Raw genomic sequence first — 56520 nt, 5'->3', positions numbered from 1 at the left:
CACTATGTTGTGGTGTCGATCTGGCTCGTGAACCTGACGTTCAGCGGGTTGTGGATGCGGCACTTCCGCTTCGGCCCGCTCGAATGGATCTGGCGCTCGCTGACGTACTGGAAGCGCCACGCCATTCGATCGCGCTACGCTGCGGCCTGAGGGCGAAATCTGGCGGACGCCTCTGAGGCCCTGTCAAAGACTTCCGGCGGTTGACGCCTTGGGGGCGTGCGGGGGATGGCATCCCCCATGAGGGTCGGGGCTTGATTCGCCTCCTCGTCGCCAGCTTCGCGTGCGCACGATCGTGCGCTCCGAAAGGCCAACACCATCGGGCGAAATGGTTTTCCCCGAGGCCTTTCAATGAAGATTCAAGGTGACGCGCCGACGACGAACCCTCCGATCGGCGGGGCTCAGCCATCGAATTCGCTCCCTCGCACGTCACCGGGAGAAAGTGGCGCCGCACGGCCACCCGGCGGCTATGAACTGTCGGGCCTGACCGCAGCCACCAGTCGCAGGCCATCCCTGCCCCTGTCCGCCGGCTCGACCGCGACAAAGCGGCCCGGTGATGATGCCGACATCGCGACCGATCAGCCGGCGAGGCAAATGAGACGGATCGCCGTCCTGCCAACCCGCACCGGGCAACTGGGATCAGACATGCCGGCACAGGCATCGCAGATCGGCGCCATCTCAGCGCCTACCGCCGGAGCCAGCCCACTCGGCGGCAGGGTGATCGACATTCCGGGTCTTACGATGCACTCGCAGGTTCCAACCAAGGCGCAGAGCAGCGAGATCGAAGCGAAAATCAAGGATGCGTTGCAGGGCCAGCACGGGCCTGTCCAAGTGTTCGGCTATCACGTCACCACTCAGGAGAACGCCACCGCGATCCGGAATCAAGGCTTTTCTGCCGATGCGAATCGCGGCCTGGGTGGCGGCGTTGCCGGAATGAACATTCACGGACCCGGGCTCTACATGTCCAACCGTCCCGTCGACGACTACGTCAAGCCCGACAAGACCAATGTCATGTACGCCGTGGTGGCACCGCAAGGCGCCGGGTTCAAGGAAGGAAAGATCGAAACAGGAAAGTCGTGGGACGCCGTGAGCAACGCTGCCAGTGCCCACGATGGGGATTTTGTGAACAGCTTGACTGGCGACCGAAAGGTCAATCCAGGCTCCATTTCCAAGGTGGCACTGGTCCCGATCGCGACGATTCGCCCCTCGATGTCGCAGTCACTTCTCGACATGCAGCCTGGCAATTCGAGCAAGCCAGCTCCAGCGAAGACGGTGTCTCCCGAACTCCATGACTTCCTCTCCGGTGCTGTCGAGAAGCATCAGGCTGAAGTGCAGGCCATCCACCAAGCGCCGAATCGGGAAGAAAAGCTCGACCAAATAGCCGTCCTCAAGGACAGAATCATGGAGAGCGGTGGCATGCCTGAAGGCGCTACCTCCAGGCTCCTGATGATGGATCTCAAGGCACGCTATAACCTGGGCAGTTGATCTCTGGTCCGGTGATTCCGGCAGAGACTTGAGCGTCAGGGCTTGCCGGGCGTCGGTCTACCGACCTCTTCAGCCCGAATCCTCAGCTGCGCAACACTCGCCACCGCTGCCCGCCCCGCGGTCACACCGCCCAGCGCCAGGGCGAGGTTCGGCCCTGCACGAAGGCCGGCCAGATGGTCTGTCAAAGTGAACCTGGCAACTGCGGGCTGAGCGACGCCACACCGCCGACCCCCAGATGACCCATGGTCTGCGAGCAGGCGTCCTCCACCAGCCGCCTCAGCCACACTTGCGCGGGACGACGGGGCGCTGCAGCGTGGGCTGAAGTACTTGCACGACGGACTGTCCGAGGGCAGTCTGCTCGTGCACATCGATCGCCTCTTCGCGCTGCGAGAGGTGGTGGACGCGCATCGCTACCTGGCCCGTGGGCAACACATCGGCAAGGTCGTGATGAAGGTCTAGATGTGACGCTTCACAGCTCGTCGGCGATTAGCACTCGAAGGCATGTCGTGCCGGAGCTTCTGGAAGCAAAGCAATTCGTGAGCAGACGTGCCTATGCGCCGGGTCTCCCCGGCACGGCTGAGCAGATTCGGCATTCTTGTTGGTGACGACGCAAGCGCCATCCCTCCACGCCTGCCAGGCGCGAGCCGCGCGCACGGCTCTTCCAGGCGAACGAGCTTGTGTTCTCGTATCGCCTGGAATGCTCTCGGGGTCCGCAGTTACTTGGGCATCAACACCGTATCGATCACATGGATCGCGCCGTTGTCGGCAACGATGTCCGCCTTGATCACCTTCGCGCCATTGACGGTCACGCCGCCGGTCGTCGACAGCGTGACTTCGCCGCCTTGCACGGTCTTGACCTTGCCGGGCTTGATGTCCTTGGCCAGAACCTGGCCTGCGACGACGTGGTAGGTCAGAACGGCGGTCAGCTTCGCCTTGTCCTTCAGCAATGCGTCGAGGTCGGCCTTCGGCAACTTCGCGAATGCTTCGTCGGTCGGCGCAAAGACGGTGAACGGGCCCTTGCCCTTCAACGTATCGACGAGACCGGCCGCCTGCACCGCGGCGACGAGCGTCTTGAAATTGCCGGCAGCGACGGCAGTGTCGACGACGTCCTTGGCTTGGGCGGCGACGCTGGCCAGCGCGATGGCGCCAGCGATGAGGAGCTTCTTCATGGGATGTACTTTCGAAGTGTCAGACGGCTGGGCCGCCGGGTTTGGAACACCTGCAGATGCGGTTCGGTGCGTGCTGACTCAGGCGGGCAGCAACACCGAATCGATCACATGGATGACGCCGTTGGTACAGGAGATGTCGGTCTTGACAACCGACGTGGTGCCGTTGAGCTTGACGCCTCCCGTGGTGCTGATCTTCAGGGAGGCGCCATTGACGGTCTGGGCCGATTGGCCGTCCATCTTGACCACGTCGGCGGCCATCACCGCGCCGGCGACGACGTGGTAGGTCAGGATCGCGGTGAGCTTGGGAATGTCCGCCAGCAGGGCCTCCACAGTGCCGGCGGGAAGCTTGGCGAACGCCTCGTCGGTCGGCGCGAAGACCGTGAACGGACCGGCGCCGCGGAGAGTGCCGACCAGATTGGCTGCGGTCAGTGCCGCGGCGAGAGTTTTGAAGCTTCCAGCTTCAACGGCGGTGTCGACGATGTCGTGCATGTTTGACTCGCTGATGGCAAGTGGATGAATTCAGCGGTTGCTGAACGAAGGTCGCGAAGGGGTTCCTTCGACGTTTGCGCACTTCGCGCGCCGAGGCGTACCAACTGCCGTTGCAGCACGAAGGGCAGCGCTTTCGAAGTGGCGAGATGGCTCGGAGGGCATGGCCGGACTGTATGGCGCCGAAATCGAAATGCAACGTTATTGAGTCGCCAATTGTGGTCTTTGACTCAATATTCTCGATTCAACAGCGTTTCAATCCGTCAAGCTCAGGTCACAATCAAGGTATTCGTCCCGCCCAAGAAAGCGCCGGATGTCTCTTCACACCTCGCCCGACGAACCTGCGGCAAGACCCTTGATGCGCAGTGGTATCGCGGCCCGCCTGGCAGGCCTGTCGCCATCAACCCTGCGCATTTGGGAGAACCGCTACGGCGTCGTGGCGCCCCCCAAGGCGGCCTCGGGACAACGCACGTATTCCATGAAGGACATCGAGCGGCTGCGGCTGATCAAGCAGCTCACGGTGGACGGGCATGCGATCGGCAGCGTTGCCCGGCTCGACACTGACGCGCTGCTCGCGCTTTCCTCCGGTAACCCGATCGCGACGGCGAGAGTGCCGCGGGTTCTTGTCATCGGCCAGTCCGCCGCGCACAAGCTGGAGGGGCGGCTCAAACCCGCGCCAGCGTCTGTATTCAGCGACCTGGCGCATGCCGAGCGCGAGATCGTCCATGCCGGCTCCGCGGATGTGCTGGTCATCCACGTCGCTTCGTTGCACGCGTCGATGACCGATCGAATCACGAGCCTGCGCGGCAACCTGCCGGTTGCTCGTGTCATCCTCGTTTATTCATTCGGTGCTCAGGGCGTCGCCGAAACGCTTGCTGCCGCGGGCGTGACAGTGCGCCGCGAGCCCGTCTCCGGCCGGGAACTGGCCGGCATGGTCATGGCGTCGCGGCCGCCCGACGGGAAGGCCGCGATTGCCGCGCCCTCCAATCCCCGACGGTACAGCGATGCTGACCTGGTGACCCTGAGGGAGATGCCCTCGATGGTGGCTTGTGAATGTCCGCGCCATCTGGCCGAGATCGTCACTCTGTTGGTGGGCTTCGAGGAGTACAGCACCGAATGCGCGACCCGAAATGCGGCGGATGTCGCGTTGCATCGCCACCTGCACGAGGTCACCAGCGCGGCGAGGAGCATGCTGGAACAGGCGCTCGCGCGCTTGGTGGCCGAAGAGGGGCTCGTGCTCTAGATGCCGCGATACCGGAGGGTCCCTGGACGGGAGAAGGCCCATGCCAAACTGGCCGTCGGCCTCGTGCCGATCCCGTGGGCTGCAGAGTTTTCAGATCGGTCGGCGCGATGACTTCCATGGAAGAAACCGTGCTGGTCGCCGGTGGCGGTATCGGCGGGCTGGCATGCGCCCTTTCCATCGGTGTTTCGGGTGTGCCCGTCACCGTGCTGGAGCAGGCTGGCGACTTCGCTGAAATCGGCGCGGGCATCCAGCTGGGGCCCAACGCCATGCGGGTGCTCTCCGACTGGGGCCTCGATGTCCCGCTTCGTTCGATCGCTTCCTACCCGGACGATCTTCGCGTGCGGGATTCACGCGATGGGCGCGAGCTCGGCCATTTGAGACTGGGCGCAACGGCACTGTCGCGCTTCGGGCAACCCTATGCCTGCGTCCACCGCGCCGACTTTCATCAGTTGCTGCGGGAAGCGGTGCGCAGTCGCACGCCCGCCAAGCTGCGCCTGCAGACGACGGTGAAGGATTTCCACGTTCAATCGCATGGCGTGCACGTGACGCTGGACGACGGGCAGACGCTGTCCGGCGCAGCATTGATCGGGTGCGACGGACTCTGGAGTCGCGTGCGCGACGGCTTGCTCGGTGCAGCGCGCCCTCAGTTCACCGGTCACCTGGCCTACCGCGGACTGGTCCAGGCCGACAGCGTTGGACTCGAGTCCCGCCGCAATTCGGTGCAGCTCTGGCTCGGGGCACGGATGCATGTCGTCGCCTACCCAGTACGCGATGGCCGATGGATCAACCTCGTGGCTGTCGTGCATGATGGCCTGGGCGAGGATCCGGACAGCGACAGGCCCAGACGCTGGGCACGGGAGGCTCGCGTCGAGGACCTCCTCGTCAAGACGGGGCCGCTGGCGGGACATCTTCGCGACCTGATCGACGCCGTCCCTGTCTGGACACGCTGGCCCCTATACGATCGCCGGCCGTTGCGCGGCCCATCCGAGCATGCCATCGGCCCGGTCGCCCTGCTGGGCGATGCGGCGCATCCGCTTCGCCCGCACCTCGCTCAGGGCGCAGCCATGGCGATCGAAGACGCGTGGGCGATCGGCCAACTGATCGACCGCCTTGCGGCCCCGCTGGATTGGGCGGCCCTGTTCGCCAGGTACGCCGCTCAGCGGTGGGAGCGCAACGCACGCGTTCAACGCATGTCGCAGCGCAACGGCCGGCTCTACCACGCGAGCGGGCTCTGTCGGCTCGGTCGCAATGTTGGGTTGAGATTGCTGGGCGAGCAGGTGCTGGTCAACCGCTGGCTCTATGGAGGTCCTCCTGAAATGCATGGGCGGGCCTGAGCGGGCCGTCGCTGTCAGCGCCCGAACAATGGGAGGTGGATGGTCGGAATCAACTGCATTCCTCCAGGCAATTGCAGCGCGACTGCCCAGGCCACCGTGAGCGGAACGACAAACATGCCGGCCACAAATACCAGCCCGACAGTCGCCCACGCCATCAGTTGCGACAGCCTGAAGCTGAGGGTCTCGCGCGGCTTGACGAGGGTGACGTATCCCTTCGCCATCATGACCAGGAGCCAGACGACGACCGCCGCGATGTAGACGGCGGATTGGGCCGATGAGGTCGACTGGGTGATGACGCCCACCAACTTCTCCACCGCCTGCATGGACACGTCGGGGGCAGACGCGAGCGGTGCGCTCGGCGCTTGCCTGCTGACTCCGCCGACTTCTGCTGCCGGATGCGACCCGCTGCCCTGCAAGACGGGCTGCGGGACGCCCCTACCGACGGACGTGGACGGCGGGTCCGGATGCAAGGCAATGGCGGTCGACAGGATGATTCCGGCCAGCGGATAGACGGCCCAGACGACGCCAATCTTGGGGAAAAGCCAATGCATGGCGTAGGACTTGAACCAGTCCCACAGGGCGTGCTTCTTCATTTCTCTCCTTGGAGGCAATTGATGGAGGAGCAGCGATGTGCCGTTCCACCTTCGTATAGCGCCGGCCTTCATGCGCCGTCGCCTTGCCACCTGCAAACAGAGAGAAAAGCGTGTCTGTCCGCGAAGTTTTTCACGCCGCCGGCTTAGGGGCCGTCATCACGCGCCAACCATCTAGATAGCCAGAACCCGCGCCTCACGGCCTGCAGCTCGTCGAGGCGAGCGCTGACCAGTCGCTGGCCCACACGGCGCTCAACCTCCATGAAAGCCAGCGCTCTGGCCAGCGCCGGACCGAAGCCCGAAGCCAGCACCATGGTCACCGTGGCGGCCAGGGCCGGCATGGCCAGCCAAACCACGTCGTTGGCTTCCCAACCGCCGATCTGCAGCAACAGCGGAACGTTGAGCACCACTGCGGTCAACGCCGCCACAGTCCCAGCGCGCGGCGGCGGCGGTGACGGGAGAGGCAGGATTCGGTGCCGCTTCAGGTCGAGCAATGGCACCAATGGGGCGGGTAGTCCGGTGGAGGCATCGATGATGCGCAGACGGCGACGTTCGGCAATGAAGCCTGTGGCCATGGCGCCGACCCACATGAGTGCGGCCAGCCCGAGCGCCAGCGGTTGCAGATCCGGACGATGGGCGCGCCAGGCCAGGGCCGTCGCGGAAACGACCAGCAGGCTGCCGAAGAACAGAAACGCCAGCACCGCACCCCAGAGCGCTCCCCGCGGGGAGTAGCGGGCGCGGTACTTGAGGTGAAGCCCGGAGGCCAAGAACACCAGGCCCATCACTGCAGACATGACCACGAGGGCGGGCTTGGCAAGCGCGAAGGCCCACATCGCCGGGACGACAAAGGCGCCCGTCGCGCCCAGGACCAGGGGCAGGTGCTTGAGGCTGGAGAGGTCGTCAGGCGGTCTCAACGCCCGGCTCCCAGCGCATGGCGAGCTTGCTGTTCTGCGAAGTCAGCGCCGCCGTAGTTGTTCCAGACCACCTGAATTTCCACACTCGCGAGCAAACTGACCAAGACCGATGGTGCGTCATCGGTCACGAGATTTCACCGTGTCCCTCACTGACACGACCCGGTATACCAATCCGGCGAACTCTCCGAAATCAGCTTGATCCGGCGCTCCGTCCCGCGGCCCAGGATGCAGAACTTCGCGTAGTAGCCACGTGTGGGATCTGAGCGGTCGGAAGGCCTGACGTTCAGGCTGACGTAATACGCCCGACCCTCTGCCAACGCGATGGCAGGACTTGCACTGACACCCTCCAGCGCCTGCCCATAGGCCACGCATGAGATGGACGAGACGGGAATGCCGCCACCTTCCATCTCCCATAACCGCGCCGCCCACATCTTGCGTCCCGATTGGTCGGCATCGTCCACAACGGACAGCGCCTGAATGCGGGAAGCGGGATCACGTTTTGCGTTCCTGGCAGGCACAGCAAAACAGGCCCTGTCATCCTCCAGCAACGTCACCTCCGCAGTCCCCATGGCGGACATGGACCAGCATGGCGCCATCGCAAGGAATGCCACAGAAATGGCAAACGGTGTCTTACGGAAGGTTTGCACGATCGGAGGGGTTCTTGAAGAATTCGCTGAGCAGATTCGCCGGGCTCGTTGAGATGCTTGAGTACAAAGTAGTCGGCCATAACCACGGCTCAGCGATTAGACGGGGCCGCAGTACCTGAAGGACGGAAACCGGGGGCGCGTTCAAATTTTCGTCCCAACAGACGCGGAGCCCAACTTCGGCTTCGGTCCGGCCAACCTGCCTTGGCCCGCTGAAGGTCACCGAAGTTTGCGTATTGCCATATTTGCGGCGTTGATGCTGAAGGCTGTGGCTACGAAGGGGCCGCCCCACCAGCGCCAGTAGTCGGCATGCTGCCCATGGGCTGGGTTGTGCATGGCCTCCAAAAAGTCCATGTAGCCCGATGGGCCACCCACGTCTTCTGGCGGACACGCGTTCTCGCCGGCCGTGCACATCGGCCAATCGTTTCTCCCTTCCTGCACAGGCAGTCGCTCCTCGACCGTGATGTGATGCTCCCAGCCGTCCCCGAAGTCGTAGCTGTAGCTGAAGGTCTTCACCTGTTCGCCCAGCACGGCGCCTACGGTGAATTTGCGGTCGTCCAGAATGTCTACGCTCCCGATCCATTGCTCATCGGGAATTCCGTAACGTCGTTGCTCGATGTGCCAGTCATGCAGATGGCTGTTGGTCCAGCCCATCGCCGCTTGGACGATGCGGTCCAGCTTTGCGAGCTTGATGGTGTCGGGCACGAGGATGCGGCGCCAGATGAGGGGCCGGATGTGCTGCAACTCGATTCGGAGTTGGTAGACCTGCCGGGGCTGAGTGCGTTGGAACTTGGTGCTCATGCCGCCAGTGTCGCCGCACCAAGGGCTCGGCGATGCAGTAACAGCGCTGCGATCCGACCAGATCATCGAACGCCCGTTCGGCTAGGTCTGCGTCTACACATCGCGCGTGTACCAAGCTCAATGGCCACGACCCATACGCATGCCTTCAGGAAGTGCTGAGACGTAAGCGTCCTGGCAAGTCATGTTGATCCGCTGAGCCGTGCCTAGGATGCTCGTATCCATCAACGACTTGATGGGTACGTACGCACTATGGATCAAACAGCGCTAGGCCGCCGGCGACGAGTTCACAGCGCCGAGTTCAAGGCGCAGGCAGTGCAGGTCTCGCAGCAGCCGGGCGTCTCGATGGCCGCTGTCGCAATGGCTCACGGCATCAACGCCAACCTGCTGCGGCGCTGGGTCCATGAGATGGCTCAGCCGCCTCTCGATGCAGTGCCTGTCAGCGACAAGCCCGTTGGCTTCATCGCGCTGCCGATATCGGCGCCACCTGCGCCGCCCGCACCGAGCGCTGAGCCCATCCGCATTGAGGTCCGCCGCGGCGCGACGACGATCGCGGTGAGGTGGCCGCCAAGCGCTGCCGACGCGTGTGCGGCCTGGATGCGCGAGCTGCTGCGTTGATCCGCGTCGACGCAGTGTGGCTTGCAATGACGCCGCTGGACATGCGCGCCGGCACCGAGACCGCGCTGGCCCGCGTCGTTCAGGTCTTCGGCAGCGCCAAGCCGCACCATGCCTACCTCTTCGCCAACCGGCGCGCCACGCGCGGCCTTGCCCATCGACAACAATTTCGACGAGCAGCAGATCAGGCCCTGGGCCACAGGACGCAAGAACTGGCTGTTCGCCGGGACGCTGCTCGCCGGGCAGCGCGCTGCGGCCATCATGAGCCTCATCCAGACGGCGAAGCTCAACGGGCATGACCCGTATGTCTACCTGTGTGACGTGCTGACACGGTTACCTCACCAACGAGCCCGCGACATTGACGCGCTACTACCTCACCAGTGGACATCGCCAGCTGCGCCGTGACGGTATATTGCAGAAGCTGTGTGCCTTGCGCGCTTATCGCCGAGCCTCTGTTCCCCAACCTGCCTCCAAAGATGCCGACGGACCTTGATTCCCTACTTCTGACTGTTCGCGACGAAGAGTCCTTCCGGAGTTTCGTGGCGGCGCTTGCAGGGGACTACTCCGAAGAGCGTGAGATCGAAGAGACCACTCCGAGCAGCCCATACTCGGCAGGAGCTCTTGGCTGGGAACATGGAACCATTGATGGCTACCTAGGCGCCGCTGCAGCTTGTGGATCGAATCGCTCTTCGCCGCATGCCACCGAAGTTGAGAACACCTGGTTCAGGGCCGCTGCAATTATGTATGCAGGCAAATACTACGAGTGAATGAGTTGGCCTTCGGGCCCCTCAGGTCGTAGCTGGCAACAGCGCACTCTTGCCGGCATAGGCCCGGCGTCCGATGTCAACATGACTTGGCTGCCCGCTTACTAGGCATCCGCACAGTTGCCGGCGCCAGGTGCAGCTTGCGTTTTTGCTTCCCGGGTTTTTGACGCCAAAACCGTCGCCGAGTGCGCTGAGTGCGGAGCTTCCAGTCGGGATCCGCGATGCTCACAGTCGTCCGCCGCGCCACTACTCCCACGGGATGCTTAGCGACTTCCCTGGGGCGCCGGAAGCAAGGGTGACCACTTCGGATCCATAGTCCAGCACGAGCAACCCATGCGGCACAGAGTAGCTCGGCAGGACGCGGCAGCTGACGCGCGCCGCCAGCGTTACGTCGCCATGAAGCGTGTCGGCTGAAGCATCCAACACGAATTCGCCAATACGACTGCAGGTGTTCGGATTCCGCGGATCGAACAGCTCCAGATCATGCAGTTCCACCAACCAAACCAGTCGTGGCATCTCAATGGTGCGGTACCAGTCCTTGAGGGCTGGATCGAGCTCGTCATCCGCCAGCGCCCATCGACGGAATGCATGCCTCTTCACCAGGCGCGTCCGCAGCACCACTTTGCCCTCCGGCATGAGGCGCATCTGTTTGGTGGTGTCGTACTGAGAGAGCAGAACGCAGGTGAAGGCCAGCGCTTTCAGTGCCGCTTGCTCCGCCTCCTTCGCTGTCATATGGACAGCCTCCGGAAGCGGAACGATCAGATTCTTCGTCTGCTCAAGGCAGTAAGCCGTGGCCTTCGGATCGCCCGACGAGAGCCGCATGTAGGGGCCGGTGTTGTCGTTGTGGATGATGAGTGCCTCGACCCAGTCTGACGCGACGCGGTAGGCGATCCCTAAGGGTGTGACGATACGCACCGTGCTGCTGACCGGCTGCGCCGCGAGCTGGCGGCCGATACACACAACGGCATGTCCACCGCCAGGCGGGACCAGCGTCGCAATCACCGGCAAGCCGGATTCCAGGTAAGGCATAGCTTGCTCAATGACCCCCGCAGCGGAGGGAATCATGGTCGGAAGCGCAGGCTCACAAGTCAGAGTCAGCGGATCGTGTCCGGACGATCGGATGGCCTCCAGCATCTGCTCGATGACGAGACCCTGCCTACCTGGGAAGACACGGTCGATCGCCATATACCGAGTCGCCGCCCGCGTCAGGTCCGCGGGGTTGTAGGCGGTATTCCCGACCCGTTTCATCTGGGTCCGAAGCGCGATCCAGATGCTCGCTTGCGCGCACGCTCCTACAGCATTGTCTTGCTGCAGATAGGGGGTACCGCAGACCTGGAAGTCCCGTCCAGCGATGTGCACGGGGAAGTGCTCGTAGCAGGTGACATCCGCCTCGAGAGAGGGCAGCAGAATCGAAGCACCGATCGGGGCGTGCCTCAGCGGACGGATGGTCACGAACCCCAGGTACTGGCGATCCGGCTCTGGCAACGTATCCAGGAAGTCCAGTACGCTGCGAGCGGCCTGGGCCTCGTCCGTGACGGGCGCAGGTGCAGGCGCAGCGAACGCGTGAAGCCGCACGCAGAGTCTTGAGATGACTCGATGCTGCTTGCTGTAGAACGCCTCGTGCTCCGCCAAGAAATCAGGATCGCGGACTGACTCTTGCACTAGCAGGGCCTGTGCACCAATCTTGCGCAGGTGTTGCGCGACATGCTTGAAGGGCTGCAGTGGCAAGCCGATCAGCGCGAATGCCTGCATCTCCGAGGCGGGAGGAGCGATGGCGCGAAGGAGCTCAGAATCGTCAGTGATCGACGCGAAGTCGATGAAACGGTAGCGAAGGCTCATGCATGCATTCTTGCACGCGACGCCAGCTCGTTACATTAGCGAACGGTGAGACGCAGATCTTCAACCGGCACCGTGCGCTCCCGCTCCCGCAGGGCTAGCACGTCGTCGAACATCGCATTGGACAGAACGGCGTTGAGTTGAGAGCTTAGCTCCTTCGGAATAGGAACGGCTCGGCCCGGCACGGCGCGAGACTCCTCAACCATCTGCTTCGCAAGATCCACAGCAAACTCTAGAGCGCCAGCGTCGATCATCGGCATGGGCAGGCTCCTTTAAGTTTGATGGGTGAAAACCCGAGATTATTGACAGAGACCAAGCGATTTGTCTATAGGCTTAGTCGCGAACATCTTCTGTATGTACGCTAGCACATCGGCAAGCATCGCAACAGCAGAGTTGCACGGCAAACAGGGCTCCTAAATGAAAGGAGGGGCGCGCGAGCCCCCCTCAAGATCAGTCTGTCTAGGTCTTACGTCACCAAGCTTCTCAACCAGGTCAGCAACCTTTCCCAGATGGACAGGCGGTGCACTGAATCGCTGGAAGATTGGTCAGGTTGCGAGCTCCGGCGTGGCACGTCGATGCTCTTCCTTTGTTCGTAGTACTTTTGCTTCCTCGCCCGATCACGGCTTCGTCCTGCGGCGATCGCCTTCTCGGACATGCCACGCGCCCACACCACGGCGCCGCCCCAGATGAAGTAGTGAGAGCGACATGGAAACGCCCAGTTCCCGATCGACGGATCCAAGGTCGCGCCACCTCGCTTCTCGAAGGACAGAGTCCAGTCGGTCGGTGCAAGCGGGGTGATGACCTCCTTCCCACAACCGCATGCACACAGGTGCGCCGCCACATCGCCATCCCGTGTCACGTAGAGCACGTGCGCTTCAAGCGACTCTGGGATCACGTCGACCGGCTGGTGCCTGAACCGGATCTGCTTCACCGCTGCTCGCGCCGGTTGAGTTGGTTCAGGTTGACGCTGAACGTGGTCTCGTACTCCTCCTGGTCGTCCAAGTAGAAGCCGCTCATACGTTTCCACTTCGCGACGGCGAGCGCGGCGTTCAGGCAGTTGAAGTCCGCCACCTGAATGTTTGACGCATACAACTCCTCGTCACGATCCACGCGAGGCACACCTGCCAGTGCGATCTCTCGCGTGGTGGGAGTGCTGGCGGTGACCCGGCAGGTACCCCAGATCGCCTCCTGATCTGCGGACAGATTGAGGCCGAGGCCAACGTCAATGACCACGACCTTAGTCGCTGCAAGCGCGCCAAGGACGAGTTGGCGAACTTCGCTGCGATCCACGCTCAAGAACACGTAGTCGAACTCCGCGAGCTCCATCACGTTGCTCTCATCGATCATCACCTCGCGAGCCACGACCCCACGACGCATCGTCGAGTAGTACTCGCTGAGGTACTTCACTTTCGTGATGCCACGGTCGAGGATGTCCCGCGATATCGCTCCGGGGAAGCGAAAGGCGTTGTGAGGTCGCAGTAGGTCCGCATCGTACAGATGAATCTCCGAGACGTGCGTCTTCGCCACAAGATCCAGCCCGTAGCTACCCGAGCCGCCGAGACCAACGAACGCGATGCGCTGCGGCTTGAAGCGCGCCGACAGCCGCTGAATGCCAGCTCGGCTCGACGCGGTGTCCTGGTAGAGGAACACCGAGTCCTCCTCGATCGGCTCATGCGTCCGGAAGGTCCGAGCGTCGACCGTGGGGTCCAGCGCCTTGGCTTGGCTGGAGATCACGCGCACGTAGCTGGTGACCTTCTCGTAGTAGCTCTCGTAGTAGCCGCATCGCGGCTTGTTGGAGAACCAGTGTTGAGCAGTCACGCCTTCGGCCAGCTTGAACTCTCCGCTTTGGCACCGGATCTGCACGAGATCCAAGCCATCGGCCTTGCACGGATGCTCACCGATGAAGTGCACCTGGTGCGTGCTCGGGCGACCGAGCACGTCTGGCGTAGTAGTGCTCAGCTCCGAAACAATCACGCCCCTTGCGATCTGCTTGTTGGAGTTGACGTAGGGCACCGAATGCACCAGGAGATGACCCGATCGAAGCTCGACCTCGAACCCCTCGTTGATCAGGCGCTGCAGATCCGGATTAAGACTTATCAGTCGGCGTGACATAGAACTTCATCCCTTCTTTGACGACAACGGACTGGCCTTCGACCAGGGTACCTTCGGCGTTCTGGCGGGGGCCAGCTGCATAGTTGATCGAGTAGATAATCTGGTCGCTGGGAACCGCGTTGGGTTCGGCCAGCTTGACGATCTCCCAGTACGTGAGCACGCGGCGATCGACTTCCCGCGGCCGCGAGTTGACCTTGATGGTGATCTTGATCTGGCGGGTGATGAACCGCTCCGTGCCCGGCATGGCCAGGTCAACCAATTCCTTGTCTTCGATGACGCGGTCCTCACCACCGGCCGCATCAAGCCAGACATCGGTCGTCTCGCTCAGGACGCCCGCCAGACGCTTGATCGTTCCACCCGAGATGTGCGCGGCCCCCCAGTCGAACGCGCGTTCGTCCAGGAGGAAGCGGAAGGAGCGGTCGCTGCGGAACACCAGGAACTTCTCCGCGCCGGCACTGCGCAGGTCCACGGTCTCCTCCGGCCGCACGACCTCCAAAGCACCGTCACGAAGAACTTGGAACACCAGGAAATCGCTCGCCGGTCGCGCGCCGGCGACCGCAAGGATCTGACTTCCAGTCACGACCGGGTCATGGACCACCTTGCCCACGAACTGCATGGACTGGTCGCCAATCTGGATACCAAACGGCCCGTGCTCACGCACGGCACGCCCTGCCGACACCGCGGCGTAGACGTCTTCAACACCCTCTTCAAACTGGTTCATAAATGCCTCTAAAAGTTGTCGCACGGCATGCCGCGCATGTGTTCGTTGATCTGGCGCTTGCTCAACGCGTCCGCTGCTGAACGCTTGATGCAACTATGCGCAAGCATGCTAAGTTTGTCAAGCATTATGAGCATGCGTTGAAAACTTAGCAGAAGCGGCTAGACTGGAGGCAGGCGGGTGCTCGTGTCGGTCACGGGGCTGTCGCCGCACGATGAGTCCCTGTGAAAGTCACACTAGGTCAATACCTCGCCTCGATCCGGAACGATCGCAAGATGTCGCTGAGGCAGGTCGAAGAAGCCAGTGGGAAGGAGGTTTCGAACGCTTACCTGAGCCAACTGGAGAACGGAAAGATCCAGCAACCTAGCCCGACGATCCTCAACAAGCTCGCCGAGATCTATGGCATCGAATACACGACGTTGATGGAGCTTGCTGGCTATCTGCCTCCGGCATCAAGCCGAGAGGCCGGCGATCGCCATGGACGCGTCGCCACGTTCGCGGATCACAACTTGAGCGTCGATGAAGAGGCCCAACTGCTCGAGTACCTGCAATTCATCCGATCGAGAAAGCGCACCTGATGAAACCCGACGACAGCAGTCTTCAATCCGTTGAATTGGCAGCTGTCGAGAGACAGGCGCGCACCTTGCTTGATCGGGCGTCGGCCTGGGGACGATATCCGACTCCAATCGATGACATCCTTGAGGCGGCGAAGCTACGCGTCGCGCCCCGGAGCATGTTCGATCCAGCAGCTTTCCTCGCGTTCGTGAAGAGGAAGACAGCGGAGGCTGCCCATACCCTCAAGACAGCGCTATCAAAGGTCCTGGGGCTCTATGACGCCAACGAGCAGATCATCCACATCGACGAGACCGTTGGGCGGTCCAAGCAGACGTTCCTAAAGCTGCACGAGACAGGACATCACGAGCTTCCGACCCATCGAAAGATCTTTCGGCTGTTCCAGGACTGCGAACAGACCTTGGCACCCGCGATTGCGGATCAGTTTGAGCGGGAAGCAAACAACTTTGCCCGCTTCGCCTTGTTCCAAGGTGGAGCATTCAGGGATATGGCGGCGGACATGGCAATCGGCGTGAGAACTCCGATCACCCTGTCGAAGAAGTTCGGCGCCTCGATTTACGCGTCTGCGAGAGAGTTCGCTAGGTCTCACCACCGAGCTTGCTTGGTGATTGTGTTGGAGCCACTTCGCGTTGTTCCTGGACAGGCCGCCGTAGCCGAAGTACGTCGCGTCGAAGCGTCGCCCTCCTTCACGCAGCGGTTCGGAAATCCAACTCTAGTCCGCATCGCCTCGGATGAAGCGCTCGGCCAGCTACTGCCGATTGGTCGGAAGATGACCAAGCCGACACCTTTGGCATATCGCGACCGCAACGGGGATGTGCATGAATGTCTTGGTGAAGCCTTCGACACCAAGCACAACATCCTGATCTTGATCTATCCGACGAAGGAGCTCGCTGGATCGATGCTTGTGCTCCCCTCGCATCTGCAGCCGCTGCAATGACACCGGCGAGGTTGATGCTCGCTGACAGAGCGCGTACCCCTTGCGCGGGGAGATGGAGTGGAGGATGGGAGGATCAAGACGGACCTTTGCGTGCCGCCGCCGCCGTGTCTCGCCGTCCCTTACTGCAGCGAAACCAGCTCACCGAGGTCTGATGACATGAAGCTCCCTGCCGCGCGGAGGATTGGTGGGCCATTGAAGGTGCGGCCGATAACTCGGAGGCGCGGTGTTCGGAGCAACGCCGCTGGCTAAGATTGCAGGTGCGCGGGTGCGGCGCCTCGCGCACATCAATTCCAGGAAACAGGAGAGCGGGGCGAATGAACTTGACTGAACTGACCGTCAACTGGTCTCGCTGCATCTACATCGATCGTGCGATCGACGCCGAATTTCTGAATGAGCTGATTCCGCGGATCGTCGCGCTTCGACAGGTGAGTTCAGATCCAATCACCGTCGCGATCAACAGCCCCGGCGGCAAGGTCTACTTGATCGACAAACTGCGGTCGCTCATCAAGTCCCCAGATCAAGACGGAAACACCTGTCGGATGATCACCGTTGCCACCAATGTAGCGGCAAGCGCCGCAGCGATGTTGCTTGCTCTGGGCGACTACGCGGTGGCCCTTCCGCACAGCAATGTGCTTTTCCACGACGTGCGGTTCGGCTCGGTCACAAACGTGACTCCTTCACGAGCTCTGGAGACCGCTCGCTCCTTGGAGAGTTCGAATGATCGTGCGTCGCTGAAGATCGCAGAGGTAATGATTCAGCGTTGGCTGTGGATGTACCTCGACGTGCATCACAGACTCACGGAGGTGAAGGAGCTAGACCCCCAGGCCGTAGCCCATTTTGAAGACGGGGTGCGGCTGTTGAAACTCCCCGATTGCGAGCACGTGCAGTTGGATCTTCCTGGCCTGCTTACGTTCGTTCACGGCCGTCTGAATTCAGACAACAAGCCGCTCGTCGACAACGCGCTTGAGAAGCTCAGCCGCTGGGGACTCGTGACCAGTATGTCCCAAAAGGAGCTGAGTCGAAAGGACGAAACCGGCAAGGAAGGCAAGTTGCTCAGCGGTCTAGCAGAGCTCTACAGCGTCATGCACCGCGACGGGCCGCCCTTCGACAGTGAAGACAATCGCAAGCACCTGACGGCGTTCATGCATGTGCTCTCGGCATCGCTTGGAACGAAGCCGCCGCTTGAGGCGCTTCAGAGGGCGCTCCAGGAGGTTCAGCTGTTCGATGCCATCGATAGTCCCAAGCACCGATTCACAGCGATTCGGCTCATGGTTGAGCATCGTGTGGAGTTCTTCGGAGTGGACGTGGCAATGCGATGGCCCGACATGGCCTCCGAGGAGAAGGGCAAGATCATTGACGAGTCGATGCCGGCCGTACGTACCCTGTGGCTCATCTGCGTGATGATCGCGAGAGAACTGTTCACAGGAGAACATCCGCTTGAGCCAGAAGAAGCGATGGCCTTGGGACTTGTGGACGAGGTGCCTGGCGCATCGGTGTACGAAAGCCGCCGAGCTTTTCGCGCCAAGGCGCTGCGCGCCAAGAGCGATCAGCGAGAACCGTCCGATGAAGCCGCCGACGAGGTGAAGTGAACTCGCAGGCCAACGACGAGAGCTTCCGAGGCTTGCGGTACAGACATCGCTTCGGCTCCCTTGATCCCTGGTCCGGCGAGGATCGCGCCCGAAACGAGCATTCGCGTAAGGGTTGCATTCATCGACTTTGATGGTGTCCTTCATCCGGCCAAGGGGCGGTCGGCTGAGACCGGCATACCCAACGGCCCGCAGTTCCCGACGAACCTCGATCCATAAGGTTCATCGCGGAACTCAGATCGAGATCTACGGCCAGCCCGGGCCGATTCGATTTGAAAATCGGGCCAGAGTTGACGGCCGATCTCACTCGGGACTTCATGGGAGGGAGTGTCAGAAATTCTGTGTTTGAGGCGTTTCTACGAGGCTACGAGCCGGCCCTTGTGAACCGGTCTGCGTAGAGGATGGCGAACTGGTTCATTGCCTCTCGCCAGTTCTTGGCCGCGCGCCCCCAGTCGGCCGTGATGTTGCGCAAGGCCAGCCGGAGTAGCTTGCTCGCCGCATCGTCACTGGGGAAATGGCCACGAGACTTGATGATCTTGCGCAGCTGCGCGTTGAGGCTCTCGATGGCATTGGTCGTGTAAATCACCCGCCGCATCTCCGGCGGGAAGGCGAAGAACGGGATCACGCGGTCCCAGGCCCTGCGCCAGGCAGCGACCACGGTGGGAAATTTCTGGCCCCAGGCGCTTGCCTCGAAGGCGTCCAACTCTGCCGCAGCGGCCTCGGCGCTTGGCGCCGTGTAGACCAGCTTGATGGCCGCCGCCAGCGGCTTGCGGTCCTTCCAGTTGGCGTAGTCCAGGCTGCGGCGAGTCAGGTGCACGATGCAGGTCTGTAGCGTCGTGGCCGGATACACCGCGCTGAGCGCCTCCGGCATGCCCTTGAGTCCGTCCGTGACCGCGATGAGGATGTCGTTGACACCGCGCGTCTTCAGGTCGTTGAAGACCTTCATCCAGAACTTGGCGCCTTCGGTGCCTTCGATCCACAGCCCCAGGATGTCGCGCGTGCCGTCCGGCAGCACGCCCAGCGCCAAGTAGACGGCCTTGTTGCGCACCACCGCGTCCTCGCGGATCTTCACGCGCAGCGCGTCGAAGAACACCACCGGGTACATCGGCTCCAGCGGCCGCGCCTGCCAGGCGCCCACCTCCGCCATCACGGCGTCAGTCACGCTGCTGATCAACTCAGGGCTGACGTCCACGCCGTACTGCTCGGCCAAGAAGGCCTGCATCTCCCGTACAGTCATCCCGCGCGCGTAAATGGCGATGATCTTGTCGTCGAAGCCGGTGAAGCGGCGCTCGTGCTTGGGAATCAGCAGCGGCTCGAAGCTCGAATCCCGGTCGCGAGGAACGTCGATGCGAAGCGGCCCATCCTCGGTCAACACCGTCTTGCCGGTCTTGCCGTTGCGCAGATTCTTCGTCGTCTCGGGCTTGTCGGCTCCGCTTGGATAGCCCAGGTGGAATCCCAGCTCCGCGCCCAACGCTCTCTCGATCAAGGCTTTCTTGAACGCCATCGAGGCGGCATTCACTTCCTCGCCGGTCATCGGCTGGCCCTTCACGATCTGGTCGATCAACTCATCGGGGATCTTGGGCAACGCGGCAGACTTGGCCGCAATCGCGGCGTTCCTCAGCTTGGTCTTGCTCAGAGGTTTGTCGATTGGCATAAATGCTCCGGGTTCGGGTCATGTGATGCCTCGCACACAAAATTCAGGACAGGCCACCTGAACGTTCGATGAACGTCCCATCAGCACTCTCGACTCCCCAGGAGCTTGGCGAGTCTGCACTTCGTCAACGCGCGATCAGCGACGATCTGCCGCGTCGTTGCCTGCATAGGTGCTTGCCGCGCGCATGGGCAGACGGATGCCTTCGGTGTGTCGAGCACCCCGACTTCGAGCTTATCGATCTAAGCACCAACTCCGATGCGGCAGGCATCGCGTCACACACAAAAGTCAGGTCAGGCCCAATGCCGCTGACAGCTCACATCTCAGCGTCATGGACCTCCCGGTCCAAAACGAGAGACAGCCGAGCGCAGAGCATCGTCAGCCATCCGGCCCAGAGCCTCTCATCCACATTTCCCTCGAATAGAACACCGGAGGGTTCGACCGAAGCAATGATGTATTGCTCGCCGCCGCAAACGCCGAACCACGAAGCAGTCGGTTGATCGCCTTGCCACCCGGGCAGCGACTCATAGACGGCTGCAATCTTCTGCCAATCGGATTCCGGCCAGTCGTACCGTATGTTGAGCGTGATGGTGTGGCGCATGGGTGCCATTATCGGCACTGGGGCGGCGCGAGACGCCTTGCCAACGAGCGCCCTCCCCCCTCACTCCACCGTCACACTCTTCGCCAAATTCCGCGGCTTATCCACATCCGTCCCCCGCGCACACGCGGTGTGATACGCCAGCAACTGCAGCGGCACCGTATGCAGAATCGGGCTCAGCGCGCCATAGTGCTCCGGCATCCGAATCACATGCAGCCCGGCCTCGCTCTCGATCTTCGTATCCCCGTCCGCGAAGACAAACAGCTCACCGCCACGCGCCCGCACTTCCTGCATGTTGCTCTTGAGCTTTTCCAGCAGCGTGTCATTGGGCGCCACCGTGACCACCGGCATTTGCGCCGTGACCAGCGCCAGCGGGCCGTGCTTCAATTCACCCGCCGGATACGCCTCCGCATGGATGTAGCTGATCTCCTTGAGCTTCAGCGCACCTTCCAGCGCAATCGGATAGTGCAATCCGCGCCCCAGGAACAGCGCATTCTCCTTGCGCGCGAATTCCTCACTCCATGCAATGACCTGCGGCTCCAGCGCCAGCACCGCTTGCACCGCCACGGGCAAGTGGCGCAGTGCCTTCAGGTGCTCGGCCTCTTGCTCGTCCGTCAGATGGCCGCGCGTCTGCGCCAGGGCCAGCGTCAGCAGGAACAGTCCCACCAATTGCGTGGTGAACGCTTTGGTCGACGCCACACCAATTTCCGCACCGGCGCGCGTAATGAATGACAGCGCGCATTCACGCACCATGGCACTCGTGGCCACATTGCAGACAGTCAAGGTGTGCAGCATGCCCAATGAACGCGCATGCTTGAGTGCGGCCAGCGTGTCGGCCGTCTCGCCGCTTTGGCTGATGGTGACGACCAGGGTGCGCGGATTCGGCACGCTGTCGCGATAACGGTATTCGCTGGCAATCTCGACACTGGTCGGGATCTTCGCAATGCTCTCCAGCCAGTACTTGGCCGTGGACCCCGCATAGAAGCTGGTGCCGCAGGCCAGGATCAGGACCGAATCAATGTCCTTGAACACGCGGTATGCCCCATCGCCAAACAGCTCCGGCGTGACGCTGGTGACCGCGTCCAGCGTGTTCGCAATCGCCACCGGCTGCTCGAAGATTTCCTTCTGCATGTAGTGGCGATACGGGCCCAGCTCCGCGGCGCCGCTGTGCGCATGCACCGTCCGCACCTCACGCTCCACCGTCTGGAAGCGGCCGGTGGCCGCATCGCGGCTGCTGATCCAGAAGCGGCCCAGTTGCAGGTCGACCACATCGCCCTCTTCCAGGTAGACGATCTGATCGGTGACGCCGGCCAGCGCCATCGCGTCGGAGGCCAGGAAGTGCGCGCCGACGTATTCGTCACGCCCCACGCCCAGCACCAGCGGCGATCCCTCGCGGGCGCCGACCACGCGGTGCGGTTCGTCGCGATGGAACACGGCAATCGCGTAGGCCCCCTTCAGGCGACCGATGGCTTGTTGCACCGCCTCCAGCAGATCGCCTTGATAGAACAGATCGACCAGGTGCGCGATGACTTCGGTGTCGGTCTGGCTCAGGAACACATAGCCGCGGCCCTTGAGCTCGGCACGCAGTTCGTCGTGGTTCTCGATGATGCCGTTGTGCACCAGCGCAACGCGGCCGGGACCTTGCGGTGCGTCCACGCCAGGACCGTGCGAGAAATGCGGGTGGGCGTTGTGGACCGCCGGCACGCCGTGGGTGGCCCAACGGGTGTGCGCGATGCCGGTGCCCGCCGCTACGCCGTCCTGCGCGGCCAGCGCTTGCAGTTCAGCCACCCGGGAGGTGCTGCGCGCCCGCCGCAGTTGACCGTCTTGGTGGACCGCCACACCGCAGGAGTCATAGCCGCGGTATTCCAGGCGCTTCAGACCCTCGATGAGGATGGGAACGATGTCCTTCTGGCTGACGGCGCCGACGATGCCACACATGAGAGTCTCCTGAAACCGATTGCGAATGGCGGAATGCTAGGCAGGTCGGTGCCGAAGAGGCTTTCAAGATCGGCCGTCTGGTGAAAGAATCAATCATCCAATCTCACGATTGAACGAATTCTTCATTTTCAAGCCGTTTATGGAATTTTTCATCACCCTGGATGCGCTGGATCTGCGGCTGCTCGATCTTCTGCAGGAAGACGCCTCCCTGTCCAATCAAGCGCTGGCCGACCTGGCCCATGTCTCCCCAGCCACCTGTCTGCGTCGCGTCCGGCGGCTGGTGGAAACCGGCGTGATCGAGAAACAGATGGCCATCGTCTCGCCAGAAAAGGTCGGCGTCGGACTCTCCGCCCTGGTGGAAATCACCCTCGACCGACAAGGCGCCGAACACCTGGATGCGTTCGAAACCCTCGTCGTCGCCGCGCCGGAAATCCAGCAATGCTGGCGCGTGGCACCCGGCCCCGATTTCATCCTCGTGCTGCAAGTGTCCGATATGCCGGCGTATCACGCGCTCGTCCAACGCCTGTTCACCCAACACGCCAACGTGCGGAATGTGAAAACTTTCTTCAGCGTGAAACGCGCAAAGTTTGATCCGCGGGTGGCGGTCGGGGTGGCAGGGGGGCGGGTCTTGCGCTAACTTGTTGGAAACGGCGCGTGGACCGAAGAAGCCGGCGGCCCGCTCCGCTCAGGCGCTCCGCATTCGCTCCGCAGGCCGCCGGCTCCTTCGGTCCCGAATCACCGAGGTCATCGGGCTATCGTCCTCACACGAGCCGCGCGTGCTCGGGGTACCGACGACGTAGGGACTCGCGTTATGCGGCGACCCATGCGATAGGGACTAGCTGCGCCGTCGAGTTATGAGCCATCGAGTCATCGAGCGGCCCAGCGATGGCGCAGTCACGCGGTCGCTCGATGGCGTCGTCCGATCAACGCGTCAGGATCAGCAAGCCCTTGAGGTATTCACCCTCGGGGAAGTAGATGGTCTGCGGATGGTCCGGCGCGGCGCCCACACGGTCCATGATGAAGCCATCCACCGCCGCGTCCATGCCGGCGCCCGCCACGATCTTGTGGAACAGCTCCGGGCCAATGCCGCCCGAGCAGGAGAAGGTGAACAGCAGGCCGCCCGGATTGAGCAGCTTCAGGCCCAGGCGATTGATGTCCTTGTACGCACGGGCCGCGCGCTCCGCATGCGAGGCGGTGGGCGCGAACTTGGGCGGGTCCAGCACGATGGCGTCAAAGCGCCGGCCTTGCTTGATCATCTCCCGCAGGGTGTGGTTGACGTCAGCGTCCAGCGCGGTGTGGCGGCTCGGCTCGAAGCCGTTGAGCTCGACGTGCGCCGTGGCCCGTGCCAGCGCAGGGGCGGACGAGTCCACGCTGATGACCTCGGTGGCACCGCCCGCCAGTGCCGCGACCGAGAAGCCGCCGGTGTAGCTGTAGCAGTTCAGGACCGATTGGCAGCCGTAGTGGCGGACCAGGTCAGCGAACTTCTTGCGGTTGTCGCGTTGGTCCAGGTAGTAGCCGGTCTTGTGGCCCTCAGCCACATCCAGGCTGAGCTTCCATTCGTGTTCGCTGATGACGATGGCGGTGTCGCCCTCGCCGCGCAGCCAGCCGGTGGCGGGCTCCATGCCTTCGAGCGTGCGCACGCTGGCATCGGAGCGCTCATACAGCCGGCTCAGGCCGGTGGTGGCGAGCAGCAGGTCAGCAATCTCCTGCTTCCAGCGCTCGACGCCGGAAGCCAGGAACTGGGCGCACAGGGTGTCGCCGTAGCGGTCGACGATCAGGCCGGGCAGGCCGTCGGCTTCGCCGTGGATCAGCCGCATCGCGTCGGAGGCGATGGGCATGCGGGCGCGCAGCGCCACCGCGGCTTCGATCTTGCGTTGGAAGAAGGCGGCGTCGATGCGCTCATGCTCATCGAAGCTCCAGGCACGCACCCGGATCAGCGAGCTGGGGCTGAACGAGGCCCAGCAGAGGAACTGGCCCTCGGCGGACTCGACCCGCACGGTCTCGCCCGGGTCGGCCTTGCCCTTCTCGATCGAGCCTTGGAACACCCAGGGGTGGCGGCGCAGCAGCGAGCGGTCCTTGCCCGCGCGGATTCGAATCACTTTCATGGGGGCGATTCTCCCCGATGCCGCCGCACTCAGGCGGTCTGCATCGCCAGCACCTCTTGCGGCACCGGCGGCCAAGTGCCCGCTGCGCGTCGGGCCTGGAACCAGCGGTGCATCGACGCATCCTCCACCGCATACTCGCCGCGGGCCGATTTCCACACCAACGCCGGCATGCGCTGCCGCAGGGATTCGAGCGCGCGCTGCACCGTGGGCACCGTCATCGGCTGCGCCAGCAGGTCGCCGTAGAAGCGCAGCGCCTCCGCGTCGTAGGGACGGAAGCGCGGGCCCTGGTCCAGCATGCGCCACAGCACGACCTGCTCCACCGGCTTGAGGCCGAGGAAGTCGGCCTCCATCTGGGCCTCGTCATCACGCTGCCGATCGGATGCGGCCTGCAGCAGGGCCGGCTCGAAACGACCGGAGAGATTCGCCAGCGGGCTCAAGACCTGCCCCAACGCGGCCATGAAGAACTGCGGCCGGTGCCCGAAGGCCTCAAACGCCTGATGCAGCGCGGCCTGGTCCACCGGAATGAGCGACGGCCGCTGCGATTCGATCAGCGACGCCACATGCGCAATGAAATCCGGCCCCAGCGGCGGCATGCGCTGCACCTGGGAGCCGAAGAACGGCGCGGCATTGGAGTTGACCAGCCGGATCAGCTTGTCCCGGTCCGACCCGGACATCACCAGCATCAGCCGCACCTCGCCCGGGCGGTTCAGTTGGTCGCGGGCCGACTTCAGCGAGGTCATGGCGGCCTCGCCGTCTTCGCTGGTCAAGGCATGCTGGGCTTCGTCGATGATGAGCGCGATCGGCTTGCCGGAGGTCTCATGCAGGGCGCGCAGGGCGTCCACCAGCGTGAGCCCGTCCAGTTTGCCGATGCGGGTGGTGTCCACCTGCAGCCAGCCGGCCAGGCTGACCTTGTCCACACCCGCTTTCTTCGCCGCGCGCGCCACCAGGCCCAGTTGAGGCTCCAGTGCGCGGCCGATGGCGTCGGCGATCAGGGCGCCGGGGTCGCGGTGCGGGTCCGCCCACAGGTCCACATAGACCACGGCCACGCCGCAGACTTCCAGCAGCGGCTTCAGGTCGCTTTGCAGGAAGGTGGATTTGCCGGTGCGACGCGGTGCGGCCAGGAACAGGCCGTTGTGGGCATCACCGAGCAGCGCCTGGCCTTGCAGCGCTGCCGCCACCTGTTGCGCCAGTTCGGTTCTCGGGAAGGCAATCATCTTTTATCGGTCAATTATCGGCTTTCCGATAATTTATCGGTCCGACCGATAAAAGGCAATCCGCTCGCGGAAACTCAGCGCTTGGCAGCCGGTCCCAAGGTGCCGAACGCCCAACCGATGTTGAGGCTGACCATCGGCGTGCTGTGCTTGTCCCCGCCCAGCGCCTTCCACTGGCCGATGCCGACCTTCACCCGCAGCCGATCACGCGCCGAGCGGCCTTCCCACTGGCCCCAGACCTCGCCTTGGGTGACCGCGCCGCCGCCCACCGACACGCCGCCGCCGCCCGCCGCACCGACCATGCCCTCGGCACCGAAGCGGAAGCCGCCGGCCAGGCGCGGCGTCTGCGCGCCAAGACCGAACATGCCGTAGGAGAACGCGCCCGCCTTGCCGAAGGCCGCGCTGCCGGCCTGCGCCGCGCCGTACCAGGGACCGCCGAAGTCACGCGTCATGCCGATGCCCAGGCCGGTGACCGCGTCGCGGCTGCCGTCCTTGAACTTGAATTCCTTGAAGCGCGGCATGCTGAGATACCAGGACTGATTGCGCACCGTGCCGGATTCCAGCGGCGGGCTGTTGAGCACCCGGGAGGTCTTCTCCAGCGGCAGCGCCAGCGAGGCGCGGACCTGCAGCGCGTCGTAATGCCCCCAGGGCGCGCGCATGTAGCCGGCATCCAGACGCAGCGTCGGGCCCCAGGGCGTGATCCAGCGCAGCGTCGGACCGGCGCGCACCAACCAGCCGCCGCCGGTGTCCAGGTTTCCGCCGCCGCCCAGGCCGACGGACAACTGCCCGCCCACGCGCAAGCGCTCGCTGAAGACACCCCAGTCCTGACCGGCATTGGCCAGGATCTCCATGTAGCCGTCGGCGCCGCCCGAGGCCGCCCCCGAGGCTTCCAGCCCCCACCAGGAGGCACCGTTGCCGAAGTACTGGCGCAGATCGGCGCCCGCCTTGCCCTTGCGGCCGGTGAGCTCACGCCCATCCCGGGTGCGGCTGCCGCTACGCGGTTTCTCGACGCCCGCGCTCAGCGCGATCTCATCAAAACCCATGCCGGTGCGGTCGCCCGCGCGTCCGTCCAGGCCCGCATCGGCGGGGGAGAAACTCAGGAAACGGTCCATGCGGCCCACCATCACCGTCCAGCCGGTGTCCTTGATGTTGCCGCTGGGGAAGCGCACCTGGGCCACCCCCACGCCCGCATACCAGTTGCCGAACTCGCCGCGCAGCGACACCTCGGGGCGCAGCATCAGGCCCCCACCCGCACGCACCCTGTCCGAGCTCACGCCGCCGCCCGCACCGGCATACAGGCCGGCTGCGGCGTGCCAGTCGCCGCCCAGGCGCCAGCGGCGCTGGGCGGTGAAGCCCGCCGTGAACAGACCGCCGTAATTGCCCTTCGCGGCGCCATAGAAGGCGGGGCCCAGGCCCCAGTCTTCATTGACCGCCACCATGTAGTTCAGGCCCAGGAGGGCGGTGGTTTCGCCGGTGGGCATCTTCAGCGGCGTCCAGTTCATCTCGAACGCAGCGGGGCGGCTGTCGGTGGCGGTGACCAGCCGAGGCTTGTCGTCGCCGGACAGACCGGTGCGCGGCAGTGAGGCGGACATCGACGTGGCTGATGTCGATGTCGATGTCGATGTCGATGTCGATGTCGACGATGACGTTGATGCCGGCGCACTGGCGGCGGCCGGTGCGGCCGAAGCCGGCGACGGTGCCTGCACCTGCGCCTGGGCGCCGGCGGCCATCAGGGCGGAGCACAGCAACAGCGGCCGGGAGGGAAATCGTTGGGGCGCGAGCGGGCGTGACATCGGACGAAGCATCGGTGGGATTCGCGGGTGAACGTTATTTCTTTTTCGCGCGGGGATGCGCGGCGTCGTAGACCTTGGCCAGATGCTGGAAGTCCAGCCGGGTGTAGATCTGCGTCGTGGTGATGTTGGCGTGGCCCAGCAGTTCCTGGACGCCGCGCAGGTCGCCGCTGCTTTGCAGCAGATGCGATGCGAATGAGTGGCGCAGCATGTGCGGATGCACATGGGTGGGCATGCCCGCCGTCAGCGCCCGCTGCTTCAGGCGCTTGCGGATCATGTCGGGACTCAGCCGGGCGCCGCGCGGACCGACCAGCAGCGCCGGCTCATCCGCCGCCGCCCATTGCGGGCGCAGCACCAGCCACTGCTGGAGCGCCGCCAGCGCATGGCTGCCCAGAGGCACGGCGCGGCGCTTGGCGCCTTTGCCCAGCACCTGGGTTTCCGCCGCATCCAGCTCCACCCAGCCCGCCGATTGCGGGTGATGGCGCACATCCAGGCCGGTCAGTTCGGACACCCGCAGGCCGCCCCCGTAGAGCAGCTCGACCAGGCAGCGATCCAGGGCCTCGGCCACCGGATCGGCATTGTCCTGCTGATGGTCGGCCAGCCGCACCGCGTCGTCGACGCCCAGCGCCTTGGGCAGCGGCTTGCCCTGCTTGGGCGCCCGCACGTCCACGATCGGATTGGAGGCCACCAGCCCCTGCTGCCCCAGCCAGCGGTACCAGCCGCGCCAGGCGGAGAGGATCAACGACAGCGTTCGCGGCGCCAGCTTCTGTTCATTCAGCCGGGCCAGGAAGCGACGGGCCTGCAGGCTGGAGAGGGTGAGCAGCGCCAACCCGTCGGCCTCGGCCATGTGGACCAGACGCAGCAGCGCATCCTGATAGAGGGTCAGCGTGCGCTCCGCCAGGCGGCGCTGCACACGCAGGTAATCCAGATAGCGCCGCTGCTCGTCAGTCAGGCTGGGCGACAGCATGCGGATCCGCGTTCAGCAGGCGCGACAGCGCGGCGCTGGCGATCTCACCGACGCGCGAGAGGAACTCGGTGCCCATCTCGGCGGTGTAGCGGGTCGGGTCCGGCGAGCCCAGCACCAGCAGGCCGAAGGCTTGCGAGGGCGAACCCGCCGTCAGCGGCACCAGCGCCAGCGACGCCACATCCTCTTCCAGCCAGCGGGCGGCCTCGAATCCGGAATTGATGCCGCAATAGGGCTGATGCAAGCTGCCGACAAAGGTCTTCACATCGGTGCTGACCTCGGCCGAGAACTGGGCCAGCGTCTGGCCGGCGTTCACATTCCACAGCCGCAGGTTGGCCTGCGGGATCAGGAACTGATGGCGCAGCTCGCGCAGCAGCACCTCGGGCAACTGCCGGTCGTCGCGGGTGAGCATCAGCGCGAGCGTCCAGCGGTGCAGGCGGTCGGCGATGGCGACGTTCTCCTGGCCGTTGCGGATCATCTCGACGATTTTCTGCTCCAGGCCCTTGATCTTGTCGCGCAGCAGTTCCGCCTGACGCTCCTGCAGCGACACCGCGCGCTGGCCATGCGGATGGGAGATGCGCACATTCGCAAGCAATTCGGCGTGACGCTCGAAAAAGCCGGAATCCTTCGCCAGATAGTCGGCGATGTCCTGTTCGGTGATGCCTTCGATGCCGCTCACAGTTCGATTTCTCCTTCAAAGACGGTCTGCGCCGGACCGGTCATGTAGACCGACGCGTTGAGGCCCTGAGACAGGCCCGCCCATTCGATGCGCAGGTCGCCGCCGTGGGTGTGCACTTCCACGGCCTCGTCCAGCCAGCCCAGCCGGATGCCGGCCACCACGGCCGCGCACGCACCGGTGCCGCAGGCCAGGGTTTCGCCGCTGCCGCGTTCATAGACCCGCAGGCGGACCTCCGAACGGCTGACGATCTGCAGGAAGCCGGCATTGACCCGCCGCGCAAAGCGCTCATGGCCTTCCACCAGCGGTCCGACCAGGGCCACAGGCGCATGGTCGACGTCGTCCACCCGCTGCACCGCATGCGGGTTGCCCATCGACAGCACCGCGACCTCGGCGGTCAGCCCGTCGCCCAGCGCGAGCGACCAGCGCTCGAAGCCGTGGTCCAGGCGCGGCGCCAAACCGGTCGGATCGAAGGGGACCTGCGTCAGGTCGAAGACGGGGGCGCCCATGTCGACGGTCACCCGACCGTCCTCACGCAGGCGCAGCTCCAGCAATTTATTGACGGTCTGCACCCGCACCGTGTGCTTGTCGGTCAGGCCCTTGTCGACCACATACCGCACGAAGCAGCGCGCGCCGTTGCCGCAATGCTCCACCTCGGAACCGTCCGCATTGAAGATGCGGTAACCGAAGTCCACGCCGGCGGTGGTCGAGGCCTCGATCACCAGGATCTGGTCGCAGCCCACGCCAAAGCGACGGTCGGCCACCCGCCGAAGCTGGTCGGCCGACAACGGCATCGGTTGTTGCGTGGCATCCAGCACAACGAAATCGTTGCCGGCGCCCTGCATCTTGGTGAAGCGCAGTTTCATGGCGGGGATTATCTCCGCGGGCCTGCGACACGGCGCCGCTAAATCAGCAGGACCCGTCGGCGGCGCGCATCGGCAAGACCGCCCGGGGCATCGAAAGGGATCCGGTCAAGCCGACCACCAAGGACCGACCCGCCCCTGCCCTGCCTTGCGCCGCCCTGCTCAGTCTTGACCGACCGCATTCCCGACGGCGACAACGCCCCCGACCAGCAACGCTCAGCGCGCGTACAGCGAAGGCTCGCCCGGCGGTCGGGTCTTGAAGCGCTTGTGAACCCAGAAGTACTGCGCGGGGTTCTCCAGGATCCGGGCTTCCAGCCACTGATGGAAATGGCGCGCGTCCGCTTCCAGGTCGCCGCTGGGGTAGCCTGGCAGCGGGTCATGGGCGCGCACAAGAATGCCCTCGCCCTTGGGCAGCATGGTCACCACCACCGGCTGGACCACCATCTTCATCGTCTGCGCGATCTTGGCCGGTGCCAGCAGGGTGTTGGCCGGCACGCCGAAGAACGGGATGAAGGCGGAATCCTTGGGACCGAAGTCCATGTCCGGCAGATTCAGGAAGCTGTAGCCGTCCCGGATGTGGCGCAGCACGCTGCGCACGCCTTCATGCCGGTCCACCAGCTTGGTCACGCCGAAGCGCGAGCGCGCATGCCGCAGGCGGTCGTCCACCACCGGGTTGCTCTGGCGCTGGTAGATGCTGGCGCCGGGACGCGACTGGTTGAGCATCAGCGCCGGGCCGATCCAGTCCAGGCCCACGAAGTGCGGCATCAGCCACATCACCGGGCGGTCCACCTGTTCGGACAGCTTGATGTTGCCCTCGATGCGCATGAGCCGCTGCAGCCGCTCGGCGGAGGCGAACCACAACAGGCCGCGCTCCAGCAGGCTGCGGCCCAGCCAGCCGAAGTGCTCCCGAACCAGCGCCTCGCGGGCGGGCGCGGCCATGTCCGGAAAGCACAGCTCGACGTTGCGCAGCGCCACCCGGCGCCGCGAGCCCGCCACGCGGTGGAGCAGCCCACCCAATCCCCAGCCCAATGCGGCCAGCCAGCGCAGCGGCAACCAGTGCAAAAGCCACAAGAGTCCGATCGCTGCATGCGTCGCTAGTTTTCCCATCTACCTTGCCCAGCCTTTCGCCTTCTTCTTTTCTATAATGAATTCGTCGCCGAGTTAATTTGGACAACTTGCGGGGCGACTCATAAATCCCGCTAAAGCGTTCGCCGCCTGACTCCTCAGCACGGCAACGCCGACGACTGAACACAGGAGTTTAAATTGGCAAGCGATTTCCTCTTCACCTCGGAATCCGTCTCTGAGGGCCACCCCGATAAAGTGGCCGACCAGATCTCCGACGCCATCCTTGATGCCATCCTCGCGCAGGACCCCCGCTCCCGCGTGGCCGCCGAGACCCTGTGCAACACCGGCCTGGTCGTCCTCGCCGGCGAGATCACGACCAACGCGCATGTGGATTACATCCAGGTCGCACGGGACACCATCAAGCGCATCGGCTACGACAACACCGAGTACGGCATCGACTACAAGGGCTGCGCCGTCCTGGTGGCCTACGACAAGCAGAGCAACGACATCGCCCAGGGCGTGGACCAGGCGTCCGACGACCACCTCAACACCGGCGCCGGCGACCAGGGCCTGATGTTCGGCTACGCCTGCGACGAGACGCCGGAACTGATGCCGGCGCCCATCTATTACGCCCACCGGCTGGTGGAGCGCCAGGCCCAGTTGCGCAAGGACGGCCGCCTGCCGTTCCTCCGGCCGGACGCCAAGAGCCAGGTGACGATGCGCTACGTCAACGGCAAGCCGCACAGCGTGGACACCGTGGTGCTGTCCACCCAGCATGCGCCCGAGATGTCGTTGGGCGACAAGATGAAGCCGGAGTTCTACGAGGCGGTCATCGAGGAAATCATCAAGCCGGTGCTGCCCAAGGAATGGCTGCAGGACACGAAATACCTGGTCAACCCGACCGGTCGTTTCGTCATCGGCGGCCCGCAGGGCGATTGCGGCCTGACCGGTCGCAAGATCATCGTCGACACCTACGGCGGCGCCTGCCCGCACGGCGGTGGCGCGTTCTCGGGCAAGGATCCGACGAAGGTGGACCGCTCTGCCGCCTACGCCGCCCGCTATGTGGCCAAGAACATCGTGGCCGCCGGCTTGGCGCGCCAGTGCCAGATCCAGGTCGCCTATGCGATCGGCGTGGCCCGTCCGATGAATGTGACGGTCTACACGGAAGGCACCGGTGTCATCCCCGACGAGCAGATCGCCGCGCTGGTCAACGAGCACTTCGACCTGCGTCCGAAGGGCATCATCCAGATGCTGGATCTGCTGCGTCCGATCTACACGAAGACGGCGGCCTACGGTCACTTCGGTCGTGAAGAGCCCGAGTTTTCGTGGGAGCGCACCGACAAGGCGAAGGCGCTGCGCGCCGCCGCCGGGCTGTAAGTTCGTCGCCTGCTGCGCAGGCCCGGTGTTTTGCCACGAAGCACCGCGACTTCCCCCCCACTCCGGGCCGCCTCTGGCGGCCCGTTTCATTGTGGCCCCGGCACAATCGCGGGATGAGCCCGACGCCCTCCACACCCGCGCCGCTGACCATCCTGATCGTCGACGACCAGAGCGCCACCCGCGTGGCCTTGACCGCCGAACTGGACCGGGTCGGCCATCGGGTGCTGGAAGCCGACAGCGCTTCCTGGGCGCTGGAGCTGTTCCGCCGCTATCGGCCCGACATCGTGCTGATGGATGTGGAAATGCCGGGCCAGGACGGCTACTGGACCGCCCGCGAAATGCGCGCGGCCGAGCCCGGCGGCTGGACGCCGATCATCTTCCTGTCCCAGTTCAACCAGGCGGCGGATGTCTGGAAGGGCATCGAATCCGGCGGGGACGACTACCTCGTCAAGCCGGTCTCGCCGATGATCCTGCATGCCAAGCTGCGGGCCATGCAGCGTCTGGCCCAGATGCGGCAGCGGCTGGTGAAGATGTCCGAAGAGCTGCGCACCGCCAATGCGCAGCTGGAGAAGCTCTCCACCGTCGACGCCCTCACCGGGCTGATGAACCGCCGCGCGCTCGATGCCCGGCTGCAGCAGGAGCTGGAACTCGCCCGCCGCGAGGCCAAGCCGCTGACCCTGGTGCTGTGCGATGTGGACCACTTCAAACGCTACAACGACACCGCCGGCCATGTGGCCGGTGATGCCTGCCTGCGCCGCGTGGCGCAGTTGCTGAAGGAAACCTGCCGCCGCCCGAGCGACTGCGCCGGCCGCTACGGCGGCGAGGAATTCGCGCTGGTGCTGCCCAACACGCCACGCTCCGGTGCGATGACTTATGCCCGGGCGCTGATCCGCACCATCGAGCTGGCGGCGATTCCGCATCCGGATTCCCCGACCGGCGCCAGCATCACCCTCAGCGGCGGCATCACCACCTGCCTGCCGGATGAAAGCACCAGCGCCGAAGGCCTGATCCTGCGGGCGGATGACGCGCTCTACAACGCCAAGTCCACCGGCCGGAACCGCTTCTTCAGCTACGAGATGCAGATGGACACCGAGGAACAGCGCCGTCGGACCTCGGCGAGCTGACGAGCCTCCACCGGCGAGCCCTCGGCTCCAGCCGCAGTCGCGGTCGCAGTCGCAGCCCAAGGCCAAGCCCAAGTTCCAGCTCAAGCGCCGGCCACATCGCCTCTGCGCTCGCCGCGGCCGCTGGCCTGCTGCCACATCCGGGTGACGATTGAGATAGCGTGTCGACACCCTCATCGACCGCGCCCTCGCCCCGCCCCTCCGCCATGCCCGTGATCGACCACGACGCGCTGCGGCGCCACGCCATCGCCCGCACCTTCTTCAAGCCGACGACGCTGCTGCGCGCGATTCAGCGGCTGGGCTTCGTCCAGGCGGATCCGATCCGCGCGCCGGCTCGGGCGCAGGATCTGATCCTGATGCATCGGGTGAAGGACTATCGCGCCGGCCAGCTGGAGAGCCGCTATGCACGGCTGGCCGTCGAGGAAGACTGCCTGGTCAACTACGGTTTCCTGCCTCGGGAACATCTCGCGCTGATGCATCCCCGCACCGCCCGCCGCGCCTGGGACGCGGAGATGAACGCCCGGGCGGCCGAGGTGCTGTCCTTCATCCGCGAACGGGGTCGGGTCCATCCGCAGGATGTGCAGAAGGCGTTCTCCCACGGTCGCGTGGCGGGCTATTGGGGCGGCGAGTTGAACGCCAGCACCCAGTTGCTGGACGGCATGCACTACCGCGGCCAGTTGCGGGTGGTGCGACGAGAGACCGGCACCCGGGTGTATGAAGCCATCGACCACCGGCCGGTGGACGACAGTCCCGAGGCCCGGCATGCGCGTGCCGCCGCCTTGCTCGACCTCATCGTGCGGCTGTATGCCCCGCTGCCGGCGGCCAGCCTGGGCTACCTCACCACGCTGCTGAACTACGGCGCACCGCATCTCAATGCCGAGGCGCGGTCCGTCGTCAAGCAAGCCCGCGAGCGCTATGCCCACACCAAGCTCGACGGCGTGACCTGGTTCTGGCCGGTCGATGAAAACCCCGCCTCGCGCAGCCACAAGGTGGATCCCCTGCGGTTGCGGTTTCTCGCGCCGTTCGATCCCTTGGTCTGGGACCGGCGACGCTTCGAACACCTGTGGGGATGGGCCTATCGCTTCGAGGCCTACACCCCGCCCGCTCAGCGCACCATGGGCCACTATGCGCTGCCCATGCTGTGGGGCGACCGGATGATCGGCTGGGCCAACCTGAAAGTCAGCCACGGCCGGCTGGTGCACGAGCTCGGCTTCATCGAACGTCGACCGCGCGATGCGGCCTTCCGTCAGTCGCTGGATGAGGCGCTGTACAGCACCTCGGTCTTTCTGGGAATCGCTGGCTGAAGACGGAGCGACGCGGCACAGAGCTGCCGCATCGCGGTGCGATCAGCCCAAGTGATCGGCTCGTCTGATCAGCCTGATCGGCCTGATCGGCCTGATCGACACCACCGGTCGACTGCCCTCATCAACCAGGTTGGACGAGCGGCCCGGCATTCGGCGCCGGCCCTGGGTCCGGGCCTGACCTCGCTCAGGCCGCCTGGCGCTGCGGCGACGCGCCGTTGACCAACGCCATCGACACCTCCGGATAGCGAAGCCCCGAGACCGGATGCGCCGCCAGCAGATCACGCAGGTCCTCCCGCAGGACATCGGTGAGCAGCAGCCGGGCGGCGCGGGCGTTCTCCTCCAGGCGCGCCAGGCTGCGGGTGCCGGGAATCGGCACCACATCCGGGCCCCGGTCCAGCAGCCAGGCCAGCGCCAGTTGCGCCGCGGTCATGCCGTGGTCGGCGGCCAGCGCGGTCAACGCATCGGCCAGGGACAGGTTGGCCCGCAGATGCGCCGGCTGGAAGCGCGGGTTGTGACGGCGCCAGTCGTCGGCCGCGAGCTGGTCGGCGTCACGGATCGCGCCGGTCAAGAAGCCTCGGCCCAGCGGGCTGTAGGGCACCAGCGCAATGCCGAGTTCACGACAGGTCGGCAGGATGTCCGCTTCCACATCGCGGGTCCAGAGCGAATACTCGCTCTGCACCGCCGCCAGCGGATGCACCCGATGGGCGCGCCGGATCGTCTCGGCCGACGCCTCCGACAGGCCGATGTGCCGCACCTTGCCGGACCGCACCAGCTCGGCCATGGCGCCGACGGTGTCCTCGATCGGCACCGTGGTGTCGACCCGGTGCAGGTAGTACAGATCGATGTGGTTGACCCCCAGCCGCCGCAGGCTGGCGTCGCAGGCGCGGTGCACATTGGCCGGGCGGCCGTCCACGCCGGCGGAGAAGCCTTCGGCATTGCGGACGATGCCGAACTTGGTCGCCAGCACCACCTCGCGGCGACGGTTGGCCAGCAGCCCGGAGATCAGCCGCTCGTTCGCACCCATGCCGTAGATGTCGGCGGTGTCCAGGAAGTTCATGCCCAGGTCCAGCGCCCGGTGCAGCACGGCCAGGGAATGGCCGTCATCGGTCGGTCCGTAGAAGTCGGACATGCCCATGCAGCCCAGGCCGAGCGCGGAGACCTCCGGCCCGTGGGCGCCGAGGCGGCGGCGCGGCAGTTGCGGCAGCTGATTTTTCGGTTCTCGGGTCCAGACGGTCATGACGCACTCCTTGCGATTCGTTCGCGCAACGCCCCACGGCCGTCGCGATGTCGTCAGCTTAGGAATTCGCCCCCCTGCGCGACCAGCGCAAATCTCGCCCATCCTTGCCCAATTCTCCGGACCCCGGACCGACGGTCTGGGCACGCGCGCGATCCACTTGCACAATTCGCTGCATGGTTGCTCCCACCCCGCTCCCCATCGCCGATGAGCTGCAGGCGCTCCGTGCCCAGATGGTGGATCTGACGATGCGGCACGTGCCCGGCGACGGGTCTCACGCCACCGCCGTGTCCTGCCTGCATCTGATCCGCGCCGGCTGCACCTCGCCCAAACCGGGCCCGGCGCTCTACGAGCCCGGTCTGGTCATCGTGCTGCAAGGCCGCAAGATGGTGGCGTTGGGCACCGAGACGCTCTATTACGACCCGCTGCATTTCCTGCTGGTGTCGATGACGGTGCTGCCGCGCGGTCAGGTGATCGACGCGACGCCGGACCGCCCCTACCTGTGCGTGCGGGTGAGCTGCGACACCCAGACGCTGGCCGACCTGATGCTGGAGGTCGGCCCCTCGTCGACGGACGCCACGCCGCAGGCGCAGTCCGGGCTGAATGTGGCGCCGGTGTCGGAATCGCTGCTCAGCGCCACGCTGCGGTTGATGCAGCTGCTGGATGCGCCGCAGGACCAGCGGGTGATGGGCCCGCTGCTGCAGCGTGAGATCTTCTACCGGGTGCTGACCGGTCCGCTGGGACCGCGGCTGCGCACCCTGGCGCAGCAGGACGGCGCCACCCGCCGCCTGTCCCGCGCCATCGACGAACTGAACCGCCGCTTCAACGAAGCCGTCAGCATCGACGAACTGGCGGCGGTGGCGCACATGAGCCCGTCCACCTTGCACCAGCGCTTCAAGCAGTTGACCAGCATGTCGCCGATGCAATATCAGAAGCAGTTGCGGCTGCAGCATGCGCGGCGGCTGATGCTGGCCGAAGGACTGGATGCGGCCAGCGCGGCGCATCAGGTCGGCTATGAAAGCGCCTCGCAGTTCAGCCGCGAATACCGGCGGCTGTTCGGCACGCCGCCGCGGGCGGACATCGAGCAACTGCTGCGCGTCAGCTGAGCATGGCAGGTCAGGAGCATCCGATGTCCGACGTGCTGGATCGCCTGATCCTGAGCCTGGATCGACACGCGCCGCGCGACGGCGTCTGGTCCACCGCCTTCCCTCGGCTGTGGACCATCCGCATGGGGTCGCCGGGTGTCGAGCTGATCCATGCAATGCAGCCGGCCGCGCTGTGCCTGGTCGTCCAGGGTGCGAAAGAGATCCAGCTGGGCGACGAGCGCCTGAGCTACGACGCGTCGCAGTTCATGGTGTTCACCACCGATCTGCCGGTGGCCGGACGCGTGTTCCAGGCCTCGCCGGAGCGGCCGTACCTTTGCCTGCGCCTGGACTTCGATCCCGCGGAGATCGCCGACTTGCTGGTGCAGTTGGGGCCGCCGCGCGCCGCGCCGTCGGGCAACGCCCATGCGGTGGCCGGCCATGCGAACGAGATCAGCCGCGGCCTGTTCCTGAGCCCGGTCACCGACGCCATGCTGGATGCCACCGCGCGGCTGCTGGATCTGCTGGACCATCCGCAGGACCAGGCGACGCTGGGCCCGATGGCGATGCGCGAGCTGGTCTACCGGGTGTTGCGCAGCGAGCAGGGCGAGCGCCTGGCGCAGGTGGCCCGCAGCGACAGCCAGACCCAGCGGATCCACCGTGCGATCCGCTGGCTCAAGCAACACTATGCGCAGCCGCTGCGCATCGAGGCACTGGCCAGGGAGGCGCACATGAGCACCTCCTCGCTGCACCAGCACTTCCGCGCGCTGACCGCCATGAGTCCGCTGCAGTATCAGAAGCAGCTGCGGCTGCAGGAGGCCCGTCGGCTGCTGATTGCCGAAGGGCTGGAAGTGGCCCGCGCGGGTCATGCGGTGGGCTATGAAAGTCCGTCGCAGTTCAGCCGCGAATACAGCCGGCTGTTCGGCGCGCCGCCGTCGCGGGATGCGATCCGCCGGCGCGATGGTGAAGCGGTGCGCCTGCCGGCCTGAGATCGGGAACGCCTGAGATTGGGAACATCCGGCGGCATGGGCTCGCGTCGGCGGGTGAGGCCCCGCCGAGCGGGGCCCGTATCAGCGCCGTGTCAGCGCCTCGTCAGCACCTCGTCAACACCTCGTCAGCACCCCATCAGCGTCGCTTCAGTGGCGCCTTCATTCGGTGTCAGAAGTCCCCATCCAGTGAAGCCGACAGCGCGGCATGCGCGCGCACCTCGGCCAGGCGTTGACCGAAGGTCTGCTCCGCAAATCCCACCGCGTCGGAGCCGGCCACGAAATGCAGCGGCGGCTGTTCCATGTTGGCGATCTGCACCAGCGCCGGCCCCAGCTTGGCGGGATCGCCCGGCTGGCGGGTGTGATAGGCATCGAATCGGCTTTGCGGAGGCTCGGGCAACCGGGCGTAGTCGGCGATCTTGGCGTCGCTGTAGCGGACCGAGCTGGCATCGAGAAAATCGGTCCGGAAGAAGCCGGGTTCCACGATGGTGACACGAATGCCGAAGCCGGCCACTTCCATCGCCAGCGATGCCGAGAAGCCGGTGACGGCGAACTTGGTGGCGCAATAGAGCGAGGAGCCGGAGAACGCCATGAAGCCCGCGACCGACGAGACGTTGAAGATCTGCCCGCTGCGTTGTCGACGCATGGCGGGCAGCACGGCGCGGGTGACGCTCATCAGGCCGAAGACGTTGGTGTCGAACTGACGGGCGATGTCGGCGGTCGCGATCTCTTCGAACAGACCGAACTGGCCGTAGCCCGCGTTGTTGACCAGCACATCGATGCGACCGAAGTGCGCGAGCGCCTGTTCCACCGCCTGGACCGCATCGGCCTCGCGGCTGACGTCCAGCGGCAGACAGAGCAATTGCTCGGTGGCCACCTGCTCGGCCAAAGCGGCGCGGAGCGTATCGGGCTGGCGGGCGGTGGCGACGACCTTGTCGCCCGCGGCCAGTGCGGACTTGACGATTTCCAGACCGATGCCGCGGTTGGCGCCGGTGATGAACCAGATCTTGGACATGGCGGGGTTTCCTGTGATGAGTGGAGGCAACGCCGCGAGGCATGCAGTGCGCTTGAACTCGGCGGCACTGCAGGGATCGACGACGGTGCAGTCATCGTAGGAATGGGCACGCCACCCGGCGTGCCCGATCCATGCCATGGCTTGCACGATCCGATGACGGTTCGCCTACGGGCTTTCACCACGCTGGCACACGCATGCCGCGACCCGCGTCAACCGGGCTTCATCGGTCCCGTGCCGCCAACATCGCCACAGCCACTTCCGCGAATCCCACCCCTCGCTCGCCCTCGGTCACATAGGCCGGCAGGTGCGCCAGCATCGGCAGGAAGCGGCGCACGTTGGCCACTCCGACCGACAGCGGCACGCGTTCGAACATCAACTGGTCGTTGGTGGAGTCGCCCACATAGACCCACTGCGCCGGATCGAACGCCTGACCGGTGAGACGCTGCACCGCCCAATGCGCTGCGGTCCATTTGCTGTGGTGGCCGATCCAGCCGTTGATGTGGATGGAGCTGACGGTCGCCGTCAGGCCGTGGGACCGCATGAGGTCGCAGACCACGGCAATCGCCTCGTCGCTCAGGGTGCTGAACTCGCTGTGGTCGATCGCGATGTCGGTCAGGCGGCCCGCGCTGTCCCGGGCCAGCGTGGCGCCCGGCACCCGGGCGAGGATGTCGGCGGCGCAGCGATGCAGGCGCTCGGCATTGGCGGCGCGCATCTCATCGGGCTGGGTGAACTCGGTGCGCAGATGCTCGCCCTCGCGATGCAGCAGCACGCCACCGTTTTCGGCGACGATGCCCTGGACCGGCCACGAGATCGCAAAGGGCTCGCTCCAGCCCGCCGGCCGACCGGTGATGGCGATGACCGGAATCCGGGCGGCCTGCAGGCGGTGCAGCGCGTCGAGCGCGGCGGGGGGGAGGGCGCCGTCGTCGGTCAGGGTGTCGTCGATGTCGGTCAGCACGCCGCTCACGGCGCGCCATTCTTCACGGGAACAGGAACTCAGCGGTCGCATGGCCGGCGATTGTGCCCCCGGGCCGGTGCGGGGCACTCGACGCCACGGCAAACCTGTCTACAATCCCGCCTGTTCCGAGGAGCGTTGCAACCTCCCATCGTCAGAGGCCAGGCTCGGAACCGCCGTGCGGCGATCGTCGCCCGGCATTGGCAACCGCGCTCACCCGTTGACCCTTTGGCGGCCGGGTGAGGCTTGAGCGGCATGGCCGCTCGGCGCTGCACTCAGCTCCGCATCCTGCCCCTCGGGCGTCAACGGCTCTACCCCCGTAGGAGCCCGCATGAACGCCCGCATGAACGCCCAATTGAACGCCCAACTCAAGCCCCTGGCACAAGACCAGTACCTGATCAAAGACCTGTCGCTGTCCGATTGGGGCCGCAAGGAACTCAAGATCGCCGAAAGCGAAATGCCGGCGCTGATGGCCATCCGCGAGGAATACGCCGCAGCCCAGCCGCTCAAGGGCGCCCGCATCACCGGCTCGCTGCACATGACCATCCAGACCGGCGTGCTGGTGGAGACGCTGCAGGCGCTGGGTGCCGAGGTCCGCTGGGCCTCGTGCAACATCTTCTCCACCCAGGACCACGCCGCCGCCGCGCTGGTGGCCGCCGGTACGCCGGTCTTCGCCTACAAGGGCGAGACGCTGGAAGACTACTGGGACTACACCCACCGCATCTTCGAATTCGGCGCCAAGGGCACCCCGGGCGAAGGCCCCAACATGATCCTGGACGACGGCGGCGATGCGACGCTGCTGATGCACCTGGGCCAGAAGGCCGAGAAGGATCTGTCGGTGCTGGCGCATCCGGGCAGCGAGGAAGAGCGCGTGCTGTTCGCCGCGATCAAGAAGAAGATCGCCGAAGACGCCACCTGGTACACCCGCAAGAGCGCCGAGATCATCGGCGTGACCGAGGAAACCACCACCGGCGTGCATCGCCTCAAGGAAATGTCCGACAAGGGCACCCTGCTGTTCCGCGCGATCAACGTCAACGACTCGGTCACCAAGAGCAAGTTCGACAACCTCTACGGCTGCCGTGAATCGCTGGTGGATGGCATCAAGCGCGCCACCGACGTGATGATCGCCGGCAAGATCGCCGTCATCGCCGGCTACGGCGACGTGGGCAAGGGCTCGGCCCAGGCCATGCGTGCCCTGTCGGCTCAGGTGTGGGTGACCGAGATCGATCCGATCTGCGCCCTGCAGGCCGCGATGGAAGGCTACCGCGTGGTGACCATGGAGTACGCCGCCGACAAGGCCGACATCTTCGTCACCACCACCGGCAACAAGAACGTCATCCGCCATGAGCACATGGCCGCGATGAAGCACAACGCCATCGTCTGCAACATCGGCCATTTCGACAATGAAATCGATGTCGCCTCGCTGGAAAAGTACGAGTGGGAAGAGATCAAGCCGCAGGTCGACCATGTGATCTTCCCGGACGGCAAGCGCATCATCCTGCTGGCCAAGGGCCGTCTGGTGAATCTGGGCTGCGGCACCGGCCACCCGAGCTATGTGATGTCGTCGAGCTTCGCCAACCAGACCATCGCGCAGATCGAGTTGTTCGCGCACAAGGACGCCTACGCCATCGGCAAGGTGTATGTGCTGCCCAAGCATCTGGATGAGAAGGTCGCGCGGCTGCAGCTGAAGACGCTGAATGCGCAGTTGTCGGAGCTGACCGAGGAGCAGGCCGCCTACATCGGCGTGTCGAAGCAGGGCCCCTTCAAGCCCGACACCTACCGGTATTGAGCGGGCGCGCCGCGAGCAGGCGCCATGCGTCGTTGCGGGTCGCCCCGAAGATCCTCACGTAGCGCCGCTACGCTCCGGTCTTCGGGTCCTCCCGCGCCTAGCCTGGCACCCGCTCGCGACACGCCGAGACACCGAGACATCTCAAGATCCACACAGTCGATGTTGAGATGCCGCATTGCCTCGGGACCCCCGATGTTTCGGCGACTGAAAGCCACGCCATCGTCCGTCGAGACGGTGGCGGGCCTTCGGTGCCTTCACGATTTCATGGATCCTGCGGGATCCGACATGCTGACTTCCCGCCCCTGATGCGATGAGAGCCGATCAATTCATCGTGGCCGCCGGACTGGCTCCCACGCGATCCGCCGCCCAGCGGCTGATCGAGCGAGGCGCCGTGCAGTGGGCCTCGCCCAAAGGCTGGGTGCCGCTGAAGAAGGCCGGCGAAGCGCTGCCGGACCATGCCGAACTCCGCATCACCGACAACGCCGAACTGCGCTATGTCTCGCGCGGCGGCCTGAAGCTTGAAGGCGCACTGCGTGCGTCCGGGCTCGACGTGTCCGGCCTGATCGCGCTCGACATCGGCCAAAGCACCGGCGGCTTCACCGACTGCCTGCTGAAGGCCGGCGCTGCCGCCGTGGTCGGCGTCGATGTGGGACACGGCCAACTGCACCCCAACCTTCAGGCCGATGCCCGCGTGAGCGCGTTGGAAGGCACCCATGTCCGGGAGCTCGACACCTCAGCGCTGCAAACCCTCGCGCCCGCCGGCGGCTTTGCGTTGATCGTCGGCGACCTGAGCTTCATTTCGATGATCGGCGCCCTGCCCCATCTCGATCGCTGGCTGTCTGCCCAGGGTCAGGTGCTGCTGTTGATCAAGCCCCAGTTCGAACTCGGTCCTCAGGCCATCGGCAAGGGCGGCTTGGTCAAGGATCCCTCGCTCTATCCCGCGCTGGCCGAGCAGGCTCATGCCGCCGCCATTGCGCTCGGCTGGACCGTGCGCGGCTGGTTTGACAGCGCCATCGCCGGTGGCGACGGCAACCGCGAATTCTTCCTGTGGGCGAGCCGGCCGGACGTGGCCGCCGCGCCACCGGCAAGCGCCGCTTCCCGCCGATCCGCTTCGGCCCCGATTTCTCCAGACGCCAAGGACGCCACATGACGACCCCGGTCAGCATCGAATTCTTCCCGCCCAACACCCCCGTCGGCACCGAGAAGCTCAAGACCGTGGTGCAGGAATTGCGCGCGGTGAATCCGCACTACTTCAGCGTCACCTATGGCGCCGGCGGCTCCACCCGCGAGAAGACGCTGGCCACCGTGGCCGACATCGCCAGCCAGGGCTTCGAGGCCGCGCCCCATCTGTCGTGCGTCGGCTCCACCCGCGAGAACATTGCGGAGATCCTCAGCACCTATCGCGCCCAGAACATCCGGCGCGTCGTGGCCCTGCGTGGCGATTTGCCCAGCGGCACCGCCACGGCCGGCGAGTTCCGTTATGCCGCCGAGCTGGTGCGCTTCATCCGCGAGACCCAGGGCGACGATTGGGACATCGAGGTCGCCGCCTACCCCGAATACCACCCGCAGCAACGCTATGCCGCCCGCGACCTGCAGTTCTTCGCCGACAAGGTGAAAGCCGGTGCCAGCGGTGCCATCACCCAGTTCTTCTACAACCCGGATGCCTACTTCCACTTCGTCGATGCGGTGCGGGCGCTCGGCGTGGACGTGCCCATCGTGCCGGGCATCATGCCGATCAACAACTACGCCCGCATCGCCCAGTTCGCGCAGCGCGACGGCATCGAGATCCCGCGCTGGGTGGCGTTGAAGATGGAAGGCTACATGGACGATGCGGCCTCGGTGCGCGCCTTCGGCCTGGAGGTGGTCACCCGCCTGTGCGAGCGGCTGATCGCTGGCGGCGTCCCGGGCTTGCACTTCTATACGCTCAATCAGTCGGCACTGACGCTGGCGTTGTGCCAACGCCTCGGTCTGTCGGCCGAACGTTGATCTGCCGCAAGCAGCGGCCGGTGACCGGCTCGCTGCGCGCCAGGCTTGTTCCAGGTCAACAAAACAGGCGCTCGCCGGCCGTTCAATAGCTCCGTGATTCACCCATCCCGGAGAAAACCAATGGCCCGCTTCCAGACCCGCACCCTTCCCCAACTGATCGCTGCTGCCGCACTGGTGGCGCTCACTGCGCAGGTTCATGCGCAGACCGCCGGCTCCGGCCCGTTCCAGGTGCGCGTGCGTGCCGTGTCCCTGGACCCGGCCGACAAGGACAGCACCGGCCTGGGCCTGAAGCTGAGCAAGAAGACCATTCCCGAAGTGGACTTCACCTACTTCTTCACGCCCAACCTGGCGACCGAACTGGTCCTGACCTATCCGCAAAAGCACAAGCTGAGCGCCGGCGGCACCCAGATCGGCACCGTCAAGCACCTGCCGCCGACCCTGTCGCTGCAATATCACTTCAATCCGGAAGGCCAGTTCCGCCCGTACGTCGGCGCCGGCATCAACTACACCCGCTTCTCCGGCGTGCACTTCAATCCCGCCGTGCAAGCCGCTCTGAGCCCCAGCATCAAGCGCAACAGCTTCGGCTTCTCGGCCCAGGTCGGCGCCGATGTGATGATCGACCGTCAGTGGTCGGTGAACTTCGATGTGAAGAAGGTGCAGATCGACACCAAGGTCTATTCGGCCAACACCGAAGTGGGCAAGTTCAAGATCGACCCGCTGCTGCTGAGCGTGGGCGTCGGCTACCGCTTCTGATTGCCCAGGTTCGGCGAGATCCGGCGGTCTGATCGCAGATCAGGGGCAAACACTGCCGGATCTCTCCAACTGCGGATGAGTCAGCCGGCGCCACCGCCAAGGCGGGCGCCCTTTAGCTGAGCCGCATTCCAACTGAGCCGCGTTCATCGTGGCCCCAGCAGCAGTTCCCCCAAGGCGCTTCGGCGCCTTTTTTGCATCTGGCGAGGTGTAGCCAAACCCGACATCGAGGCTCGAAAAGCGTCGGATTTCTTGACACCTGAACAAGGGACACGAAAAGCGTCACCGGTAGTAAGTCACGGCAACGAATGCAACCCCTTGTCACGATTGGAGACGAGCTGCCATCCCTAGTTCTAGGCATGGAGTCTGCTTGTATATGGAGCGAAACCTCTTTCTTTGACTCTGCCCCCCTTCTTTCCCATGACCATCAAGCGCTTCGTCCTTGCCGCCGCCACTGCCCTCACCACGGCGCTCAGCGCCCACGCGGGCATCGTGACCGTGAGCAACAACACCCCAGTCACGGTTTGCGACCTGTGCACCGTCACCTCGACCATCACCTACGGCAGCCACCTGCTGCTGGACGATGTGAATGTGTCGCTGTTCGACCTGCGTCACACCTGGGATTCGGACCTGCTGATCCAACTGATCTCGCCCACGGGCACGCTGGTGACGCTGAGCAACCGCCGCGGCAACAGCGGTGAGAACTTCATCAACACCGTGTTTGACGACGAAGCCACCGTGGCCGTCGCCGGTGCCCGTGCGCCGTTCACCGGCAGCTATCGTCCGGATGCGCGGCTGTCGGCCCTGGACGGCCAGGACGCCTTCGGCACCTGGACGCTGCGCGTGTCTGACGTCACCGCCTTCGACAACGGCCGCCTGAACAGCTGGGGCCTGACCTTCTCGGGCCTGAGCCAGGACAACCAGAACGTGCCGGAGCCGGCCTCGCTGGCGCTGGTCGGCATCGCGCTGGCGGGTGTGGGTCTGGCGCGTCGTCGCAAGGTCTGAGCCTGCGCAGCACGGCAGCGGGCAGCACTGTCCGCAGTCGTCCAGCTGCCATGAGGCCGATCGCCCCAATGAACAAGGGCCCCGTCGTGACTGACGGGGCCCTTTCACATTCAGATCGCGGTTCATGACAAAGGGGCCATGCGGCCCCTTGTCGTGAATCTGACATGCGCCAGCCTCAGCCGGCGCCGTGATCAGAATTCGTAAGACGCGCCCACCTTGAACGCACGCGGCCGGATGCTGTAACCCCCACGCAGATTCACCGGACGCTCATCCCCCATCAAGTTGTTGATGTTGAGCGACAGGCGCAGGTTCTTGATGCCGGTGTAGGCCAGGCTGAAGTCGGTCCGAAGGTCCTCGTCGATGAAGCAAGGCAGGCTGCCCGGGTTCAGACGTGTCCTGCAGGCCGCCTCACCCCACGCCGACTCGTCCGTCTCGTCATAGTTGAGCGAAGTCTTCGAGGTGTAGTTGAAGCGCAGCCCCGTGGTCCACGGACCCTTGGTCCAGTAGGCCGAGAACACGGCCTTCAAGCGCGGGTTGGTGTACTTGCTGACCTGGTTAGGTCGCCATTCGCCGGCGTCGATGTCCCAGGGCTTGTAGGTGAGCGCATAGGTCGCCGCGACGCCGAGGTTCAGCGTGCCGAACTCCCCGGAGGAGACCCGACCCTTGACGTCGATGTCCACGCCGGAGGTCTCCGTCTTGCCGAAGTTCTCGTACTGCAGCAGCAGCGAGGTGATCTGACCGGCTTGCCAGTTCAGGTTGGCTGCCGCAACCGGATCGAGGGCCTTGGCCCGAGTCACCCAGGCCTGCTCCTGATCGGTCAACGCGCCACGGCTGATCATGCTCTCGTAACCCGCCGTGCCTTCGCGTTCCAGCACGTAGGCCGGGTCCCGCGAGCTGATTTCGTTCTTGCGTTCGATCTTGAAGTAGTCCACCGCGAGCGACAGGTTCTTGACGGGTTCGAACACGAAGCCCACCGTCAAGCTCTTCGATGTTTCCGGCTTCAGGTTCGGATTGGCCGAAATCATCGCAGGCAATGAGGCCAGGCAGCCACTATTGAACGCCGTCGTGGCGTCGGATCGATCGGCTGCCGTGCCCTTTTGCAGGATGCTGCGCAGCGCGGTGGCGGTTTCGCAACGACGGGGGTCGACGGTGTTGTTGAAGAATCCGGTCACACCGACCTGGCCCAGGGTCTCCGGGATGTTCGGGGCGCGGAAGCCGCCAGCCACCGTTCCGCGCAACAGCAGTTGCGGCATGACCTCATAACGGACGCCGAACTTCGGCGACACGCGACCATCGAAGCCCGACGCCTTGTCCCAACGCAGCGCGCCGTTCAGCTCCAGGCCTTTGAACACCGGCGCATTCAGCTCCAGGAATGCCGCGTCCAGCTTCCGGTCACCATCGATCAGCACCGAGCCGCGACCGATGATTTCGGCCCGCAGCACGTTCTGGGTCGAAATGATGCTGACAGCCTCCTCTCGGTGCTCGGCGCCCACGGCGAAGGCCAGCGGCCCCCCCGGCAGTTGCGCGATCTCGCCGCTGACCTTGGCATCCACCCAGTTCTGATGGTTCTTGCCGTTCGAACCCTGGATCGGGAAGTACTTGTCCAGCAACTCCTTGCTGTTCGGTCCACCGATCTTGTACTCGCCGGACGCCACCGCGGCGAACAGGTCGCGAGAGCCCCAACGGCTCAGCTTGTCGGCCTTGGCATTGACGCGTCCACCGGCGACTTCCCAGTCATAGCCGCGGAAGTTGCCTTGCAACCCCACCATGGCCCGGTACTGGCTGGCGTCATTGTCATAACCAAAGATGCTGGGGTCATCCATGAAGCGATAGTCGATGCCGACCGGCACCGCGAACGGGTTGGCCGGGTTGCCGACCGCCAGCCGCGGATTCGGCACCGATTGAGCCACCTTGTTGTAGCCGTCGTACCAGCGCGAGGTCGCACCGGACGCAATCGTCATGGGCAGGTTGTAGTACTCGGTGGTGGTCTTCGAGTAGGACAGTTCAGCAAAGGCCTGAATGTCCTCGTTGATCTTGAACCGAGCGCCGGTGAACAGGTTGATGCGGTGCGCGGGATCCGAGAGCGGGTTGATGCCGTTCAGGTCCGTCACGCAGGCGCCGGCGGAGATGGTCGAGCAACCGGCCACCGGTACACGGGCATTGGTGGTCGGATTGCGCAGGTTGCCCGGGAATGACGTCACCGACGGATCACCGAACGACGGGCTCACGATGCCCTTGTGCCAGGCTGGGTAGCTGTCCTTGACGTCAGCCACGGTGTAGCCCTCGCGGCGATAGGCCTCGATGTTGCCGAAGATGTTGAAGCGGTCCCGCTCCAGATCGCCGTAACCCGCCACGATGCTGGCGGTCTTCTGGTCCCCGACGCTGGGGTTGTCGTTGTAGACATAGCTGGCGGACACGCCAACGCCGTTGTAGCTGCGCCGCGTGATGATGTTGATCACGCCGGCCATCGCATCGGAGCCGTAGATGGCGGAGGCGCCGTCCTTGAGGACTTCGATGCGCTCCACCACGTCCGACGGGATCGAGTCGATGTTGACGAAGGTGTCCTTCGCGCCATCGGCCAGGCCATAGTTGGCGACACGGCGACCATTGAGCAGCACCAGGGTCGCGCCCTTGCCCAGGCCACGCATCGACACGCCGGTGGCCCCGGAGGCAAAGCTCGAGTTGTTGCCATCGTCACGCAGCTCGTTGCTGGTCGTGGCCGTCAGCGTGTCCAGCACCTGACGAACCGTGGTGCCGCCTGTACGACGAATCTCGTCGCGGTTGTAGACCTGCACCGGCGAGGCCGTCTCGGAGGCCAGACGCTTGATGTTGGAGCCGGTCACCTCCACACGCTCGAGTTGCGTGGTCGCAGGCACATCGGACTGGGCCATCGCCGCCGCACAGGACAGGCTGCTCGCAACGGCCACACTGGTCAGCAACAGCTTCGGTTGCTTTGGAATGAGTCGAGACATGGAACTGGGCTCCTAAGGGTGGACGCTCGATGAAGCGCCGTTGTTCGGCGCTGCTGGGACGGCCCGCTGGATGCAGCGAGCCTGGCGCCATGCGAATTGTTACCAGGTCATTAATTCAAATGTCGACTATGCAAAGACATGTCATTGGAGTGACTTCTCCACGCAACAGCTCCATCGGCGGATACCCTCAACTGGACGTATCCCTCTCTCGTAAACCCGATCCTGATTTGCCCTCAGTCATCCTGACGGTCAGGGGCACAAGGTCCCAGACACCCGCAGCTACGTCGCTGTTCAGCCGACACGCTGTCGGGGATTGACGACGGACAGGCGCAAAAAAGCGCCCCCTCGGAGGCGCTCTGTGGGGAGGAAGTGCCGCCTCAGCGGCACGGCCCTCAACTCAACGCATCAAACGCATCCCGCGTCAGGTTCTCCGGAGCGCCCTCGGCGTTGCAGGCCACATCGTCCTCGATGCGCACGCCGCCAAACGCGCTCAGGTGCTTCACCAGCGACCAGTCCACCGACGCAGCCGCCGGCGTGGCGCGCAGTTGGTCGAGCAGCATCGGGATGAAGTAGAGCCCCGGCTCGATCGTCACCACCATGCCGGCCTGCAGCTCACGGGTGAGTCGCAGGTAGGGATGGCCGTCGGGCTTGGGCAGGGTGCCGCCGTCCTCGCCGGCCATGAAGCCGCCGATGTCATGCACCTGCAGGCCCAGCAGATGGCCGATGCCGTGCGGCAGGAAGGTGGACGTCACGCGCTGAGCCAGCATCGCTTCCTCGTCCATCTTCACGATGCCGAGCTGACGCAAGATGCCCGCCACCTCGCGGTGGGACGCGAGGTGGATATCGCGATAGTCAGTGCCGGCGCGCACGCGATCGACCAGTCGACGCTGCGACGCATCCATCGCATCGATCAGCGCCTGGAAGTGCGGATCGCCGTTGCCGGTGGTGCGGGTGATGTCAGACGCATAACCGCAGCTCTGGGCGCCGGCATCCACCAGCAGCGACAGCGATTGAGCCGGCGCCGCCACATCCTGGTACTGGTAATGCAGGACCGCCGCATGCGCATTGAGCGCCACGATGTTGCTGTAGGGCAGCTCCCGCTCCGCATGGCCCACTGCCTCCAGATAGGCGCGGTGAATCTGCGCTTCGGACAGCCCCTCGCGGAACGCGCGCTGCGACGCCAGATGCGCCTTGGCGCCCAACGCAGACGCCTCACGCATGCGCAGCAGCTCATAGGGCGTCTTGACGGCGCGCGCGTAGTGCAGCGGATTCAGCACCTCGGGCGGATTGTTGGGCACCACGCCCTCCAGCGCCGCATCGGCCTCGCCGACGATGGCCAAGCGCCCGGGCAACCGCAGATGCGGCAGCGCATCGGCCGGCTTGCGCACGACGATCAGCTCGAAGTGGTCGACCCAGAAACCGCTCGGCGCCGCAGGCGGCACATGCCAGTAGTCCTCGGGCTGGCAATAGATCAGTCGGGGCTTGTGGCCCGGACGGATGACCAGCCAGCTGTCCGGATGCTGGATCAGCGGCGCCCAGAGCTTGAAGTGCGGATTGGTCTGGAAGACGTAGGGACGGTCATCCAGGAAGGCGAACTTCTCGATGCCAGACGCAATCACCAGCGCATCGAAACCACCACGCGCCAGGGCGTGTTCGGTGCGGCGCTGCTGCTCGGCGAGGTGGGCGGTGTAGAGCGTGTCCAGGCCCGCTTCAGAGCGGGGAGCAGACACGACGGGACGGGAGTCAAGGGCGGCTGTCATGCGCGGGGATTCTCCCAGACCAGCCCGGTCTCGGTCAGCATCGCGTCCAGTCGCACATCATGGGGCAAGGGGCTCAGCGTCGGCATGAAGCCGTGGCCATAACCCACGCCCACGACCACCGGCCGGGGATGAATCTGGGCGATGGTGCGCTGCATGAAGCCGCCGCCATAACCGAGCCGGATACCGCCCGGCCCGTAGCCCAGGCAGGGCAGCAGCAGCAGTTGCGGATCGAAGGCTTCGGTGTCCTTGGGCTTGGTGATGCCGGTGGCGTCTTCCTCCATCGGGCAGCCGGGATACCAGACATGAAAGCGCAGCCGGCCTTCCTCGCGGTCCACCACCGGCAGGCCGATGCGGCGCTGCGGATCGACCTCGCTCCAGCGGTAGAGCGCCGGCAGGGGATCGAATTCGCCCTTGATCGGCCAGTAGGCGGCGATGCGCAACTCCTTGCGCGCCACCAGCCACACCCGCAGCACCCGCTGCAGTTCATCGGCCAGGGTCAACCGGCCAGGCAGATCCAGACGCGCCTGGATCAGTTGGTCTCGCAACGCTCGGCGCGCCGCAAGGGTCTCGTCGTTCGGAAGCTCCATCCAGTTCCCTTCGGGCCAGGCATGGCCCCGGTGGCGCCGATTGTGGCCGTGCCGGCCAGGGCGCGCTAGAGTGGATCACCATGGTCACACGCTCGCCCACTCGCCGGCCCGCAGCGCCGGTCAATGCCTTTGCGGCGCACTGCAGCGAGTTGCTCAGTCCACTCGGACCGGTCCGATCGCGACGGATGTTCGGTGGCCATGGGCTGTATGTGGACGACCTGTTCATCGGCCTCATCCTGCGCGACCAGCTCTATCTGAAGTCCGATGCGCAGAGCCGCCCGCGCTATCTCGCGGCCGGCTGCGAGCCGTTTCGCTACAGTCGCACCCGGGCCGACGGCACCACGGTGGAGGCTGATCTCTCGTTCTTCCAGCCGCCGGAAGACGCGCTGGAATCGCCGGCGTTGATGCGCCCCTGGGGCCGGCTGGCGATGGAGTCGGCGCTGCGGTCAGCGAATGCCAAGGGCACCAAGGTTGCCAAGGCTGCCGAGAAGACCAAGAGCGCCAAGCCGACGCAGCGCGTCAAAAGCCACAGAGGCGCCAACGGACTCGAGGCCGTCAAGCCGTCGCCAGCCGCTGTCCGAAAGAAGACAGCGTGAGCCCGCGACGGGCACGGGTGGCCGGGCACGAGGCGGGCGTCACCAGCAGCTGGAAGCGGGCGCTGGGCCAGGCCTCCACCACCAGTTCGGTGCCGCTGGGCAGATCCAGGGCATCACCGGCCTCCAGCCAGTAATCGTCCGATGGCAGTTGCAGGGCACCCTGCTGGGTGATCCACACCCGGCCCTCCAGCACCCGCAGCTCGCGCGGTCCCGGGCCGATCGGCAGACGCATGGCATCGCCCTTCGACAAGGTCCAGGCGCCATCGTCCCGGGTGGGACGGATTGATGACGAAGACGTGACAGTCATGATGTACTCCCTCGTCACGGGCGCCGCATCCAAAACGCCGAAAGGCGGCGACAGGCCTCGTGAACATGGGGCAATCCTAGGGTTCGCCCGAGGCCCGGTCCAATGAGTCTTCTCACGTCGATTGATACCATCCGCGCATGAATCCGCCTGTCCACCAACCCCGGCAACGGCCCCTCGCGATCGGCCCGCTGCGCGCCTTCGAGGCCGTCGCCCGGCGCTTGAGCTTCAGCGCGGCGGCGGAAGAGCTCTATCTGACCCAGTCCGCGGTCAGCCGGCAGATCCGCAGCCTGGAAGAGGAACTGGGCGCGACGCTGTTCCAGCGCGGCACCCGTCATGTGGAGCTCACCGCCGATGGCTTGCTGCTGCAGAGCGCAGTGCTGGCGGTGCTGGAGCGCCTGGACGGCACGGTGCGGCAGATCCGCCAGGCCCGCGGTCGCCGGGTGGTGAATGTGACCACCTTCGCCTCGTTCGCCTCGCTCTGGCTGATCCCACGGCTGGAGGCCTTCCAGCGCGAGCACCCGGACATGGACATCCGCGTGTCGGCCCATGACCAGATCGTGGACCTGGAGGACAGCGAGATCGACATCGCCCTGCGCTACAACGTGCCTAAGGGCATGCCGTCGTCGGCGCAGCGGATGTTCGGCGAAGTGCTCACGCCGGTGGCGGGACCGTGGATGGCTGCGCAGGCCGCTGCCGGTCAGGCCCCAGCGCTGCGGGAAGCGGCCGACCTGCGGCAGCACACCCTGGCCGAAGAGGACGACCAGCGACCCAGCGGCCTCTACCTGAGCTGGCGCCGGTGGCTGGCGACCCAGGGTCATCCGGAGCTTCAGCCGCGTCGCTGGATGTACCTGAATTTCACCTACCAGCAGATCCAGGCCGCGGTTTCTGGCCAGGCGATCGCGCTGGCGCGTCTGCCGCTGGTGGTGGAGTCCCTGCAGCGAGGTGAACTGGTGGAACCCTTCGGCGCGGCGGGCCGGATCGACAGCCCGACCGCCTATTGGCTGCTGTTGTCACGCCAGGGTCGCTCCCGGCCGGAGGTGGTCGAGTTCGCCCGATGGATCGGCGAACAGGCCGCGCTCACCCGGCAGGCGATCGGGGAAGCCGATCCGGCGGGCGCCGACCCGCAGGGCGATCGATCCTCTTGAATCCGGGGCCGGGGCCGGGGTCCAGGGTCCAGGTCAAGGCGCAATGATCTCGCGCTCAGTCAGCACAATGGTCAGCGCCTGGTCATGGGGCAGCACCTCGAACGGCGCTTCACAGCAGCTCCAGGCCAGGCCCAGGGTGGTGACCCCGGGATGGGCCTCGATCCAGCGGTCGAAGTAGCCCCCGCCGTAGCCCATGCGGAAAGCCTCGCGGGTGTAACCCAGGCACGGCACCAGCAGCACTTCGGGCACCAGGGTCGGTCCGCTGCAGCTGGGAATGCCGCATTCGTCCTTCAGCGCGGGCTCGGCGCCGTCCCAGCGACGGAATTCCATCTGCGCCGGGCCCTGATCCGTGGCTTTGCGCGCGAACGGCAAAGCCAATTGCATCTGCTCGCCCAGCTTGTGCGCCCGGGCCCACGCCACTGCGTTAAATTCACCTTCCAGCGGCCAGTACAGGCCCAGGCTCAGCGGCTCCAGCTGACGCAGCAGCCCTGACAACTGCTCGCCCAGCCGGTCGGCCGCCAACCGGGCCTCGGCACTGGCCCACCAATCGCGGCGTCGCGCCAGCAAGGCGCGTCGCCATTCGCTTCGCTCATGGGGCCTGGGGTTGTCCGTGGGGAAGTCACTCATCGCAGTTCGGCATGAAGTTCGCTCGGATCACTGTAACCGCCCTCGCCGGCCCCCGCCCCCACCCTTCGACCCTCCCGGTCGCAGCACACCGGGCCCGTCACACCACCCTTCTCACCCTGGTGGCCGGCGCAGCGCTGGCCGCATTCGCCACCGTCGCGAGCCTCACCCCCACGCCCGCACGGGCGCAGACGTCCTTCAACGTGGCGCCCAATCCGCCGCCGCCCAATCCGGATCTGGTGCTGGAGGCCCGTGAAGCCTGGCGGGTCAAGGACCGGGCGCGCCTGGCCGCCGCCCGTCAGACGGCGCTGGATCAGCAGCATCCGCTGGCCCCGTGGTTCGACTACTGGGAGCTGAACAACCGACTCTCCGAAGCCACGCAGCCTGAACTCAATGCGTTCTACGCGCGCTGGCCGGGCAGCTATGTCGAGGACCGGCTGCGCAACGACTGGCTGCTGGAACTCGGCCATCGGCGCGACTGGGCCAACTTCCGTCGAGACCTCGCCGCCTACAAGATGCAGGACGACCGCGAGGTGGTCTGCTACACCATCCTGTCGGAGCCGAACGCGGACCGCGGCCGCGACCTGCGCGAGACCGCCCGCGCCGCCTGGCTGGCCCAGCGCGATGCCGACGAAGGCTGCCACATGCTGGCCAGCACCCTGCTGGACAACGGCAAGCTCAAGGACAGCGACATCTGGCTGAAGCTGCGCCTGGTGGTCGAGACCAACCGCCCCCGCGCGATCAAGCAGACCAGTTCGCTGCTGCCCAAGGCCCAGGCCGATGCGATCACCGAGCTGATGGACAAGCCGGACCGCTACCTGAAGCGCAAGGCCGCGGCGAAGCCGCGCGCCCAGGCCGAGCTCACGCTGCTGGCCCTGATGCGACTGGCCGCTCAGGACCCGGCCGCCGCGGCGAACGATGTCGAGCAATGGGCCGCCAAGTTACCGCCCGAGATCGCCGCCTGGGCTTGGGCCCAACTGGGACGACAAGCCGCACTGCGGCTGCAGGACAGCGCCAGCGATCACTTCGAGCGCGCCATCCGACTGCAGGCGCGCGCCGGCGAGCCGGTGGCTTGGAGCGACGACACGTTGAACTGGGTCGCCCGATCCGCATTGCGGGCCGATGCCGGCGCGGGTCGACCGGCGCTGCTGATGGGGGCGGTCGCGCTGATGCGTCCGTCGGAACAGCGGGATCCCGCCTGGCAATACTGGAGCGCCAAATCCAAGCAGAGCCTGGCCGCCAACGGCCCGGCCGGTGATGGCCAACGGCGCGAAGCCCAGGAAGCGCTGCGCGCCATCGCTTCGCCGCTGACCTACTACGGAAAGCTGGCCGCCGACGAGCTCAAGCTTCGCCTGCCGTTGCCGCCGCAACCGGCGGAAGTGACCGCCCAGGAACGCGCGCAAGCGCTGGCGCAGCCGGGCGTGGCCCGTGCGCTGCAATTGCTCGCGCTGGGACTGCGCAGCGAAGGCCAGCGCGAATGGAACTTCAGCATGCGCGGCCTCGGCGACCGGGAGTTGCTGTCGATCGCGCAGATCGCCTGCGAACGCGAGCTGTGGGAGCGCTGCATCTCCACCAGCGAGCGCACCCGCCAGGAAATCGACGTCAACCAGCGTTATCCGATGCCCTACCGGGCCGATGTCTTCCGCACAGCCGCCGCCTCGGGCCTGGATCCGTCGTATGTGTACGGCCTGATCCGCCAGGAATCGCGCTTCATGATGGATGCCCGCTCCCATGTCGGTGCCTCCGGGCTGATGCAGGTGATGCCGGCCACCGCGCGCTGGACCGCCAAGAAGCTGGGCCTGGATGTGCGCCCCGAACTGCTGAGCGATCGCGAGGTCAACCTGCGGCTGGGCACCGGCTACTTGAAGCTGGTGATGGACAGCTTCGAGGGCTCGCAAGCCATGGCGGCAGCGGCCTACAACGCCGGTCCGGGACGGCCGCGCCGCTGGCGCGAGGGACCGTCGTTGGATGCGGCGATCTGGGCCGAGAACATCCCTATCCACGAGACCCGCGACTATGTGCGCAAGGTGCTGTCCAATGCCACCATCTATGCCCAGTTGCTGGGCCGCGAAGGCGGCACCCTGCTGCGCGATCGGTTGGGCCGGGTGATCGGCCCGGCGTCGGCGGCGGCGACCGACATCCCCGCCAACGGCACCACGCCCGGCACGCCCGCTGGCGCCACCGCCGGCAGCGGTGCCGGCAACTGACACGCCTCCCAAAGGAATTCACCGACCATGCAACTGATCATCGGCAACAAGAACTACTCGTCCTGGTCGATGCGCCCCTGGGTGCTGATGAAGGGCCTGGGCCTGCCCTTCGAGGAGCGGCAGCTGCGCTTCGACTTCGCCCCGGGCTCCGCCTTCTACCGCGCGCTGGAATCGGTGTCGCCGACCCACAAGGTGCCGGTGTTGGTGGAGGACGACGGCTTCGCCATCTGGGACTCGCTGGCCATCATCGAGTACCTGGCGGAGCGATTCCCTGAGCAACCGATCTGGCCGCGCGACGCCCGCCAGCGTGCCCGCGCCCGCACGCTGTGCGCGGAGATGCACGGCGGCTTCGGCCAACTGCGCAGCCACTGCCCGATGAACATCGATGCGGACCTGGCGGTGGTGGGCCGTCGCCTGCTGGCCACGGAGCCGGGTTTGCAGGCCGATCTGGTGCGGGTGGTGCAACTGTGGACCGACGCGCTGAATGCCAGCGGCGGGCCCTTCCTGTTCGGCGAATTCGGGGCGGTGGACGCCTACTTCGCACCGGTGGTGATGCGGATCACCCGCTACGGCCTGCCGATCACCGACCTGACCCAGGCCTACGCCCAACGGGTGGAGCAGGCGCCCGGGGTGAGCGACTGGATCCGCGAGGCAATGGCGGAGAAGGACTTTCTCGACTTCGAGGAGCCCTATCGCGACGTGAGCGGCCCGGTGCCGACGCTCAAGCGCTGAACGAGCGATCGGTGAAGGAAGGCCAGGCGTCCAACCGGGACGCCCCAAAGAAAACGGCGGGCTAGGCGCCCGCCGTTCTGGGTTGGCGGGCACACGCGGCGCCGCGCCGGACCTGACCGCTGGCGGTCAGGTCGGTAGACCGTTCAATGCTCACGCCGGCGGCGCACCATGAAACCCATGGCGAGCAGCCCGCCCAGCATCAACGCCTGGTTCTGAGGATGGCTGGCGAACGCGGGCATCAGCGAGTCCGCGCCTTCTTGCTCATTGACATCCGGCAACTGGGCCGATGCCTCCTGGCTTTGCTTGCTGAAACTGGTTTCAGCGGCC

53 protein-coding genes, 3 pseudogenes and 1 riboswitch (2 of these 57 only partly in view) are annotated in these 56520 nt (G+C 65.3%); of the genes and pseudogenes, 26 read left to right on the top strand and 30 right to left on the bottom strand.

Features of this window, described 5'->3' with window-relative positions:
* From N4261_RS03770 to N4261_RS03760, 3 genes and pseudogenes are all read left to right on the top strand, one after another.
* Positions 1-150: the final stretch of a DUF418 domain-containing protein gene (locus N4261_RS03770; protein WP_261758884.1), read on the top strand. The gene continues 1209 nt to the left of window position 1, outside the view; the window shows 150 of its 1359 coding nt (coding positions 1210-1359); its start codon lies off the left edge, out of view; it ends in the stop codon at positions 148-150.
* Between the two features lie 198 nt (positions 151-348).
* Positions 349-1482 (top strand): hypothetical protein, encoded by a 1134-nt coding sequence (locus tag N4261_RS03765; RefSeq protein WP_261758883.1) that lies wholly within the window; start codon positions 349-351, stop codon positions 1480-1482.
* 282 nt (positions 1483-1764) lie between these two features.
* Positions 1765-1941 (top strand): annotated as a pseudogene (locus tag N4261_RS03760) (zinc-binding dehydrogenase); the annotation flags it as partial.
* A 257-nt stretch (positions 1942-2198) separates the two neighbouring features.
* Here N4261_RS03760 and N4261_RS03755 read toward each other — a convergent pair.
* Both N4261_RS03755 and N4261_RS03750 read right to left on the bottom strand, forming a co-directional pair.
* Complete coding sequence (locus N4261_RS03755) at positions 2199-2651, bottom strand: fasciclin domain-containing protein (RefSeq protein WP_261758882.1); 453 nt, start codon at positions 2649-2651, stop codon at positions 2199-2201.
* A gap of 78 nt (positions 2652-2729) precedes the next feature.
* Positions 2730-3140 (bottom strand): fasciclin domain-containing protein, encoded by a 411-nt coding sequence (locus N4261_RS03750; protein WP_261758881.1) that lies wholly within the window; start codon positions 3138-3140, stop codon positions 2730-2732.
* Between the two features lie 310 nt (positions 3141-3450).
* On the opposite strand from N4261_RS03750, the gene N4261_RS03745 reads away from it, so the two are divergent.
* Together N4261_RS03745 and N4261_RS03740 are read left to right on the top strand one after the other, a co-directional pair.
* A complete protein-coding gene (locus N4261_RS03745) occupies positions 3451-4380 on the top strand; it encodes a MerR family transcriptional regulator (RefSeq protein ID WP_261758880.1) in 930 nt (309 codons plus the stop codon).
* 107 nt (positions 4381-4487) lie between these two features.
* Entirely contained in the window at positions 4488-5714 is a 1227-nt protein-coding gene (locus tag N4261_RS03740; protein WP_261758879.1) for an FAD-dependent monooxygenase, read from the top strand.
* 14 nt (positions 5715-5728) lie between these two features.
* Here N4261_RS03740 and N4261_RS03735 read toward each other — a convergent pair whose 3' ends face one another.
* The 4 genes from N4261_RS03735 to N4261_RS03720 all read right to left on the bottom strand — a co-directional run bounded on the left by N4261_RS03735 (position 5729) and on the right by N4261_RS03720 (position 8663).
* A complete protein-coding gene (locus N4261_RS03735; RefSeq protein ID WP_261758878.1) occupies positions 5729-6307 on the bottom strand; it encodes a hypothetical protein in 579 nt (192 codons plus the stop codon).
* Between the two features lie 143 nt (positions 6308-6450).
* The gene (locus tag N4261_RS03730) at positions 6451-7218 is read right to left on the bottom strand and encodes a hypothetical protein (protein WP_261758877.1); all 768 of its coding nucleotides are present in this window, start codon (positions 7216-7218) and stop codon (positions 6451-6453) included.
* 146 nt (positions 7219-7364) lie between these two features.
* The gene (locus tag N4261_RS03725) at positions 7365-7865 is read right to left on the bottom strand and encodes a hypothetical protein (protein WP_261758876.1); all 501 of its coding nucleotides are present in this window, start codon (positions 7863-7865) and stop codon (positions 7365-7367) included.
* A gap of 216 nt (positions 7866-8081) precedes the next feature.
* Positions 8082-8663 carry a plasmid pRiA4b ORF-3 family protein gene (locus N4261_RS03720; protein WP_261758875.1) on the bottom strand — a complete coding sequence of 194 codons (582 nt, stop codon included), beginning with the start codon at positions 8661-8663 and terminating at the stop codon, positions 8082-8084.
* Positions 8664-8912: 249 nt separating this feature from the next.
* Here N4261_RS03720 and N4261_RS03715 point away from each other — a divergent pair, with 249 nt between their 5' ends.
* The 3 genes and pseudogenes from N4261_RS03715 to N4261_RS03710 all read left to right on the top strand — a co-directional run.
* Positions 8913-9278, top strand: a complete 366-nt coding sequence (locus N4261_RS03715; protein WP_261758874.1) for a transposase — start codon at positions 8913-8915, stop codon at positions 9276-9278.
* Positions 9279-9304: 26 nt separating this feature from the next.
* Positions 9305-9361, top strand: a pseudogene (locus tag N4261_RS26265) (hypothetical protein); the annotation flags it as partial.
* Positions 9362-9422: 61 nt separating this feature from the next.
* Positions 9423-9680, top strand: a pseudogene (locus N4261_RS03710) (transposase domain-containing protein); the annotation flags it as partial.
* Positions 9681-10285: 605 nt separating this feature from the next.
* On the opposite strand, the gene N4261_RS03705 reads toward N4261_RS03710, so the two are convergent.
* From N4261_RS03705 to N4261_RS03685, 5 genes are all read right to left on the bottom strand, one after another.
* On the bottom strand, positions 10286-11878 hold the full coding sequence (locus N4261_RS03705; RefSeq protein WP_261758873.1) for a hypothetical protein: 1593 nt from the start codon (positions 11876-11878) through the stop codon (positions 10286-10288).
* A gap of 35 nt (positions 11879-11913) precedes the next feature.
* The gene (locus N4261_RS03700; protein WP_261758872.1) at positions 11914-12135 is read right to left on the bottom strand and encodes a hypothetical protein; all 222 of its coding nucleotides are present in this window, start codon (positions 12133-12135) and stop codon (positions 11914-11916) included.
* A gap of 206 nt (positions 12136-12341) precedes the next feature.
* On the bottom strand, positions 12342-12806 hold the full coding sequence (locus N4261_RS03695; RefSeq protein ID WP_261758871.1) for a ubiquitination-like system serine protease family protein: 465 nt from the start codon (positions 12804-12806) through the stop codon (positions 12342-12344).
* Entirely contained in the window at positions 12803-13987 is a 1185-nt protein-coding gene (locus N4261_RS03690) for a ThiF family adenylyltransferase (protein WP_261758870.1), read from the bottom strand. Before N4261_RS03690 ends, N4261_RS03695 begins: the two co-directional genes overlap by 4 nt.
* Positions 13962-14708, bottom strand: a complete 747-nt coding sequence (locus N4261_RS03685) for a multiubiquitin domain-containing protein (RefSeq protein WP_261758869.1) — start codon at positions 14706-14708, stop codon at positions 13962-13964. The genes N4261_RS03690 and N4261_RS03685 overlap by 26 nt, the downstream gene beginning before the upstream one ends.
* 221 nt (positions 14709-14929) lie before the next feature.
* Here N4261_RS03685 and N4261_RS03680 point away from each other — a divergent pair, with 221 nt between their 5' ends.
* From N4261_RS03680 to N4261_RS03670, 3 genes are all read left to right on the top strand, one after another.
* Positions 14930-15283, top strand: a complete 354-nt coding sequence (locus N4261_RS03680; RefSeq protein ID WP_261758868.1) for a helix-turn-helix domain-containing protein — start codon at positions 14930-14932, stop codon at positions 15281-15283.
* Positions 15283-16215: an ImmA/IrrE family metallo-endopeptidase gene (locus N4261_RS03675; protein ID WP_261758867.1), complete on the top strand. Its 933-nt coding sequence runs from the start codon at positions 15283-15285 to the stop codon at positions 16213-16215. The genes N4261_RS03680 and N4261_RS03675 overlap by 1 nt, the downstream gene beginning before the upstream one ends.
* Positions 16216-16529: 314 nt before the next feature.
* The gene (locus N4261_RS03670) at positions 16530-17804 is read left to right on the top strand and encodes an ATP-dependent Clp protease proteolytic subunit (RefSeq protein ID WP_261758866.1); all 1275 of its coding nucleotides are present in this window, start codon (positions 16530-16532) and stop codon (positions 17802-17804) included.
* Between the two features lie 361 nt (positions 17805-18165).
* Here N4261_RS03670 and N4261_RS03665 read toward each other — a convergent pair whose 3' ends face one another.
* The 3 genes from N4261_RS03665 to glmS all read right to left on the bottom strand — a co-directional run bounded on the left by N4261_RS03665 (position 18166) and on the right by glmS (position 21988).
* The gene (locus N4261_RS03665; protein WP_261758865.1) at positions 18166-19455 is read right to left on the bottom strand and encodes an IS256 family transposase; all 1290 of its coding nucleotides are present in this window, start codon (positions 19453-19455) and stop codon (positions 18166-18168) included.
* Positions 19456-19768: 313 nt separating this feature from the next.
* The gene (locus N4261_RS03660) at positions 19769-20053 is read right to left on the bottom strand and encodes a hypothetical protein (protein WP_261758864.1); all 285 of its coding nucleotides are present in this window, start codon (positions 20051-20053) and stop codon (positions 19769-19771) included.
* A gap of 60 nt (positions 20054-20113) precedes the next feature.
* Positions 20114-21988: a glutamine--fructose-6-phosphate transaminase (isomerizing) gene (gene glmS / locus N4261_RS03655; RefSeq protein ID WP_261758863.1), complete on the bottom strand. Its 1875-nt coding sequence runs from the start codon at positions 21986-21988 to the stop codon at positions 20114-20116.
* A gap of 139 nt (positions 21989-22127) precedes the next feature.
* Here glmS and N4261_RS03650 point away from each other — a divergent pair, with 139 nt between their 5' ends.
* A complete protein-coding gene (locus N4261_RS03650; protein ID WP_261760600.1) occupies positions 22128-22625 on the top strand; it encodes an Lrp/AsnC family transcriptional regulator in 498 nt (165 codons plus the stop codon).
* 286 nt (positions 22626-22911) lie between these two features.
* On the opposite strand, the gene N4261_RS03645 is transcribed toward N4261_RS03650, so the two are convergent.
* The 7 genes from N4261_RS03645 to N4261_RS03615 form a co-directional block, all read right to left on the bottom strand.
* Complete coding sequence (locus N4261_RS03645; protein ID WP_261758862.1) at positions 22912-24093, bottom strand: class I SAM-dependent rRNA methyltransferase; 1182 nt, start codon at positions 24091-24093, stop codon at positions 22912-22914.
* Positions 24094-24122: 29 nt separating this feature from the next.
* Positions 24123-25307 (bottom strand): ATP-binding protein, encoded by a 1185-nt coding sequence (locus N4261_RS03640; protein ID WP_261758861.1) that lies wholly within the window; start codon positions 25305-25307, stop codon positions 24123-24125.
* A 74-nt stretch (positions 25308-25381) separates the two neighbouring features.
* A complete protein-coding gene (locus N4261_RS03635) occupies positions 25382-27097 on the bottom strand; it encodes a hypothetical protein (protein WP_261758860.1) in 1716 nt (571 codons plus the stop codon).
* Between the two features lie 34 nt (positions 27098-27131).
* Positions 27132-28061: a tyrosine recombinase XerC gene (locus N4261_RS03630; protein ID WP_261758859.1), complete on the bottom strand. Its 930-nt coding sequence runs from the start codon at positions 28059-28061 to the stop codon at positions 27132-27134.
* Entirely contained in the window at positions 28039-28737 is a 699-nt protein-coding gene (locus tag N4261_RS03625) for a DUF484 family protein (RefSeq protein ID WP_261758858.1), read from the bottom strand. Before N4261_RS03625 ends, N4261_RS03630 begins: the two co-directional genes overlap by 23 nt.
* A complete protein-coding gene (gene dapF, locus N4261_RS03620; protein WP_261758857.1) occupies positions 28734-29600 on the bottom strand; it encodes a diaminopimelate epimerase in 867 nt (288 codons plus the stop codon). The genes N4261_RS03625 and dapF overlap by 4 nt, the downstream gene beginning before the upstream one ends.
* Positions 29601-29813: 213 nt before the next feature.
* Positions 29814-30704 carry an LpxL/LpxP family acyltransferase gene (locus tag N4261_RS03615; protein WP_261758856.1) on the bottom strand — a complete coding sequence of 297 codons (891 nt, stop codon included), beginning with the start codon at positions 30702-30704 and terminating at the stop codon, positions 29814-29816.
* Positions 30705-30860: 156 nt separating this feature from the next.
* Here N4261_RS03615 and metK point away from each other — a divergent pair, with 156 nt between their 5' ends.
* The 3 genes from metK (at position 30861) to N4261_RS03600 (ending at position 34464) form a co-directional block, all read left to right on the top strand.
* Entirely contained in the window at positions 30861-32039 is a 1179-nt protein-coding gene (metK, locus tag N4261_RS03610) for a methionine adenosyltransferase (RefSeq protein ID WP_261758855.1), read from the top strand.
* A gap of 113 nt (positions 32040-32152) precedes the next feature.
* A complete protein-coding gene (locus tag N4261_RS03605) occupies positions 32153-33163 on the top strand; it encodes a GGDEF domain-containing response regulator (protein WP_261758854.1) in 1011 nt (336 codons plus the stop codon).
* 203 nt (positions 33164-33366) lie between these two features.
* Positions 33367-34464 (top strand): DNA glycosylase AlkZ-like family protein, encoded by a 1098-nt coding sequence (locus tag N4261_RS03600; protein WP_261758853.1) that lies wholly within the window; start codon positions 33367-33369, stop codon positions 34462-34464.
* 184 nt (positions 34465-34648) lie between these two features.
* Here N4261_RS03600 and N4261_RS03595 read toward each other — a convergent pair whose 3' ends face one another.
* Positions 34649-35701, bottom strand: a complete 1053-nt coding sequence (locus tag N4261_RS03595; protein ID WP_261758852.1) for an aldo/keto reductase — start codon at positions 35699-35701, stop codon at positions 34649-34651.
* A gap of 173 nt (positions 35702-35874) precedes the next feature.
* On the opposite strand from N4261_RS03595, the gene N4261_RS03590 reads away from it, so the two are divergent.
* Positions 35875-36804 carry an AraC family transcriptional regulator gene (locus N4261_RS03590; protein WP_261758851.1) on the top strand — a complete coding sequence of 310 codons (930 nt, stop codon included), beginning with the start codon at positions 35875-35877 and terminating at the stop codon, positions 36802-36804.
* A 23-nt stretch (positions 36805-36827) separates the two neighbouring features.
* A complete protein-coding gene (locus N4261_RS03585) occupies positions 36828-37769 on the top strand; it encodes an AraC family transcriptional regulator (RefSeq protein WP_261758850.1) in 942 nt (313 codons plus the stop codon).
* Positions 37770-37938: 169 nt separating this feature from the next.
* On the opposite strand, the gene N4261_RS03580 is transcribed toward N4261_RS03585, so the two are convergent.
* Both N4261_RS03580 and N4261_RS03575 read right to left on the bottom strand, forming a co-directional pair.
* Positions 37939-38781, bottom strand: coding sequence for an SDR family NAD(P)-dependent oxidoreductase (locus N4261_RS03580; RefSeq protein ID WP_261758849.1), 843 nt, complete (start codon positions 38779-38781; stop codon positions 37939-37941).
* Positions 38782-39001: 220 nt separating this feature from the next.
* Positions 39002-39787 carry an HAD family hydrolase gene (locus N4261_RS03575; RefSeq protein WP_261758848.1) on the bottom strand — a complete coding sequence of 262 codons (786 nt, stop codon included), beginning with the start codon at positions 39785-39787 and terminating at the stop codon, positions 39002-39004.
* 70 nt (positions 39788-39857) lie between these two features.
* A riboswitch (S-adenosyl-L-homocysteine riboswitch) is annotated at positions 39858-39955 on the top strand.
* A 133-nt stretch (positions 39956-40088) separates the two neighbouring features.
* On the opposite strand from N4261_RS03575, the gene ahcY reads away from it, so the two are divergent.
* From ahcY to N4261_RS03550, 5 genes are all read left to right on the top strand, one after another.
* The gene (gene ahcY, locus N4261_RS03570) at positions 40089-41522 is read left to right on the top strand and encodes an adenosylhomocysteinase (protein ID WP_435532049.1); all 1434 of its coding nucleotides are present in this window, start codon (positions 40089-40091) and stop codon (positions 41520-41522) included.
* 310 nt (positions 41523-41832) lie between these two features.
* Positions 41833-42672, top strand: a complete 840-nt coding sequence (locus N4261_RS03565) for a TlyA family RNA methyltransferase (RefSeq protein WP_261758847.1) — start codon at positions 41833-41835, stop codon at positions 42670-42672.
* Entirely contained in the window at positions 42669-43508 is an 840-nt protein-coding gene (metF, locus tag N4261_RS03560; protein WP_261758846.1) for a methylenetetrahydrofolate reductase [NAD(P)H], read from the top strand. Before N4261_RS03565 ends, metF begins: the two co-directional genes overlap by 4 nt.
* Positions 43509-43628: 120 nt before the next feature.
* On the top strand, positions 43629-44261 hold the full coding sequence (locus N4261_RS03555) for an OmpW/AlkL family protein (RefSeq protein WP_261758845.1): 633 nt from the start codon (positions 43629-43631) through the stop codon (positions 44259-44261).
* 417 nt (positions 44262-44678) lie between these two features.
* The gene (locus tag N4261_RS03550) at positions 44679-45263 is read left to right on the top strand and encodes a proprotein convertase P-domain-containing protein (RefSeq protein ID WP_261758844.1); all 585 of its coding nucleotides are present in this window, start codon (positions 44679-44681) and stop codon (positions 45261-45263) included.
* Positions 45264-45454: 191 nt separating this feature from the next.
* Here the strand turns inward: N4261_RS03550 and N4261_RS03545 are convergent, their stop codons facing one another.
* The 3 genes from N4261_RS03545 to N4261_RS03535 all read right to left on the bottom strand — a co-directional run bounded on the left by N4261_RS03545 (position 45455) and on the right by N4261_RS03535 (position 50582).
* Positions 45455-48235 carry a TonB-dependent receptor gene (locus N4261_RS03545; protein WP_261758843.1) on the bottom strand — a complete coding sequence of 927 codons (2781 nt, stop codon included), beginning with the start codon at positions 48233-48235 and terminating at the stop codon, positions 45455-45457.
* Between the two features lie 392 nt (positions 48236-48627).
* Positions 48628-49965: a Xaa-Pro dipeptidase gene (pepQ, locus tag N4261_RS03540; protein WP_261758842.1), complete on the bottom strand. Its 1338-nt coding sequence runs from the start codon at positions 49963-49965 to the stop codon at positions 48628-48630.
* A 26-nt stretch (positions 49966-49991) separates the two neighbouring features.
* On the bottom strand, positions 49992-50582 hold the full coding sequence (locus N4261_RS03535) for a 5-formyltetrahydrofolate cyclo-ligase (protein ID WP_261758841.1): 591 nt from the start codon (positions 50580-50582) through the stop codon (positions 49992-49994).
* A gap of 80 nt (positions 50583-50662) precedes the next feature.
* On the opposite strand from N4261_RS03535, the gene N4261_RS03530 reads away from it, so the two are divergent.
* Entirely contained in the window at positions 50663-51178 is a 516-nt protein-coding gene (locus N4261_RS03530) for a TfoX/Sxy family protein (protein ID WP_261758840.1), read from the top strand.
* Here N4261_RS03530 and N4261_RS03525 read toward each other — a convergent pair.
* Positions 51138-51485, bottom strand: a complete 348-nt coding sequence (locus tag N4261_RS03525; protein ID WP_261758839.1) for a DUF2917 domain-containing protein — start codon at positions 51483-51485, stop codon at positions 51138-51140. The two genes, N4261_RS03530 and N4261_RS03525, sit on opposite strands and share 41 nt — an antisense overlap.
* A gap of 137 nt (positions 51486-51622) precedes the next feature.
* Here N4261_RS03525 and N4261_RS03520 point away from each other — a divergent pair, with 137 nt between their 5' ends.
* Positions 51623-52630 (top strand): LysR family transcriptional regulator, encoded by a 1008-nt coding sequence (locus tag N4261_RS03520; RefSeq protein WP_261758838.1) that lies wholly within the window; start codon positions 51623-51625, stop codon positions 52628-52630.
* 33 nt (positions 52631-52663) lie between these two features.
* Here N4261_RS03520 and N4261_RS03515 read toward each other — a convergent pair whose 3' ends face one another.
* On the bottom strand, positions 52664-53257 hold the full coding sequence (locus tag N4261_RS03515) for a 5-formyltetrahydrofolate cyclo-ligase (RefSeq protein WP_261758837.1): 594 nt from the start codon (positions 53255-53257) through the stop codon (positions 52664-52666).
* A 119-nt stretch (positions 53258-53376) separates the two neighbouring features.
* Between N4261_RS03515 and N4261_RS03510 the strand changes: the two genes are divergently transcribed.
* On the top strand, positions 53377-55461 hold the full coding sequence (locus N4261_RS03510) for a lytic transglycosylase domain-containing protein (protein ID WP_261758836.1): 2085 nt from the start codon (positions 53377-53379) through the stop codon (positions 55459-55461).
* Between the two features lie 27 nt (positions 55462-55488).
* Positions 55489-56193, top strand: coding sequence for a glutathione S-transferase family protein (locus N4261_RS03505; RefSeq protein WP_261758835.1), 705 nt, complete (start codon positions 55489-55491; stop codon positions 56191-56193).
* Between the two features lie 143 nt (positions 56194-56336).
* Here N4261_RS03505 and N4261_RS03500 read toward each other — a convergent pair whose 3' ends face one another.
* Positions 56337-56520: the 3' portion of a hypothetical protein gene (locus N4261_RS03500; RefSeq protein ID WP_261758834.1), read on the bottom strand. The gene runs 98 nt beyond the window's last position; 184 of the gene's 282 nt are visible here — the last part of the coding sequence; its start codon lies beyond the right edge, outside the window; it ends in the stop codon at positions 56337-56339.

Origin of the sequence: Roseateles amylovorans (assembly GCF_025398155.2) — a bacterium.
In the GTDB taxonomy this organism is placed as follows: domain Bacteria; phylum Pseudomonadota; class Gammaproteobacteria; order Burkholderiales; family Burkholderiaceae_C; genus Roseateles; species Roseateles amylovorans.
Note: the sequence above shows the minus strand (reverse complement) of the source record. Positions and strands in the feature narration are given on the sequence as shown.

Bases quoted from the DNA above. Each gene is read 5' to 3' on its own strand.
- N4261_RS03660 (WP_261758864.1), bottom strand. From the start codon at position 20,053: ATGCGCCACACCATCACGCTCAACATACGGTACGACTGGCCGGAATCC.
- N4261_RS03670 (WP_261758866.1), top strand. From the start codon at position 16,530: ATGAACTTGACTGAACTGACCGTCAACTGGTCTCGCTGCATCTACATC.
- N4261_RS03605 (WP_261758854.1), top strand. From the start codon at position 32,153: ATGAGCCCGACGCCCTCCACACCCGCGCCGCTGACCATCCTGATCGTC.
- N4261_RS03755 (WP_261758882.1), bottom strand. From the start codon at position 2,651: ATGAAGAAGCTCCTCATCGCTGGCGCCATCGCGCTGGCCAGCGTCGCC.
- N4261_RS03650 (WP_261760600.1), top strand. From the start codon at position 22,128: ATGGAATTTTTCATCACCCTGGATGCGCTGGATCTGCGGCTGCTCGAT.
- N4261_RS03645 (WP_261758862.1), bottom strand. From the start codon at position 24,093: ATGAAAGTGATTCGAATCCGCGCGGGCAAGGACCGCTCGCTGCTGCGC.
- N4261_RS03685 (WP_261758869.1), bottom strand. From the start codon at position 14,708: ATGAACCAGTTTGAAGAGGGTGTTGAAGACGTCTACGCCGCGGTGTCG.
- N4261_RS03505 (WP_261758835.1), top strand. From the start codon at position 55,489: ATGCAACTGATCATCGGCAACAAGAACTACTCGTCCTGGTCGATGCGC.
- N4261_RS03630 (WP_261758859.1), bottom strand. From the start codon at position 28,061: ATGCTGTCGCCCAGCCTGACTGACGAGCAGCGGCGCTATCTGGATTAC.
- N4261_RS03720 (WP_261758875.1), bottom strand. From the start codon at position 8,663: ATGAGCACCAAGTTCCAACGCACTCAGCCCCGGCAGGTCTACCAACTC.
- N4261_RS03520 (WP_261758838.1), top strand. From the start codon at position 51,623: ATGAATCCGCCTGTCCACCAACCCCGGCAACGGCCCCTCGCGATCGGC.
- N4261_RS03585 (WP_261758850.1), top strand. From the start codon at position 36,828: ATGTCCGACGTGCTGGATCGCCTGATCCTGAGCCTGGATCGACACGCG.
- N4261_RS03705 (WP_261758873.1), bottom strand. From the start codon at position 11,878: ATGAGCCTTCGCTACCGTTTCATCGACTTCGCGTCGATCACTGACGAT.
- N4261_RS03750 (WP_261758881.1), bottom strand. From the start codon at position 3,140: ATGCACGACATCGTCGACACCGCCGTTGAAGCTGGAAGCTTCAAAACT.
- N4261_RS03525 (WP_261758839.1), bottom strand. From the start codon at position 51,485: ATGACTGTCACGTCTTCGTCATCAATCCGTCCCACCCGGGACGATGGC.
- N4261_RS03640 (WP_261758861.1), bottom strand. From the start codon at position 25,307: ATGATTGCCTTCCCGAGAACCGAACTGGCGCAACAGGTGGCGGCAGCG.
- N4261_RS03580 (WP_261758849.1), bottom strand. From the start codon at position 38,781: ATGTCCAAGATCTGGTTCATCACCGGCGCCAACCGCGGCATCGGTCTG.
- N4261_RS03715 (WP_261758874.1), top strand. From the start codon at position 8,913: ATGGATCAAACAGCGCTAGGCCGCCGGCGACGAGTTCACAGCGCCGAG.
- N4261_RS03530 (WP_261758840.1), top strand. From the start codon at position 50,663: ATGGTCACACGCTCGCCCACTCGCCGGCCCGCAGCGCCGGTCAATGCC.
- metF (WP_261758846.1), top strand. From the start codon at position 42,669: ATGACGACCCCGGTCAGCATCGAATTCTTCCCGCCCAACACCCCCGTC.
- N4261_RS03590 (WP_261758851.1), top strand. From the start codon at position 35,875: ATGGTTGCTCCCACCCCGCTCCCCATCGCCGATGAGCTGCAGGCGCTC.
- N4261_RS03765 (WP_261758883.1), top strand. From the start codon at position 349: ATGAAGATTCAAGGTGACGCGCCGACGACGAACCCTCCGATCGGCGGG.
- N4261_RS03515 (WP_261758837.1), bottom strand. From the start codon at position 53,257: ATGAGTGACTTCCCCACGGACAACCCCAGGCCCCATGAGCGAAGCGAA.
- N4261_RS03745 (WP_261758880.1), top strand. From the start codon at position 3,451: ATGTCTCTTCACACCTCGCCCGACGAACCTGCGGCAAGACCCTTGATG.
- N4261_RS03700 (WP_261758872.1), bottom strand. From the start codon at position 12,135: ATGCCGATGATCGACGCTGGCGCTCTAGAGTTTGCTGTGGATCTTGCG.
- dapF (WP_261758857.1), bottom strand. From the start codon at position 29,600: ATGAAACTGCGCTTCACCAAGATGCAGGGCGCCGGCAACGATTTCGTT.
- N4261_RS03665 (WP_261758865.1), bottom strand. From the start codon at position 19,455: ATGCCAATCGACAAACCTCTGAGCAAGACCAAGCTGAGGAACGCCGCG.
- N4261_RS03565 (WP_261758847.1), top strand. From the start codon at position 41,833: ATGAGAGCCGATCAATTCATCGTGGCCGCCGGACTGGCTCCCACGCGA.
- N4261_RS03675 (WP_261758867.1), top strand. From the start codon at position 15,283: ATGAAACCCGACGACAGCAGTCTTCAATCCGTTGAATTGGCAGCTGTC.
- N4261_RS03545 (WP_261758843.1), bottom strand. From the start codon at position 48,235: ATGTCTCGACTCATTCCAAAGCAACCGAAGCTGTTGCTGACCAGTGTG.
- N4261_RS03575 (WP_261758848.1), bottom strand. From the start codon at position 39,787: ATGCGACCGCTGAGTTCCTGTTCCCGTGAAGAATGGCGCGCCGTGAGC.
- N4261_RS03600 (WP_261758853.1), top strand. From the start codon at position 33,367: ATGCCCGTGATCGACCACGACGCGCTGCGGCGCCACGCCATCGCCCGC.
- N4261_RS03550 (WP_261758844.1), top strand. From the start codon at position 44,679: ATGACCATCAAGCGCTTCGTCCTTGCCGCCGCCACTGCCCTCACCACG.
- N4261_RS03615 (WP_261758856.1), bottom strand. From the start codon at position 30,704: ATGGGAAAACTAGCGACGCATGCAGCGATCGGACTCTTGTGGCTTTTG.
- N4261_RS03635 (WP_261758860.1), bottom strand. From the start codon at position 27,097: ATGTCACGCCCGCTCGCGCCCCAACGATTTCCCTCCCGGCCGCTGTTG.
- N4261_RS03535 (WP_261758841.1), bottom strand. From the start codon at position 50,582: ATGGAGCTTCCGAACGACGAGACCCTTGCGGCGCGCCGAGCGTTGCGA.
- N4261_RS03690 (WP_261758870.1), bottom strand. From the start codon at position 13,987: ATGTCACGCCGACTGATAAGTCTTAATCCGGATCTGCAGCGCCTGATC.
- N4261_RS03555 (WP_261758845.1), top strand. From the start codon at position 43,629: ATGGCCCGCTTCCAGACCCGCACCCTTCCCCAACTGATCGCTGCTGCC.
- N4261_RS03740 (WP_261758879.1), top strand. From the start codon at position 4,488: ATGACTTCCATGGAAGAAACCGTGCTGGTCGCCGGTGGCGGTATCGGC.
- N4261_RS03735 (WP_261758878.1), bottom strand. From the start codon at position 6,307: ATGAAGAAGCACGCCCTGTGGGACTGGTTCAAGTCCTACGCCATGCAT.
- N4261_RS03595 (WP_261758852.1), bottom strand. From the start codon at position 35,701: ATGACCGTCTGGACCCGAGAACCGAAAAATCAGCTGCCGCAACTGCCG.
- glmS (WP_261758863.1), bottom strand. From the start codon at position 21,988: ATGTGTGGCATCGTCGGCGCCGTCAGCCAGAAGGACATCGTTCCCATC.